This is a genomic window from Streptomyces deccanensis (genome assembly GCF_022385335.1).
Classification (GTDB): domain Bacteria; phylum Actinomycetota; class Actinomycetes; order Streptomycetales; family Streptomycetaceae; genus Streptomyces; species Streptomyces deccanensis.
In genome coordinates this window covers 458,223-515,893 of sequence record NZ_CP092431.1, presented here as the reverse complement: position 1 = coordinate 515,893, position 57,671 = coordinate 458,223, and the positions used below count along the sequence as shown (strand labels likewise).

Annotated in this window: 46 protein-coding genes (2 of these 46 cut by a window edge); 26 read left to right on the top strand and 20 right to left on the bottom strand. The window is 72.5% G+C overall.

Annotation, left to right across the window (positions count from 1 at the left end):
- On the bottom strand, nt 1-16,483 hold the 5' portion of the coding sequence (locus L3078_RS02375) for a non-ribosomal peptide synthetase (protein ID WP_239750304.1). It extends 2,429 nt beyond the left edge of the window; the window shows 16,483 of its 18,912 coding nt (coding positions 1-16,483); its start codon is at nt 16,481-16,483; the stop codon falls past the left edge of the window.
- Nucleotides 16,484-16,682: 199 nt separating this feature from the next.
- Between L3078_RS02375 and L3078_RS02370 the strand changes: the two genes are divergently transcribed.
- The 3 genes from L3078_RS02370 to L3078_RS02360 all read left to right on the top strand — a co-directional run bounded on the left by L3078_RS02370 (nt 16,683) and on the right by L3078_RS02360 (nt 19,846).
- A complete protein-coding gene (locus tag L3078_RS02370) occupies nt 16,683-17,723 on the top strand; it encodes a FecCD family ABC transporter permease (RefSeq protein WP_239750303.1) in 1,041 nt (346 codons plus the stop codon).
- A 64-nt stretch (nt 17,724-17,787) separates the two neighbouring features.
- The gene (locus tag L3078_RS02365) at nt 17,788-18,897 is read left to right on the top strand and encodes a FecCD family ABC transporter permease (protein WP_239750302.1); all 1,110 of its coding nucleotides are present in this window, start codon (nt 17,788-17,790) and stop codon (nt 18,895-18,897) included.
- A gap of 97 nt (nt 18,898-18,994) precedes the next feature.
- Nucleotides 18,995-19,846 (top strand): ABC transporter ATP-binding protein, encoded by an 852-nt coding sequence (locus L3078_RS02360; protein WP_239760179.1) that lies wholly within the window; start codon nt 18,995-18,997, stop codon nt 19,844-19,846.
- A 52-nt stretch (nt 19,847-19,898) separates the two neighbouring features.
- Here L3078_RS02360 and L3078_RS02355 read toward each other — a convergent pair whose 3' ends face one another.
- Nucleotides 19,899-20,846, bottom strand: coding sequence for a methionyl-tRNA formyltransferase (locus L3078_RS02355; protein ID WP_239750301.1), 948 nt, complete (start codon nt 20,844-20,846; stop codon nt 19,899-19,901).
- Between the two features lie 120 nt (nt 20,847-20,966).
- On the opposite strand from L3078_RS02355, the gene L3078_RS02350 reads away from it, so the two are divergent.
- The 5 genes from L3078_RS02350 (at nt 20,967) to L3078_RS02330 (ending at nt 26,085) form a co-directional block, all read left to right on the top strand.
- On the top strand, nt 20,967-22,301 hold the full coding sequence (locus L3078_RS02350; protein WP_239750299.1) for a lysine N(6)-hydroxylase/L-ornithine N(5)-oxygenase family protein: 1,335 nt from the start codon (nt 20,967-20,969) through the stop codon (nt 22,299-22,301).
- A 162-nt stretch (nt 22,302-22,463) separates the two neighbouring features.
- The gene (locus tag L3078_RS02345) at nt 22,464-22,931 is read left to right on the top strand and encodes a hypothetical protein (protein WP_239750297.1); all 468 of its coding nucleotides are present in this window, start codon (nt 22,464-22,466) and stop codon (nt 22,929-22,931) included.
- Nucleotides 22,932-23,063: 132 nt separating this feature from the next.
- Nucleotides 23,064-23,543 (top strand): hypothetical protein, encoded by a 480-nt coding sequence (locus tag L3078_RS02340; protein WP_239750296.1) that lies wholly within the window; start codon nt 23,064-23,066, stop codon nt 23,541-23,543.
- Nucleotides 23,544-23,635: 92 nt separating this feature from the next.
- A complete protein-coding gene (locus tag L3078_RS02335; RefSeq protein WP_239750295.1) occupies nt 23,636-24,787 on the top strand; it encodes a PLP-dependent cysteine synthase family protein in 1,152 nt (383 codons plus the stop codon).
- Nucleotides 24,784-26,085 carry an MFS transporter gene (locus L3078_RS02330; protein WP_239750294.1) on the top strand — a complete coding sequence of 434 codons (1,302 nt, stop codon included), beginning with the start codon at nt 24,784-24,786 and terminating at the stop codon, nt 26,083-26,085. The genes L3078_RS02335 and L3078_RS02330 overlap by 4 nt, the downstream gene beginning before the upstream one ends.
- 131 nt (nt 26,086-26,216) lie before the next feature.
- On the opposite strand, the gene L3078_RS02325 is transcribed toward L3078_RS02330, so the two are convergent.
- Entirely contained in the window at nt 26,217-27,503 is a 1,287-nt protein-coding gene (locus tag L3078_RS02325; protein ID WP_239750293.1) for a streptophobe family protein, read from the bottom strand.
- A gap of 186 nt (nt 27,504-27,689) precedes the next feature.
- On the opposite strand from L3078_RS02325, the gene L3078_RS02320 reads away from it, so the two are divergent.
- A complete protein-coding gene (locus tag L3078_RS02320; protein WP_239750292.1) occupies nt 27,690-29,045 on the top strand; it encodes a DUF6777 domain-containing protein in 1,356 nt (451 codons plus the stop codon).
- Between the two features lie 65 nt (nt 29,046-29,110).
- On the opposite strand, the gene L3078_RS02315 is transcribed toward L3078_RS02320, so the two are convergent.
- Complete coding sequence (locus tag L3078_RS02315) at nt 29,111-30,583, bottom strand: FG-GAP-like repeat-containing protein (RefSeq protein ID WP_239750290.1); 1,473 nt, start codon at nt 30,581-30,583, stop codon at nt 29,111-29,113.
- A 185-nt stretch (nt 30,584-30,768) separates the two neighbouring features.
- Between L3078_RS02315 and L3078_RS02310 the strand changes: the two genes are divergently transcribed.
- Entirely contained in the window at nt 30,769-31,419 is a 651-nt protein-coding gene (locus tag L3078_RS02310; protein ID WP_239750289.1) for a DinB family protein, read from the top strand.
- 80 nt (nt 31,420-31,499) lie between these two features.
- Nucleotides 31,500-31,853, top strand: coding sequence for a helix-turn-helix domain-containing protein (locus L3078_RS02305; RefSeq protein WP_275593115.1), 354 nt, complete (start codon nt 31,500-31,502; stop codon nt 31,851-31,853).
- 108 nt (nt 31,854-31,961) lie between these two features.
- Here L3078_RS02305 and L3078_RS02300 read toward each other — a convergent pair whose 3' ends face one another.
- Together L3078_RS02300 and L3078_RS02295 are read right to left on the bottom strand one after the other, a co-directional pair.
- On the bottom strand, nt 31,962-32,564 hold the full coding sequence (locus tag L3078_RS02300) for a ClpP family protease (RefSeq protein ID WP_086799037.1): 603 nt from the start codon (nt 32,562-32,564) through the stop codon (nt 31,962-31,964).
- Complete coding sequence (locus L3078_RS02295) at nt 32,564-33,220, bottom strand: ATP-dependent Clp protease proteolytic subunit (RefSeq protein ID WP_239750288.1); 657 nt, start codon at nt 33,218-33,220, stop codon at nt 32,564-32,566. The genes L3078_RS02300 and L3078_RS02295 overlap by 1 nt, the downstream gene beginning before the upstream one ends.
- A 221-nt stretch (nt 33,221-33,441) precedes the next feature.
- Between L3078_RS02295 and L3078_RS02290 the strand changes: the two genes are divergently transcribed.
- Together L3078_RS02290 and L3078_RS02285 are read left to right on the top strand one after the other, a co-directional pair.
- Nucleotides 33,442-33,921: a VOC family protein gene (locus L3078_RS02290; protein ID WP_239750287.1), complete on the top strand. Its 480-nt coding sequence runs from the start codon at nt 33,442-33,444 to the stop codon at nt 33,919-33,921.
- 160 nt (nt 33,922-34,081) lie between these two features.
- On the top strand, nt 34,082-35,110 hold the full coding sequence (locus L3078_RS02285; protein WP_239750286.1) for a TerC family protein: 1,029 nt from the start codon (nt 34,082-34,084) through the stop codon (nt 35,108-35,110).
- Between the two features lie 22 nt (nt 35,111-35,132).
- Here L3078_RS02285 and L3078_RS02280 read toward each other — a convergent pair whose 3' ends face one another.
- From L3078_RS02280 to L3078_RS02270, 3 genes are all read right to left on the bottom strand, one after another.
- On the bottom strand, nt 35,133-36,086 hold the full coding sequence (locus tag L3078_RS02280; RefSeq protein ID WP_239750284.1) for an SGNH/GDSL hydrolase family protein: 954 nt from the start codon (nt 36,084-36,086) through the stop codon (nt 35,133-35,135).
- 122 nt (nt 36,087-36,208) lie between these two features.
- On the bottom strand, nt 36,209-36,886 hold the full coding sequence (locus L3078_RS02275) for a DUF3105 domain-containing protein (RefSeq protein WP_239750283.1): 678 nt from the start codon (nt 36,884-36,886) through the stop codon (nt 36,209-36,211).
- 90 nt (nt 36,887-36,976) lie between these two features.
- Nucleotides 36,977-37,474, bottom strand: coding sequence for a DUF6153 family protein (locus L3078_RS02270; RefSeq protein ID WP_239750282.1), 498 nt, complete (start codon nt 37,472-37,474; stop codon nt 36,977-36,979).
- 195 nt (nt 37,475-37,669) lie between these two features.
- Here L3078_RS02270 and L3078_RS02265 point away from each other — a divergent pair, with 195 nt between their 5' ends.
- Together L3078_RS02265 and L3078_RS02260 are read left to right on the top strand one after the other, a co-directional pair.
- Nucleotides 37,670-38,479 (top strand): VOC family protein, encoded by an 810-nt coding sequence (locus tag L3078_RS02265; protein WP_239750281.1) that lies wholly within the window; start codon nt 37,670-37,672, stop codon nt 38,477-38,479.
- Between the two features lie 88 nt (nt 38,480-38,567).
- The gene (locus tag L3078_RS02260; protein ID WP_239750280.1) at nt 38,568-39,299 is read left to right on the top strand and encodes a ribonuclease H family protein; all 732 of its coding nucleotides are present in this window, start codon (nt 38,568-38,570) and stop codon (nt 39,297-39,299) included.
- A 35-nt stretch (nt 39,300-39,334) separates the two neighbouring features.
- Here L3078_RS02260 and L3078_RS02255 read toward each other — a convergent pair whose 3' ends face one another.
- From L3078_RS02255 to melC1, 3 genes are all read right to left on the bottom strand, one after another.
- Entirely contained in the window at nt 39,335-39,787 is a 453-nt protein-coding gene (locus L3078_RS02255; protein WP_239750279.1) for an SRPBCC family protein, read from the bottom strand.
- 96 nt (nt 39,788-39,883) lie between these two features.
- On the bottom strand, nt 39,884-40,708 hold the full coding sequence (melC2, locus tag L3078_RS02250; protein WP_239750278.1) for a tyrosinase MelC2: 825 nt from the start codon (nt 40,706-40,708) through the stop codon (nt 39,884-39,886).
- Nucleotides 40,709-40,780: 72 nt separating this feature from the next.
- A complete protein-coding gene (melC1, locus tag L3078_RS02245; protein ID WP_239750277.1) occupies nt 40,781-41,164 on the bottom strand; it encodes an apotyrosinase chaperone MelC1 in 384 nt (127 codons plus the stop codon).
- 338 nt (nt 41,165-41,502) lie between these two features.
- On the opposite strand from melC1, the gene L3078_RS02240 reads away from it, so the two are divergent.
- Nucleotides 41,503-42,714 carry an FAD-dependent monooxygenase gene (locus L3078_RS02240; protein WP_239750276.1) on the top strand — a complete coding sequence of 404 codons (1,212 nt, stop codon included), beginning with the start codon at nt 41,503-41,505 and terminating at the stop codon, nt 42,712-42,714.
- A 28-nt stretch (nt 42,715-42,742) separates the two neighbouring features.
- On the opposite strand, the gene L3078_RS02235 is transcribed toward L3078_RS02240, so the two are convergent.
- Both L3078_RS02235 and L3078_RS02230 read right to left on the bottom strand, forming a co-directional pair.
- The gene (locus tag L3078_RS02235) at nt 42,743-43,372 is read right to left on the bottom strand and encodes an alpha-ketoglutarate-dependent dioxygenase AlkB (RefSeq protein ID WP_239750274.1); all 630 of its coding nucleotides are present in this window, start codon (nt 43,370-43,372) and stop codon (nt 42,743-42,745) included.
- Nucleotides 43,373-43,488: 116 nt separating this feature from the next.
- Nucleotides 43,489-44,163 carry an AIM24 family protein gene (locus L3078_RS02230; protein ID WP_239750273.1) on the bottom strand — a complete coding sequence of 225 codons (675 nt, stop codon included), beginning with the start codon at nt 44,161-44,163 and terminating at the stop codon, nt 43,489-43,491.
- Between the two features lie 103 nt (nt 44,164-44,266).
- Between L3078_RS02230 and L3078_RS02225 the strand changes: the two genes are divergently transcribed.
- Nucleotides 44,267-44,950: an NUDIX domain-containing protein gene (locus tag L3078_RS02225; RefSeq protein ID WP_239750272.1), complete on the top strand. Its 684-nt coding sequence runs from the start codon at nt 44,267-44,269 to the stop codon at nt 44,948-44,950.
- A 50-nt stretch (nt 44,951-45,000) separates the two neighbouring features.
- On the opposite strand, the gene L3078_RS02220 is transcribed toward L3078_RS02225, so the two are convergent.
- A complete protein-coding gene (locus L3078_RS02220; RefSeq protein WP_239750271.1) occupies nt 45,001-45,909 on the bottom strand; it encodes a LysR family transcriptional regulator ArgP in 909 nt (302 codons plus the stop codon).
- A 78-nt stretch (nt 45,910-45,987) separates the two neighbouring features.
- On the opposite strand from L3078_RS02220, the gene L3078_RS02215 reads away from it, so the two are divergent.
- From L3078_RS02215 to L3078_RS02205, 3 genes are all read left to right on the top strand, one after another.
- On the top strand, nt 45,988-46,593 hold the full coding sequence (locus L3078_RS02215; RefSeq protein WP_392311027.1) for a LysE/ArgO family amino acid transporter: 606 nt from the start codon (nt 45,988-45,990) through the stop codon (nt 46,591-46,593).
- Between the two features lie 165 nt (nt 46,594-46,758).
- Nucleotides 46,759-48,078 (top strand): MFS transporter, encoded by a 1,320-nt coding sequence (locus L3078_RS02210; protein WP_239750267.1) that lies wholly within the window; start codon nt 46,759-46,761, stop codon nt 48,076-48,078.
- 65 nt (nt 48,079-48,143) lie between these two features.
- Complete coding sequence (locus tag L3078_RS02205; RefSeq protein ID WP_239750266.1) at nt 48,144-49,112, top strand: aldo/keto reductase; 969 nt, start codon at nt 48,144-48,146, stop codon at nt 49,110-49,112.
- A gap of 37 nt (nt 49,113-49,149) precedes the next feature.
- Here L3078_RS02205 and L3078_RS02200 read toward each other — a convergent pair whose 3' ends face one another.
- The gene (locus tag L3078_RS02200; RefSeq protein WP_239750265.1) at nt 49,150-49,650 is read right to left on the bottom strand and encodes a hypothetical protein; all 501 of its coding nucleotides are present in this window, start codon (nt 49,648-49,650) and stop codon (nt 49,150-49,152) included.
- Nucleotides 49,651-49,961: 311 nt separating this feature from the next.
- On the opposite strand from L3078_RS02200, the gene mraY reads away from it, so the two are divergent.
- Nucleotides 49,962-51,029: a phospho-N-acetylmuramoyl-pentapeptide-transferase gene (gene mraY / locus L3078_RS02195; RefSeq protein ID WP_033526147.1), complete on the top strand. Its 1,068-nt coding sequence runs from the start codon at nt 49,962-49,964 to the stop codon at nt 51,027-51,029.
- Here the strand turns inward: mraY and L3078_RS02190 are convergent.
- From L3078_RS02190 to L3078_RS02180, 3 genes are all read right to left on the bottom strand, one after another.
- Nucleotides 51,005-51,556 (bottom strand): GNAT family N-acetyltransferase, encoded by a 552-nt coding sequence (locus L3078_RS02190; RefSeq protein WP_239750263.1) that lies wholly within the window; start codon nt 51,554-51,556, stop codon nt 51,005-51,007. The two genes, mraY and L3078_RS02190, sit on opposite strands and share 25 nt — an antisense overlap.
- Before the next feature lie 136 nt (nt 51,557-51,692).
- On the bottom strand, nt 51,693-52,244 hold the full coding sequence (locus tag L3078_RS02185) for a DUF6624 domain-containing protein (RefSeq protein ID WP_239750260.1): 552 nt from the start codon (nt 52,242-52,244) through the stop codon (nt 51,693-51,695).
- Nucleotides 52,245-52,258: 14 nt separating this feature from the next.
- Entirely contained in the window at nt 52,259-52,678 is a 420-nt protein-coding gene (locus L3078_RS02180) for an ATP-binding protein (RefSeq protein WP_239750259.1), read from the bottom strand.
- Between the two features lie 271 nt (nt 52,679-52,949).
- On the opposite strand from L3078_RS02180, the gene L3078_RS02175 reads away from it, so the two are divergent.
- Nucleotides 52,950-53,804 carry an SDR family NAD(P)-dependent oxidoreductase gene (locus tag L3078_RS02175; protein WP_239750258.1) on the top strand — a complete coding sequence of 285 codons (855 nt, stop codon included), beginning with the start codon at nt 52,950-52,952 and terminating at the stop codon, nt 53,802-53,804.
- A gap of 28 nt (nt 53,805-53,832) precedes the next feature.
- On the opposite strand, the gene L3078_RS02170 is transcribed toward L3078_RS02175, so the two are convergent.
- Entirely contained in the window at nt 53,833-55,245 is a 1,413-nt protein-coding gene (locus L3078_RS02170) for an NsdA family TPR-like regulatory protein (RefSeq protein ID WP_239750257.1), read from the bottom strand.
- A gap of 303 nt (nt 55,246-55,548) precedes the next feature.
- Between L3078_RS02170 and L3078_RS02165 the strand changes: the two genes are divergently transcribed.
- The 4 genes from L3078_RS02165 to L3078_RS02150 all read left to right on the top strand — a co-directional run.
- Nucleotides 55,549-56,370 (top strand): helix-turn-helix domain-containing protein, encoded by an 822-nt coding sequence (locus tag L3078_RS02165; protein WP_239760177.1) that lies wholly within the window; start codon nt 55,549-55,551, stop codon nt 56,368-56,370.
- A 3-nt stretch (nt 56,371-56,373) separates the two neighbouring features.
- Nucleotides 56,374-56,625: a DUF397 domain-containing protein gene (locus tag L3078_RS02160; RefSeq protein ID WP_239750256.1), complete on the top strand. Its 252-nt coding sequence runs from the start codon at nt 56,374-56,376 to the stop codon at nt 56,623-56,625.
- Between the two features lie 264 nt (nt 56,626-56,889).
- Nucleotides 56,890-57,396, top strand: coding sequence for a hypothetical protein (locus L3078_RS02155; protein ID WP_239750255.1), 507 nt, complete (start codon nt 56,890-56,892; stop codon nt 57,394-57,396).
- 33 nt (nt 57,397-57,429) lie between these two features.
- Nucleotides 57,430-57,671, top strand: partial view of an SAM-dependent methyltransferase gene (locus tag L3078_RS02150; protein ID WP_239750254.1) — the 5' portion only. Its footprint extends 568 nt past the window's final position; only the first 242 of its 810 coding nucleotides appear in the window; its start codon is at nt 57,430-57,432; the stop codon falls past the right edge of the window.

Here is a 57,671-nt window from a genome sequence, read left to right as displayed (position 1 = left end):
TCTGGGCGAAGAACGACGGCGTGACCTCCAGGAAGTCGAAGCGGTGCCGCAGCACGGCCTCGGTCACCAGCTCCGGGTCGCGCCGGACCTCCTCCGACAGCACATGGACACAGTGCCCGTCCAGCAGCCACAACTGCGGCTGCCAGGACGCGTCGAAGAAGAACGACCAGGCGTGACCGACCCGCAGATGCCGCCGCCCGGCCGCCTCGATCGCCGGTCCGTACAGCGTCTCGCGGTGGCTGTGGAAGAGGTTGCCGAGCGTCTCGTGCGTGATGACCACGCCCTTCGGTCGGCCGGTGGAGCCCGAGGTGTAGATGACGTACGCCGGGTGGCGGGGCGTCAGCGGGGAGAGCCGATCGGCGTCGGTGAGGTCGGCCGGGTCCTGCGCCGCGATCCGGTCCCGGGTGCCCGGGTCGTCCAGCGACAGGGAGGCGATGCCGGACGGCAGCGTCGCGGCGTACTCCCGGGTCGTCAGGGTGAGGACCGGTCCGGCGTCGGCGAGGACATCGGCGGTGCGCTCCGCCGGGGCGTCCGGGTCGAGCGGCAGATACGCGGCGCCCGCCTTGTGCACCGCGAGGACGGCCGTGAGGAAGTGCGCGGTGCGCGGCAGCGCGAGCGCGACGAACCTCTCGGGCCCCGCGCCGGCCTCCACGAGGAGCCGGGCCAACCGGTTGGCGTCCGCGTTGAGTTCGGCGAAGGTCAGCTCGACCCCGTCGGAGGCCGCGGCGGGCAGCTCGCCGTGCCGGCGCGCCCGCTCCTCGAACAACGCGGGCACCGTGGTGGGACCACCGGCGACCGGACGGCTGTGCCAGCCGCCGACCAGCCGGTCCCGCTCCTCCGGGGCGAGGATCTCGACGAGACCGAGCGGGGTGTCCGGATCGGCGGTCACCGCGCGCAGGACGCGCCGCAGCCGGTCCGCGAAGGACTGGGCGGTGGCGGCGTCGAACAGGTCGGCGCTGTACTCCAGGACGCCGTCCACGCCGGTGCCGTCGCCGCGCTCGACGAAGTCGAAGGACAGGTCGAACTTGGCGGTCGTCTGCGCCACCTCGTCCCGCCGGGCGGCCAGACCGGGCAGCCCGGCGTCCTCACCGTCGGACGCGAGGTACACCACCATCACCTGGAACAGCGGGTGACGGGCGAGGGACCGGGCCGGGTTGAGCACCTCCACCAGCCGCTCGAAGGGCACGTCCTGGTGGTCGAACGCGGCGAGGTCGGTCTCCCGGACACGGCCGAGCAGCTCCCGGAACGTCGGGTCCCCGGAGGTGTCGGTGCGCAGCACCAGCGTGTTCAGGAAGAACCCGACCAGATCGTCCAGCCCGGCGTCGGTGCGCCCGGAGATCGGGCTGCCGATCGGGATGTCGTCGCCCGCGCCGAGCCGGGACAGGAGGGTGGCCACGGCCGCCTGGAGCACCATGAACACACTGACCCCGTTGTCCCGGGCCAACGTGTCGAGCGCGGCGGCGAGTTCGGCGTCCAGCGAGAGATCGGCGGAGCCGCCCCGGTAGGTGGACTCCAGCGGTCGGGCCCGGTCCACGGGCAGCGCCAGTTCCTCGGGCAGCCCGGCCAGCGCCTGCTTCCAGTACGCGACCTGGCGTGCCGCGAGGCTGGTTTCGTCCTTCTCGTCGCCGAGGACGTCCCGCTGCCACAGCGTGTAGTCGGCGTACTGGACCGGCAGCGGCTCCCAGTCGGGCGCGCGTCCGGCCGTACGGGCGGCGTAGGCGAGCGCGAGGTCCCGGTTCAGCGGGCCCTGCGACCACTCGTCCCCGGCGATGTGGTGCAGGAGCAGCAGGACCGTCCACTCCTCCTCACCCGTGCGGAACACATGCACCCGCAACGGGAGTTCACGGTCCAGAGCGAAGCCGTACGCGCCCGCCTCCGCCAACAGCTCGGGCAGCAGCTCGTCGTCGGTGTCGACGACCTCGAACGGGACCCGGACCTCGTCGTGCGCCAGGACCAGCTGATGGGCCCGGCCCTCGTCGTCGGGGAAGACCGTGCGCAGCGTCTCGTGCCGGACGACCAGATCGTGCACGGCCGCCCGCAGCGCCTCGACGTCAAGGGCGCCCGTCAGCCGCCAGGCCGACGGGATGTTGTACGTCGCGCTGGGGCCCTCCACCTGGTACAGCACCCACAGCCGCTGCTGCGCGGAGGACAGCGGCAGCCGCTCGGGACGCTCCCGGACCGTCAGCGCCGGGCGGGGCGCGGCCCCCGCGTCCGCCGTGTCGGCCAGCCGCCGCGCGAGCCGGGCCACCGTCGGCGCGTCGAACACCGTGCGCAGCGACACCTCCGACCCGAACGCGGCCCGGACCCCGGCGACCAGCCGCATGGCCAGCAGCGAGTGGCCGCCCAGGGCGAAGAAGTCGTCGTCGACACCGACCCGGTCCACCCCCAGCACCTCGGCGAACAGACCCCGGAGGATCTCCTCGCGCGGACCCGACGCCCGGCCGCCCGAGCCGCTGCCCGCGGTGAAGTCGGGCGCGGGCAGTGCCCGGCGGTCCAGCTTGCCGTTGGACGTCAGCGGCAGCGCGTCGAGGACGACGACGGCCGCGGGCACCATGTGGTCCGGCAGGGCGCCGGCGGTGTGGGCCCGCAGGGCCGCCGGGTCGACGGCCCCTCCGGCGGCGGGGACGACGTACGCGACGAGCCGCTGCTCGTGGGCGACGACCACCGCTTGGGCGACGGACTCGTGCCGGGCGAGCACCGTCTCGATCTCGCCGGGCTCGACGCGCACACCACGGACCTTGACCTGGTGGTCGGTGCGGCCGAGGAAGTCGAGCGTGCCGTCCGCCCGCCAGCGGGCGAGGTCGCCCGTGCGGTACATCCGTGCGCCCGGCCCGCCGTACGGGTCCGCGACGAACCGCTCGGCGGTGAGGCCGGGGCGGTCGAGGTAGCCACGGGCGAGCTGGACGCCCGCCAGGTAGAGCTCTCCCGCCACACCGGGCGGCACCGGCCGCAGCGCCGCGTCGAGGACGTAGGTCCGGGTGTTCCACACGGGACGCCCGATCACCACCCGGTCGGCGCCCGGCTCCACCGGCCCGGCCGTGACGTCGACCGAGGCCTCCGTCGGCCCGTACAGGTTGTGCAGCTCCGCCGACAGCACCTCGTGGAAGCGTGCCGCCACCGACGACGGCAGCGCCTCACCACTGCACATCACCCGGCGCAGACCCGTGCACCGCGCGGCGGCCGGCTCCTCCAGGAACACCTGGAGCATCGACGGCACGAAGTGCGTGGTCGTGACGGCCTGTTCACGGATCACCCGCGCGAGATACGCCGGGTCGCGGTGGCCCTCCGGCCGGGCGACCACCAGCGCGGCGCCGGTGATCAGCGGCCAGAAGAACTCCCACACCGACACGTCGAACCCGGCCGGGGTCTTCTGCAGCACCCGGTCGTCGGGGCCGAGCCCGTACGCGTCCTGCATCCACAGCAGCCGGTTGACGATGCCCTCCTGCGGCACGACGACGCCCTTGGGGCGGCCGGTCGAACCGGAGGTGTAGATCACGTAGGCGGGGCTCGCCGGGTCGTACGCGGCGGGCAGCTCCCCTTCCGGTCCCTCCGGCAGGGCGCCCTCGACGACGCACACAGGCCGGGCCTCCTCCAGCATGAGCGCCCGCCGTTCCCGGGGCTGGTCGGCCTCCAGCGGCAGATAGGCGCCGCCGGCCCGGTGCACCGCCAGCAGGGCGACCACCAGCTCCACCGAACGCGGCAGCGCCACCGCCACCGTGCGCTCCGGACCCACGCCCCTCCCGGCGAGGACCCGCGCGGTCCGCTCGACCCGTGCGTCCAACTCGGCGTACGTCAGGCGCTGTTCGTCGTGGACGAGGGCGAGCGCGTCCGGGGTCCGCGCCACCTGTGCCCGGAACAGCTCCGGCAGAGTGGTCGCGGGCACGTTGTGCGCGGTGTCGTTCCACCGGACGAGCACCGACTCCCGCTCCGCCTCCTCCAGGACGGCCAGATCCCGCACCGGTGTGTCCGGCGCGTCGGCGACCTGCTCCAGCAGCCGGGCCAGGCGTCCGGCCGTGCGCCGGGCCGTCTCGTCGTCGTACAGGTCGAGCGCGTACTCGAGCAGCAGGGTGAGACGGTCCTGCCCCACCTCGTCCACGAAGGTGAAGTGCAGGTCGAACTTGGCCATGCCGGTGTCCATGTCGAACCACTCGGTCGGCATGTCCAGCACGTCCGGGTCGCCGTCGGGCCGGTAGTGGTAGCCCAGCATGACCTGGAAGAGCGGGTTACGACCGGCGACCCGGGGCGGGTTCACGGCCTCCACGACCTGGTCGAAGGGCAGATCCTGGTGCTCGAACGCCTGGAGGGCCGACTCCCGCACCCGCCCCAGCAGTTGGGCGAAGGTCAGGTCCGCCGGGCCGTTCTCCGGGCCCGACAGATCGGTGCGCAGCACCAGGGTGTTCACGAAGAACCCGACCAGGTCGTCGAGCGCGTCGTCCGTCCGCCCCGCGATGGGCGCCCCGAGCGGGATGTCGTCACCGGCGCCCAGCCGGTGCAGCAGCGCCGCCGTGGCCGCCTGGAACAGCATGAACATACTGGTGTTCGTGGCGGCGGACAGCTCGCGCAGCGCCCGGCCGGTGGCGGGGGACAGCTCCAGACGCACCTTGCCGCCTCGCCCGGTGGGCGCGTCCGGCCGCGGCCGGTCCTGGGGGAGGGACAGCTCCTCGGGCAGGTCGCGCAACGCCTCGGTCCAGTGGGCGAGTTGCTCCGCACCGACCTGCCCGAGCAGGGAGTCCTGCCAGAGCGTGTAGTCGGCGTACTGCACCGGCAGCGGTGCCCAACTCGGAGCGTGTCCCTCGACCCGGGCCCGGTACGCGGTGGTGAGATCGGCGAGGAACGGTCGGTCCGACCACTCGTCGGTGGTGATGTGGTGCAGCACCAGCGCCACCACGTGCTCGGTGGCGCCGAGACGCAACACCTGGGCGCGGACCGGCAGTTCGGTGCTCAGGTCGAAGGGCCGGCGCTGCGCCGCCTCGATCCGTGAGGCCAGGTCGTTCTCGGTGACCTCGACGACCCGGAACGCGGGCTCGGCCTCGCCCGGCGACACGATCCACTGATAGGGCTCGCCGTCCTCCTCCAGGAAGCGGGTCCGCAACGCCTCATGACGGGCCGTCACATCCAGCAGCGCGGCCCGCAGCGCGTCGAGGTCCAGCTCGCCGCGCAGCCGGAAGACGAGGGGGAAGTTGTAGGCCACCCCGCCGCCGGTGAGCCGCTCCACCAGCCACAGCCGCCGCTGCGCCGCCGACAGCGGGACCCGCGCGGGCCGCTCGGCGACCGTCCGCAGCGCGGGCCGCGCCGGACGACCGGTGTCCGCCCGCAGCGCCAGCGCCTCGGGGGTGGGCGCCTCGAAGAGGTCACGGATGGCCAGCTCGGCGCCCAGCTCGGTGCGGGCACGGCTGATCAGCCGGGTCGCGAGCAGCGAGTGGCCGCCCAGGTCGAAGAAGTTGTCCTCGGCGCCCGTGCGGGGCAGCCCCAGCACCTCGGCGAAGAGCCGGCACAGCACCTCCTCGACGGGAGTGCGCGGGCCGCGCCCGGCCGACAGGGCGACCGCGGGCTCGGCGTCCGGCAGGGCGCGCACGTCCAGCTTGCCGTTGTCGTTCATCGGCAGCCCCGGCAGCACCACGAACGCGGCGGGCACCATGTAGCCGGGCAGCCGCTGCCCGAGGTCGTCGCGGAGCCGCCGCACGAGCGCGGTGTGACCGCGGCCGGCCGCCGGGGTGTTGGCGAACGGAGCCGTGGCGTCGCGGTCGGCGCGCGGCCGGTACAGACCGGTCGTGCGGGAGGTGTCGGTGTCGGGCACGAACACGGCCTCGTAGGCGCCGGGTTCGGCGGACCAGGTGGTCAGCAGCCGGTAGCCGCGTGCCTCGGCGGTCTCCCGCAGGTCCTCCGGTTCCACGCCCGTCGCCGCGACGGGCGAGGGGCGGCCGGTGTCCAGGGCGCGCAGTCCGGCGAGGTCACCGGCCGTACGGGCGTCCGGGACGCCCCGCACCCGGAGCGGTCCGGTGCCGTCGAGCCGCGCGAGGAGCGCGTCCCGTCCGGTCCAGTCGACGGCCGGGACACCGTCCAGCGCGAGGCCGGCGTCCCCCTCGTGGAGCACCACGTCGTACCGGTAGCGGGTCAGCTCGTTGTGGTGGCGGCCCGCCTTGGTGCGCAGGTCGACACCGACACCGAGGGTGGTGAACCAGTCCGGGTCGACGAGGAGTTCCTTCTCCAGCGCGAGGCCCCGCTCCACGGCCCGGCGCAGGGTCTCGGGCTCGGTGTCCGCGTCGGCGCGGGCGGCCTGGATGCCGGCCTGGAACACCCGGGCCTGACGCAGGTCGCGGACGTCGCCGAGGAACAGGGCGCCGCCGGGCGCGAGCAGGCCGAGCGCGCCCCGGATCACCTGGTGGAGGTGGTCCAGGCTCGGGAAGTACTGCACGACGGAGTTGATGACGATCGTGTCGAAGAACCCGGTGGGCAGGCCGTCGGTCACCTCGGCCGCCTGGCAGCGCAGTTCGACCTTGCCGGCCAGCGCCGGGTCGCTCTTGACGCCTTCTGTGAGCTTGCGGATGACGGGCGCGGCGAAGTCGGTCGCCCAGTACGCCTCCGCGTCCGGGGCGAGCTTCGACAGCAGCAGGCCCGAGCCGACACCGATCTCCAGGATCCGGCGGGGCCGCAGCTCACGGATGCGTTCCACGGTGGCCTCGCGCCACTCCCGCATGTGTTCCACGGGGATCGGCGTGCCGTCGTAGGAGCTGTCCCAGCCCGCGAAGTCCTCGGTGAACAGGGCGGTGCCGATCTCGGTGTACTCGGCGGAGTAGATCTCCTGCCACTCACCGATCTGCTCCCGCTCGGCCGATTCCCGCGCGTCCTCGTCGAGTTCGGCCGGGACCACATAGCCCACGAGGCGCTTCGTGCCCGGCGCCGAGGTGTCGTCGCGGGCGATCACGGCGGCCTGCGACACCTCGGGATGCTGGGCGAGAGCGGTCTCGATCTCACCCAGCTCCACCCGATAGCCCCGGATCTTGACCTGGTCGTCGGTACGGCCGAGGAAGTCCAGATTGCCGTCGGCGCGGCGCCGCACCAGGTCGCCGGTGCGGTACATGCGCTCGCCCGGCTGCCCGAACGGGTCCGCGACGAACCGCTCGGCGGTCAGACCCGGCCGGTCGAGGTAGCCGCGTGCCAGCCCGACTCCGGCGATGTACAGCTCGCCCGCCACGCCGTCCGGCACCGGACGCATCCAGGTGTCGAGGACGCGGGCCCGGGTGGCGCGGATCGGCCTGCCCACGGTCGGGGTCGCGCTGTCCTCCGTACCCCCGCCGAGCGTGTTGATCGTGTACTCGGTCGGGCCGTACAGGTTGTAGCCGTACGTGCCCTCGGTGTCCCGCAGGGTGTTCCACACCGTCTCGGTGACCGCCTCGCCGCCGAGCAGCACCAGCGGCGGCCGGTGCCCCTCCAACAGGCCCTCCTCGATGAGGAGATGGGCGTAGGTCGGGGTCACGTTGACGACGTCGACGCGGTGCTCCTCGCAGTACGCGACCAGCGCGGTCGCGTCCCGCCTGAGCTCCTCGTCGCAGACGTGCACCTCATGCCCCTCGACGAGCCACAGCAGCTCCTCCCAGGACATGTCGAACGCGAACGACACGGTGTGCGCGATCCGCAGCCGCCGCCCGCCCGCCGACGCGATCGCCGGCGCGAAGATCTCCTTCTGGTGGTTGAGCTGCATGTTCGTCAGGCCGATGTACGGCGTGACGACCCCCTTGGGGCGGCCCGTGGAGCCCGAGGTGTAGATGACGTACGCCGGGTGGTCCAGGCTGAAGGTCACCGACACCGGACCGGCCGGGAAGGCCGCCAGCTCGGCCGTCACCGCCGGGTCGTCGAGCAGGACACGCGGCGTGTCGCCCGTCAGCGTCCGCGACACGGCCTCCGTCGACAGCAGGAGCAGCGGGCGGGCGTCCGCCAGCATCAGGGAGAGCCGGTCGGCGGGGTGGTCCAGCTCCAGCGGCAGATACGCCGACCCCGTGCGCAGCACCGCGAACAGCGCCACCACCATGTCGATCGAGCGCGGCAGCCCGAGCGCGATCACCTTCTCCGGTCCTGCGCCCCGCGCGATCAGCAGCCGGGCCATCCGGTCGCAGCGCGCGTCGAGTTCGGCGTACGTCAGGGTCTGCGCGCCGAAGACCAGGGCGGTCGCGTCCGGGGTGCGGGCGGCCTGCGCGGCGAGCATGTCCGCGACCGTCTCGTGCGGGACGGGCTGCCGCTGCTCGGCCTCCTCACGGGCGAGCGCGGCGGCCTCGGCCGGCAGCAGGGGATCCAGCGAGCCGACCGGAGCGGCCGGGTCGGCGACCAGCCGGTCGACCAGCAGCACGAAGCGGTCCAACAGGCGCTGCGCGTGGGTGTCGTCCAGCAGGTCGGGGCGGTAGGCCAGGGTCACTCGCACCCGCTCGCCGGGTGTCACCACCAGGTTCGCCGGATAGTGCGTGGCGTCCACGTTGGCCACGGCCGTCGCGCCGTGCCGTTCGCGCAGCTCGGCGAGCCGCTCGTCCGTGTCGGCGTTGCGCAGCACGAACAGCGTGTCGAACAGCCGCCGGTGGCCCGTCTCGGCCTGGAGGACACCGAGCCCCAGGTACTCGTACGGCATGACCTCGAGACGCTCGCCCTGGACGCGGCGCAGCAGGTCCAGGACCGGTTCGCGCGGGTCGAACGCGATGCGCGCGGGCACGGTGTTGAGGAACATGCCGATGACGTTCTCGACGTCCGGCACCTCACTGGGCCGTCCGGCGACCGTCGTACCGAAGGCGATGTCCGTGCGGCCGGTCGCGCCGGCCAGGACCAGACCCCAGGCCGCGTTGAGCACGGTGTTGAGGGTCAGACCGTGGGCGCGGGCGGTGTCGCGCAGCCGCTCGGCGACCGCCGCGTCGAGCACGGCCTCCAGATGTTCCGGGATCACCGGCTCCTGGCCCCGGTCGGAGGCGGCGGGCACGAGGAGCGTCGGCTCCTCGAAACCGGACAGGGCCGCCCGCCACGCGCGGGTCGCCTCGGTGTCGTCCTGCCGCTCCAGCCAGGTCAGGTAGTCGCGGTAGGAGCCGGGGCGGTCCAGACCCGCCGGGTCACCCCCGCTCTCGTACAGGGCGAACAGCTGGTCCAGGAAGAGCCAGGCCGACCAGCCGTCCCAGAGGATCAGATGGCGGCCGACGATCAGCCGGTCGCCGCGCTCCGCACCGAGCCGCACCAGCAGCATCCGGAACAGCAGCGGGCGGGTGAGGTCGAACCGCTGCGCCCTCGACTCCTCCAGCAACTCCCGCATCCGGACGTCCTGTTCGGCCGCCGGGAGTCCCGCCAGATCCACCTCCCGCAGCGGGACGTCGGCGTCGCGCACGATGAACTGCACCGGCTGGCGCAGCCCCTCACTGGTGAAGCCGGCCCGCAGGCTGGGGTTGCGGCCCAGCAGCGTCCGCACGGCGTCCGACAGCCGTTCGGCGTCGACGCGTTCGGCGAAGTCGAACGACTCGTGGACCGTGTAGACGTCCAGGGAGCTGTCGTCGAAGTTCGAGTGGAAGAACAGGCCCTCCTGGAGCGGGGCGAGGGGCCACACGTCCTCGATCCGGTCCGGTGCGAGCCGCTCGACCCGTTCCCGCTCCTCCTCGGTCAGCGTGAACGCGGACGCGACAGGGCTGTCCCCGGCGGTCGGCTCGTCGAGGGCCGCCGTCGCCGCGAGCGCCGCCGGGGTGCGGTGCTCGAACACCTCGCGCGGGCCGATCACCAGACCCGCGCGGCGGGCCCGGCTGGAGACGGCGATCGAGGAGATGCTGTCGCCGCCGAGCAGGAAGAAGTCGTCGTCGACGCCGACCTCGTCGAGCTTCAGCACGGCCGCGAAGATCTCGACGAGCACCTGCTCCCGGGGCGTGGCCGGGGCCCGGGTGACGGCCGCGCGCACGGCCTGCGGGGCGGGCAGCGCGGCCCGGTCCAGCTTGCCGCTCGGAGTGAGCGGCAGCGCGTCCAGGACGACCCAGGCGCTCGGAACCATGGGGGAGGGGAGGGACCCGGTCAGTGCCTCGCGCAGGTCGCCCACCTCTGTGGCGCCCCCGCTGGGCACGACGTACGCCACCAGCGCGTCGTCGCGTACCGTCACGGCAGCCTGCGCCACCTCCGGCAGCCGCGCGAGCGCGGCCTCGATCTCGCCGAGTTCGATCCGGTTGCCGCGCAGCTTGACCTGCCGGTCCGTGCGGCCCAGGTACTCGATCACGCCGTCCGCGCGCCGCCGGACCAGGTCACCGGTGCGGTACATCCGGCTGCCGGGCGGCCCGTACGGGTCGGCGGTGAACCGCTCGGCGGTCAGGGCCGGCCGGGCGTGGTAGCCGCGGGCCAGCTGGACGCCGGTCAGATACAGCTCGCCGGGGACACCGTCCGGGACGGGCCGCAGACAGGTGTCCAGCACGCGCAGCCCGGTGTTCCACACGGGGCGCCCGATGGGCACGGACGCGCCGGCCTGCTCCTCGCCGGGGGTGTACGGGTGGTACGTGACGTCGACGGCCGCCTCGGTCGGGCCGTACAGGTTGTGCAGCGGCACGCCCGTCAGCGCGTGCCAGCGGCTCGCGGCGGTGACCGGGAGCGCCTCGCCGCTGCTGAGGACGCGGCGCAGCGACGCCGACCAGGTGGGGTCGCCGGTGACCTCGTCGTGCTGGAGGAAGGCCTCCAGCATCGACGGCACGAAGTGCATGGTCGTGACGGCCCGCTCCCGCACGAGGTCCGCCAGGTAGGCGGGGTCGCGGTGGCCGTCCGGGCGGGCGAGCACCACGGTCGCGCCTTCGAGGAGCGGCCAGAAGAACTCCCACACGGACACGTCGAAGCTGGACGGCGTCTTCTGCAACACCCGGTCGTCGGGCCCGAGTCCGTACTCGCCCTGCGTCCACGCCAGTCGGTTCACGATGGCCCGGTGGGTGACGACGACGCCCTTGGGCAGGCCGGTCGAGCCGGAGGTGTAGATCAGGTAGGCGGGGTCGTCGGGGTGTGCGGGCGTGGCGGCGGGGCCGACGGCGGCCTCGGTGGAGGCGTCGGCGGCGTCCAGCAGCAGTACGGAGGGCGCGTTCTCCCCGGCGGACGGGCTCGGCGCGGGCAGTCGGTCGGCCGTCGCGGCGAGGGTGACCACGGTCGTGGCTCCCGAGTCGGCCAGCATGTGGGCCACCCGGTCGGCCGGGTAGTCGAGGTCCACCGGCAGATAGGCGGCGCCCGACTTCAGAACGCCGAGCAGTGCCACCATCAGCTCCGCCGAGCGTGGCACGGCGACCGCCACGAAGGCCCCGGGGCCCGCGCCCCGGCCACGCAGCCGTACGGCCAACTCCTCCGCCCGGGAGTCCAGTTCGGCATAGCTCAGCCGCTCGTCCTCGAAGACGACGGCCGTCGCGTCGGGCGTCCGGGCGACCTGCGCGGCGAACCCTTCCGCCAGGGTGATCTCCGGTACGACGCGCTCCTCGCCGACGGGGTGGGCGCGCAGGGCCTCGTCGGGGGAGAGTAGTTCGACGGAGGCGGCCGCACGGTCCGGTGCTTCGGCGACGGCCTCCAGGACGCGGACCAGCCGGTCGCCGAGGGCGCGGACGGTGTCGCCGTCGAGGCGCTGCGCGTGGTGCTTGAGCCGCAGGTCGAGCCGTCGGCCGGGCTTGACGACGAGGGCGAGGGGATAGTGCACGGCGTCGTGGAAGGCGTCGCCGGTGATGCGTACGGTGCCCGAGGCGTCCCGGAGGTCCGACTCGGCGGGGTAGTTCTCGAACACCACGAGGGTGTCGAAGAGTTCGCCGGAGCCCGCGTGCCCGGTGAGCCGCTGGATCTCCGCGAGGCCCAGGTGCTGGTGGTCCAGCAGCCGGGCCTGTTCCTCCTGGAGGCGGACGAGCAGCGCCCCGAAAGACTCACGAGGTGCCCAACGGAAGCGGGTCGGCAAGGTGTTGATGAACAGGCCCACCATGGACGCGATGCCGTCGACCTCGCCGTCGCGCCCGGAGACCGTGGTGCCGAACACCACGTCGTCCCGGCCGGTCAGCCGGCCCAGCAGCAGCCCCCACGCGCCCTGCACCACGGTGCCCAGGGTGACACCGAGCTCGCGGGCCCGCTCGGCGAGCCGCGCGGTGGTGCGCTCGGACAGCTCCACCCGGACGTGCTCGGGCCGTACGGGCGCCCCGTCGGCCGGGGCGCCCACCAGCCGGGTCGGCTCGTCCAGCCCCGCGAGCGCGTCGCGCCAGACCTCGCGTGCCGTGTCACGGTCCTGCTCGGCGAGACGGCGCAGGAAGCCCCGGTAGGGGGCGACCTCGGGCAGCGCGGGCGCGTCGACACCGTAGTACGCCATCAGTTCGCGGTGCAGCACCGGCAACGACCAGCCGTCGGCGACGATGTGATGGAACGTCAGCACCAGGCGGCTGCGCTCCTCGCCGAGCCGGACCAGGGCGCAGCGCAGCAGCGGGGGCGCGGCCAGGTCGAAGCCCCGGGCCCGCTCGTCGGCGGCGACGGCGTCGCCCAGCGTCTCGCGGACCTCGCCGTCCTGCGACGAGAGGTCGACCTCCCGCCAGGGCAGTTCGGCGTCCCGCGTGATGATCTGCACCGGGGTGCCGTCGGGGCGTTGGCGGAACGCGGCCCGCAGCGGCGCGTGCCGGTCCAGCAGGCACTGCGCTGCCCGGCGCAGCAGCGCGGCGTCGACCGGTCCGGCGAGGTCCAGGACCTGCTGGACGACATAGGTGTCCCCGTCGGCGCCGCCGGTGAGGGAGTGGAAGAAGAAGCCCTGCTGGAGCGGGGTGAGCGGCAGCAGTTCGGCGACGGACAGCGGACGCGTGCCCTGGATCTCGGCGAGTTCGGCCGCGTCGACCTCGATCAGGGGCTCGTCGGCGGTGTGGTCGGCGACCGGCTCGACGGCGACCCGCTCGACGGCCGCCTGCGCCAGCGCCTCGACCGTGCGGTGCCGGAAGACGTCGCGGGTGGTCAGCTTCAGGCCCGCCTCCCGGGCCCGGATGAGGAGTTGGATGGCGCTGATGCTGTCGCCGCCGAGCGCGAGGAAGTCGTCCTCGGCCGTCACCGCGTCCAGGCCGAGCACCTCGGCGTACAGCGCGCACAGCAGCCTCTCGCGCGGGGTGCGCGGGGCCCTGCCGGAGCTCATCGTGGCGTAGTCCGGCGCCGGCAGCGCTCTGCCGTCGATCTTGCCGCTGGGAGTGACCGGCAGGGCGTGCAGCGGGACGAACGCCGAGGGGACCATGTGGTCGGGCAGCCACTCGGCGGCGTGCCCGCGCAGGGTCCGCATCAGCGCGCTCACGTCACGGAAGGGCGCGGGCCGGTTGGCGCGCGGATGGACCCCGGCCGTCCGGTACAGCGGGCTGAAGGGTCCGTCGAGGACCAGCACGGCGTCGAACGCGCCGTCGTCGGCGTTCCCGTTCCAGGTGAGCGCCGCCCGGTAGCCGTGCTCGGCCGCCAGCGCGTGCAGGTCCTCGGGGTCGGTCCCGTCGGCCGCCTGCCGACTGCTGCCCTCCAGCCGCCGTAGATCAGCCAGGTCGTCCGCGAGACGCGCGTTGGGCACACCGGTGACGCGGAGCCCCGCCGGGCGCCCGGCCAGCAGCTCCGCCAGTCCGCCGAGACCGCCGACGGCCGACCAGTCGGCCTCCGGCAGCTCCCGTGCGGTCACCGGGGCCCCCGGGCGCAGCACGACGTCGTACCGGTACCGGCTCAGCTCGTTGTGGTGCGCGGCCCGCTTGAGGCGGATCTCCGCGGCGAAGCCGTCGAGGGCGGCGAAGAAGTCCGGGTCGAGCAGGAGTTCGCCCTCCCAGCGCACGGACCGCTCGACGGCCGCCCGCAGCGCGCTCTTGTCGTCCTCGTCGCCACCGGCCGCCCGGCGGGTCTCCACGGCCGCGCGCAGCGTCCGCAGCAGGCGCAGATTGCGGACGTCGCCGACGAAGATCCGGCCACCGGGGGCGAGCAGCCCCGCCGCCTTGCGGAGCACGTCGGCCAGGTACTCCCCGCTGGGGAAGTACTGCGCGACGGAGTTGATGACGACGGTGTCGAAGTACCCCTCGGGTAGGCCCTCGGTGTCGTGGGCGGGCATCGCCCGCAGCTCGACCTTCGCGGCCAGCTCCGGATCGCGGTCGATCTGTGCGCGCAGTGCCGTGACGGCCTGGGCCGAGAGGTCGGTGCCCCAGTACGCCTCGCTGACGGGCGCGATCGCGGACAGGATCAGGCCACTGCCGACGCCGATCTCCAGCACCCGCCCGGCGGAGCCGAGCTCACGGATGCGGTCGATGGTCGCCGTCCGCCACTCGCGCATCTCCTCGACGGGGATGGGCGTGCCGTCGTACATGCTGTTCCAGCCCGCGAAGTTCTCGCGCAGGCCGGAGCCGTCGGTGTCCGCCGCCGTGCGCGAGTCCTCGGAACCGGCCGCCCCGTAGAGGAGTTCGTGCAGTTCCTTCCACTCCTCGACCCGCGCGTCTGCGTCCGCCTCACGCGGCGCGTCGAGGGCCGGGACGACGTAGGCGGCGAGACGGCGGTCGCCCGGCCGGTCCTCGCGGACGACGACGGTGACCTGGTCGACGGCCGGATGGCCGCGCAGCACCGACTCGATCTCGCCCGGCTCGATACGGAAGCCTCGGATCTTGACCTGGGCGTCGGCGCGCCCCAGGAACTCCAGTCGTCCGTCCGCCCGCCAGCGCACCAGGTCGCCGGTGCGGTAGAGCCGCTCGCCGGGCTCCCCGAACGGGTCGGCGACGAACCGCTCGGCGGTCAGGTCCGGCCGTCCGAGATAGCCCCGCGCGAGGCCCGCGCCGCCGAGGTACAGCTCGCCGGTGACTCCGGCGGGCACCGGCCGCAGGAACGCGTCGAGGACGTACGCCCGGGTCCCGGGGTCGGGCACACCGATCGGCACGATCGCCCCGGCCGGGATGTCCGGATCGCACAGCCCGAGCGTGGAGTTGGTGGTGGCCTCGGTCGGGCCGTACGCGTTGAACATCATCCGGCCGCGCGCGTACCGGCCCACCAGCTCGGGGGAGACCCGCTCGGTGCCCGCCAACAGCGTGGCTGTCGGCGGCAGTTCGACGTCGTCGGGCATGGCCGCCAGCAGCGCGGGCGGCAGGATCATGAAGGTGATGCCGTGCGCGTTCGCGTAGTCGGCGAGCGGCGCGCCCGGCACCCGGCGCTCGGCGGGGACGACGACGAGCCGGCCGCCGGACAGCAGTCCGAGGCACAGGTCCCAGAAGGCGACGTCGAAGCTGGGCGAGGCGAACTGCAGCACCCGGCTGTGCGGGCCGATGCCGAAGCGCTCGCTCTGCGTGGCCACCAGCTTCGCCACACCGCCGTGGGCGAGGACGACGCCCTTGGGGCGGCCGGTCGAACCGGAGGTGTAGATCACGTAGGCGGCGTTGAGGACGGTGAGGGGCGCCCCGCGGTCCGCCTCGGTGGGGTCGTGGACCGGCCGCCCCGCCAACTCGGCGGCCGTGGCGGGCGCGTCCAGCTCCAGGAGGGTCATGCCCTCGGCCGGGTCGGGGAGGTCGCGCGCGGTCTCGCCGGTGGTCACCATGCAGACGGGCCGTGCGTCGCCCAGCATGTACGCGATGCGGTCCGCCGGGTAGTCGTGGTCGATCGGCAGATAGGCGGCGCCCGACTTCAGGACGGCCACCTCGGCGACGATCAACTCCGTGGAACGTGGCAGCGCCAGGGCGACGATCCGCTCGGGCCCGGCACCCCGCGCGATCAGCGCGTGCGCCAGGCGGTTGGCGCGTTCGTCCAGCTCGGCGTAGGTGAGTTCCTCGTCCTCGAAGACCAGCGCCACGGCCTCGGGCCGCTGTCGCACCTGCTCGGCGAACATCGCCGGCCAGGTGTCCGACGGCACCGTGTGCGCGGTGTCGTTCCAGTCGAGGACGACCTGCCCGTACTCCTCCCGGGACATCAGGTCCAGCCGGGCCACCGGCGTCCCGGGCCGGGCCACCGCGTCGGCGAGCAGCGTGCGGTAGTGACCGAGCAGCCGCTCGATCGTCGTGCCGTCGAACAGGGCGGGGGAGTACGACGCCCGCGCCGAGTCCCCGTCCACCTCCAGCAACACGTCTACCGGGGCCGGGAGTTCACCGGCCGGACGGGCGGCCGTGGCGAACGCCGTGTTGAAGAACAGTCCGCCGCCGCGCGTCGGCCGGGGCCGCAGCTCCTCGACCAGGAGGCCGACGGGCACCCGGTGGGTCTGCGCCTCCTCCCACGCCTGCGTCACCCGTCGTACCAACTCGGCGAACGTCGGCTCGTGTTCGACGGAGACCCGCAGCGGGAGCCCGTCATGGCCCACGGTCAGGTCCGTCGCGCCGGTGTAGCGGTGCAACAGGGCGACGAACGCCGCGAGTCGGACGGCGTCGGGCACGTCCGGGACGTCCGGCAGCACCCGCGCGTCCCGCTCGGGCAGCGGCCGTGGTGGATGCGGCCGGTCTGCGGGCAGCGCGATCTCGAGCGGGAGCGGTGTCAACAACCGCCGCCAATGGGACAGAACTTCCTCGGAACCGCACACAGCCGCGAGCCTCCCCAGCGGGTCGGGGTCCCGGACCTGGGGCCGGGGTCGCCGACATACTAAGGTAAGGGTTACCTAATTCACAGCGTCTGCAAAGAGACGTACCCGCCGGGACGGGACGGCATTCGACGGAAGACCTACAGTTCACCCCGTGCTCGCCCTACAGTTAAGGCAAGCCTCATCAAAGAAAGTTGAAGACGTGGGGACCTTGACGGTCCGGGCGGCGAAAGGCCCCCGCGCGGTACTGCTTCTGACGCTCTCGGGCGTCCTCCTGCTCACGCTGTGCGCCCTGTCGATGGCGTTCGGCGCCCTGGGCGTCCCCCTTGACCAGGTGTGGCACACCCTGCTCGGCGACGCCCCCAGCACCCGGATCGACAACGTCATCTGGTCCGTGCGCCTGCCGCGCACCGCCCTCGGCCTCGCCACCGGCGCCGCCCTCGGCCTGTCGGGCTCGCTGATGCAGGCGCTGACGCGCAATCCGCTGGCCGACCCCGGCATCCTCGGGGTGAGCGCCGGCGCGGCCTTCGCCGTGGTCCTGTCGGTCGGGGTGCTCGGCATCGGATCGGTGTACGGGTACATCTGGTTCGCCTTCGGCGGCGCGTTCGCCGCCAGCGTCCTGGTGTACCTCCTCGGCGGACTGGGCCGGTCCGGCTCCACACCGGTCAAACTCGCGCTGGCCGGTGTGGCGGTGACCTCCCTGCTGTTCTCGCTCACCAGCGCCATCGCCCTGACCGACCCGGACGCGCTCAACCGCTACCGCTTCTGGAGCGCCGGCTCCCTCGCCAACCAGGACGAGGCCGTCCTCCTGCGGGTTCTGCCGTTCCTGGCCGTCGGCGCGATCCTCGCCCTCGCCTGCGCCCCCGCCCTCAACAGCCTCGCCCTCGGCGACGACGTCGCGAAGTCGCTCGGCCTCAAGCTCGGCCTGGTCCGCGTCCAGGGCGTGGTCGCCGTCACCCTGCTCACCGGGGGAGCCGTCGCCGTCATCGGGCCCGTGGTCTTCGTCGGCCTGGTCGTCCCGCACATCGCCCGTGTCCTCGCCCAACTGGCCGGCATCGGCCCGGACCACCGCTGGCTGCTCCCGCTGTCGGCCGTCCTCGCCCCCTGCCTCCTGCTGGCCGCCGACATCGCCGGCCGTCTGCTCGCCCGCCCGACCGAGATCCAGGCCGGCGTCCTCGTCGCCTTCGTCGGCGGCCCCTTCTTCATCGTGCTGGTCCGCCGCCGACGCCTCGCGGAGCTGTGAACCATGACCTCACGACCGGGCGTACGCGGGCCCGTGCGAACCGAATCCGTGGAGCTGTGAGCCGATGACCACCGAACTCGCGCCCGTGCCGCCCCCGAGGGGCGCAGGCGACCCCACGCCGAAGCGGCGTACGGCCGACCGCGTCACCTTCCGGCTGCCCGCCCCGCCCGTCTCCGGTGTCGTACGGCCCCGGCTGCTGGTGGTCTGTCTGCTGCTCGCGGCCGCCGCGTTCCTGGCGTTCGCGGTGGTCACCTCCGTCGGGGACATTGCCCTTCCGCTCACCGACGTGATGAAGGCCCTGGTGGGCACGGGCGACCCCGGCACCGAGCTGATCGTCCACGAACTGCGGCTGCCGCGGGCCCTCGCCGGACTGCTCGTCGGCATCGCCTTCGGCGTCTCCGGAGCCCTCCTCCAGACGGTGACGCTCAACCCGCTGGCCAGCCCCGACATGATCGGCATCACCCAGGGCGCCGGCACCGCGGTCGTCGCCGGGATCGTCCTCGGCTGGGACGCGGGCCTCGGCACCCAGGCCCTCGGCCTGCTCGGCGCGACGGTCACCGGCCTGCTGGTCTACGCGCTGGCCTGGAAACGCGGCACCACCGGCTACCGCATCGTCCTCGTCGGCATCGGCGTGGCCTGGATCTGCACCAGCCTCACCGACTACCTCATGGCGCGCGGCCAGCGCTTCCAGGCCCAGGCCGCCCTCGGCTGGCTCGTCGGCAACCTCAACGGCCGTACCTGGGAGCAGATCGGACCGCTCGCCGTCACCATGGCCGTGCTCGTGCCGCCCGCGATCCTGCTCGGCCGGCAGATCCGCGTCATGCAGCTCGGGGACGACGTCGCGAAGGGCCTCGGCACCCGGGTGCAGGTCGTCCGGGTGGCCGTCCTGCTCATCGCCGTCGGCCTCGTGGCCTTCGGCACGGCCACCGCCGGACCCATCGCCTTCGTGGCGCTCGCCGCGCCCCAGGTCGCCCAGCGCCTGGCCGGCACCCCGTTCCCACCGCCCGTCGCAGCGGGGCTCACCGGCGCCGTGATGGTCCTCGTGTCGGACCTCGCCGCCCGCAAGCTCGTCCCGGACACGGAGCTACCGGTCGGGGTCGTCACCGGGGTGCTCGGCGCCCCCGTACTGCTGTGGCTGCTCATCCGCGCCAACCGCGCCGGTTCAGGAGGCTGAAGACGTGTCATCGAAGGACGAGCCGACGACGAAGCGCGACACCCGCGCCCACGGCCTTGCCGACTCCCGCGACGGCGGTCCCGTCGACGGGCCGGAACTGCGGGCCGAGGGCCTGCGCCTGGCCTACGACGACCGGATCGTCGTCGAGGACCTCGACCTGGTGATCCCGACGGGCCGGGTCACCGCCATCGTCGGCGCCAACGCCTGCGGCAAATCGACCCTGTTGCGCGCCCTGGCCCGCCTGCTGACCCCCAAGGCGGGCACCGTCCACCTCGACGGCCGCTCGGTGCACTCCATCCCGACCCGGGTCCTCGCCCAGCGGCTCGGCATCCTCCCGCAGACCCCCGTCGCGCCCGAGGGCCTGACCGTCATCGACCTGGTGGGGCGCGGACGTTCCCCGCACCAGACCTGGTGGCGGCAGTGGTCCCGCGGCGACGAGGAGGCCGTGCACGAGGCGCTCAGGGCCACCGCCATGAGCGACCTCGCCCACCGTCCCGTCGACGAACTCTCCGGCGGACAGCGGCAACGCGCCTGGATCGCCATGGCCGTCGCCCAGGGCACCCCCGTGATGCTGCTGGACGAGCCGACGACCTACCTGGACCTCGCCCACCAGATCGACGTCCTGGACCTGGTCACCGATCTCAACCGGCACCAGGGTCGCACCGTCGTCATGGTCCTGCACGACCTCAACCAGGCCTGCCGGTACGCCGACCACATCATCGCCATGAAGGGCGGGCGCATCGCCGCCGAGGGCGCCCCGGCCGACGTCATCACCGCCAGGACGGTCGAGGACGTCTTCGGGCTGCGCTGCGTGGTCGGGGAGGACCCCGTCAGCCGTACGCCCCTGGTGATCCCGATGGGCCGCCACCACGAGGGCGAGAACGAGGGCGAGAACGAGGGCGCGGACGCCGACGCCGACGCGGTGCCCGTGGCGGGCACCGCCGGCTGACACGGGCACCGGGTCGGGCGCCGCCGGCCGACACGGCCGACGGCGCCCGATCTCACGGACGGTCCGTCAGATAACCGCCCATCGTGCGGAAGTAGTCCGTCGCAGCGAGTTCCGTGCCGTCCTCCGTCCGCACCCGCTTGACCACCAGCCCGGGCAGCCGCCCGGAGCGGGCCTCCGCACCGGCGACGATCACGACACCGTCCCCCTCCCGGATGAAGATCCGCCCCGGCGTGCCTCCGTAGCGGCCCTCGGACACGGCGGCCGAGACGATGCGGAGGCGCTGACCCCGGTGGTGGGTGAAGGCGTTGGGATACGGGTCGGACTGGGCCCGGACGAACCGCTCCAGGTCCTCGGCGGGCCAGGTCCAGTCGATCCGGCTGTCCTCCGGGGACCGCTTGTGGAAGAAACTCGCCCGGGAGCGGTCCTGCGGCGTCCACACGGCCTCGCCGGATGCGATGAGGTCGAGCGACTCGGTGACGAGCGGGCCGATCAGATCGACCGTGCGGTGGAACAGGTCCGTCGCCGTGTCCTGCGGTCCCACCCGCACCGAACGCTGCAACAGCACGTCACCCATGTCGAGTTCGGCGTCCATGCGGTGGGCCGTGACACCGACCTCCGGCTCGCCGTTGATGAGCGCCCAGATGAGCGGGGAGAAACCCGCGTAGGTCGGGAGCAGCGAGTCATGGATGTTCAGGGTGCCGTGCGGCGGCAGATCGAAGATCTCCGGCGGCAGCCAGGTGCGCCAGTTGTTCGCGACGATGAGATCGGGCTCGGCCTCCTTCAGCGCCCGCAGCAACTCGTCGTCGTCCGGCCGGTTGCGCAACAGCACCGGCACGCCGTGCTGTTCGGCCAGGTCAGCGACCGAATCGCTCCAGATCTTCTCGTACGCGTGGTCGCTCTTCGGATGGGTGACCGCCAGCACCACCTCGTGGTCGGAATTCAGCAGTGCCTGCAGCGTCCGGTGTCCCCAGGTCTGGTACCCGAACATGACGACCCGCATATGAGCCCTCCTCAGCCGTTGCTAGGTAAGGCTTACCTTATCTAACATGGCTCTGCTGGGGGAGGCTGTGTTCCGGCTTGGGAAACTCTGTGACCCCTTCTATGAAAGGCAGATGACGCGGTGACGACGCTGCACACCGGGGCGGATTCCATCTACGACGTACTGGGGATCGGGTTCGGCCCATCCAATCTCGCACTCGCCATCGCATTGCACGAGCACTCCGTGGCGTCCGGCACCGAGGACGGACTGCGGGTCGGGTTCCTGGAAAGACAACCCCGGTTCGGATGGCACCGGGGCATGCTCATCGACGACGCCACCATGCAAGTGTCCTTCCTGAAGGACCTGGTGACGATGCGTGACCCCACCAGCGACTTCAGCTTCCTGTGCTACCTGCGCGACCGCGGGCGGCTCGTCGACTTCCTCAACCTGAAGACGCTCTTCCCGCTGCGCATCGAGTTCCACGACTACTTCGAGTGGGCGGCCGCCCGCGTGGCGCACCTCGTCGAGTACTCCGCCGAGGTCGTCTCCGTGCGCCCGGTCACCCGGGACGGCGAGATCCGCTACTTCGACGTCACCAGCCGTACACCCGGCGACCCGGACAGCCTGACCGTCCGCCGGACCCGCAGCATCTGCGTGGCCACCGGCCTGGAACCCCACCTCCCGCCCGGCGCCGACCTCTCCGAACGGGTCTGGCACAACAGCCAGTTGCTGCCCCGCGTCGACCAGGTCGTGCGCTCCGGACAGCCGGTGCGCCGCGCGGTCGTCCTCGGCGCGGGCCAGAGCGCGGCCGAGGCCGTGGACTACCTCCACCGCAGCTTCCCCGAGGCCGAGATCTGCTCGGTCTTCGCCAAGTACGGCTACACACCCGCCGACGACAGCCCCTTCGCCAACAAGATCTTCGACCCCGAGGCCGTCGACCTGTACTACGGCGCGCCCCGCGAGGTGAAGCAGTCGCTGTTCGACTACCACCGCAGCACCAACTACTCCGTCGTGGACATGGACCTGATCGAGTCGCTGTCCCGGTCCATGTACCAGGAGAAGGTCCAGGGCCGGGAGCGGCTGCGGATGATGAACGTCTCCCGGCTGCGCGAGGTCGAGGCCGGCACCGAGGACGTCAAGGTGACCGTGGAGTTCCTGCCGACGGGGGAGCGCGAGATACTCTCCGCCGACCTCCTCGTCTACGCCACCGGCTACCGGCCCCAGGGCGTCGGCGACAACCTGGGAGAGATCGGCAAACTCTGCCTGCGCGACGACGAGGACGCCCTCATGGTCGGCCGCGACCACCGGGTCACCACCAACCCCAACGTCACCGCCGACATCTATCTGCAGGGCGGCACCGAACACACCCACGGCCTCACCTCGACCCTCCTGTCCACCACCGCCGTACGCGCCGGGGAGATCTGCGCCTCCCTCCTTGCCCGCCGCGCCACGGCCCCGGCGGCGGCCAAGGGCTGAGGAACCCACCGCGCTCCGACCATCGGCGGCGAGGGTGGCCCCTCGCCGCTGCAAATCGGTCATTTGCTTGGCGCGTTGGCGCCGCGCACCCGGAGAGCCGGACGATCGGCCTCCGGGGCGCGCTAGCATCACCGCGTGATGACGGCCCGGCCACCTCGACGCATGCACCGGACCCGCGCTCTCGCGGGCCCGCTGCTGCGCCTGCTCGGCCTCGCCGTGGTGCTGTTCGCCGTCGCGCTGGCACACGGGGCGACTCCGCACAGCGCCGATGGACACGGAACGACGGCCGCCGTGACACGTGCGACCGGCCCCTCCGAAGTCCCGCCGCACCGTGGGGACGTGCCGCCCACCGCCTCCCTCGCCACCGCCGCCGGGGCCCTCGCCGGGACCTCGGCCGACGGACACGACGGGTCCACGGATCACGGCGGCCACGGCGTCGGCAGCCCGGCCGAACACTGCGCCTCCGCACAGCCGCAGCAGGGCCCCGCCCTGGCGCAGCCCCGCCTCGCGGTGTCGATCAGCGAAGTCGTCGCACCCGGCTGTGCGCCGTCCGCGCGCAACGCCGACGAGCCGCATCCCTCCGACCGGCCGTCAGCGGCCGTGAGAGCGCTGGTCGTCCAGCAGGTCTAGGACCGGGCCGCACCCGTCTGTCCTGCACCTCGCCCCGCGCCACTTCAGCGCGCCCGCCTCCGCTCTCGGCGACCCGCCGTCGAGCGGGGCCGACCGCGCGCCCGGAGGACTCCAGTGCCGCCCCACTCCCGCATGCCCGCACACCATGGAAGGGCGCCGGCCGTTCCGCAGCGTCGCGGGCCGTCGGCCGCCCTCGTGAACGGCTTCCTGCTGATCGCGGTCCTTCTGTGCGCCCTCGCACACGGCCCGTCCGTCGAGGCGCACGGGCCGTCCGACGAGCCGTCGCACCGCTCGTCGGCACCGACCGTCCTCGTGAGCGCTGGGAGCGCCGGGAGCGCCGTGAGTGCCCTGACCCCGGCGGCTCCCACGGCCCCGCACGGGCCACACGGCCACCACGCGGCCGAGGAGTGCCCGGCCGGCGGCCTGCCCCGCACACCGACCGCCCAGGCCGGCTTCCCACCACCGGCCGTCGCCGGTCCCGCCCTCCTGCTCGCCGGGATCACCGGCGTGGTGCCGGTCCCACCGGGCCCGACACGTCGCCGCCCGCAGCGTCGCCGACGCTGCCGCGCGGGCCGGACCGTGCTGGTGCGCACCGCGCGGTGGCGCACCTAGACCTCTCGCCCGCGGCCGCCCCGAGCGGCGGCCGCCCCGTGCACCCGTCCACGACCACGTACAGCGAGAGCGACACCATGCGATCGATCGACATGACCTACCGAACCCACCCCGAGGCCGCCCCCCTCACCTCTCCGGCCTCTCCCGCGCCCGCCGACCCAGGTGCCGCACCCGGCCGTCCGGCCCTGCCCGCGCTCGTCGGCAACACGCCCCTCCTGCGGGTGTCCGAGCCGCTGACCCCGGCCGGACACGGCTTCTGGGCCAAGCTGGAGGGCTTCAACCCCGGCGGCATCAAGGACCGCCCCGGCCTCTACATGGTCGAACGCGCCCGCGCCCGCGGCGAGTTGCGGCCGGGCGGCCGGATCATCGAGTCCACCAGCGGCACCCTCGGCCTCGGCCTCGCCCTGGCCGGAATGGTGTACGGCCACCCCGTCACCCTCGTCACCGACCCCGGCCTGGAACCCTCCATGACCCGACTGCTCGGCGTGTACGGCGCCGAAGTCGACATCGTCGACGACCCGCACCCCACGGGCGGTTGGCAGCAGGCCAGGCGAAACCGGGTCGCCGAACTCCTCGACCGGCACCCCGGCTCCTGGTGCCCGGACCAGTACAACAACCCCGACAACACCACCGCGTACACCCCGCTCGCCCTCGAACTCGCCTCGGAACTGGGGCACATCGACACCCTCGTCTGCAGCGTCGGCACCGGCGGACACTCCGCGGGCGTGGGCCGGGTCCTGCGACAGCTGTACCCGGACATCCGGATCGTCGGCGTGGACACCATCGGCTCGACCATCTTCGGCCAGCCCGCCCGCACCCGGCTGATGCGGGGCCTCGGCTCCAGCATCCACCCCCGCAACGTCGCCTACGACACCTTCGACGAGGTCCACTGGGTCGCCCCGCACGAGGCGGTCCACACCTGCCGTCACCTGGCCGCCTCCCACTACGCCACCGGTGGCTGGAGCGTCGGCGCGGTCGCCCTCGTCGCCGGCTGGCTGGCCCGCACCGGATCCCCCGACACCCGCATCGCGGCGATCTTCCCGGACGGGCCCCAGCGCTACCTCGACACCGTGTACGACGACGACTACTGCGCCCGGCACGGACTCCTCACCGGACCACCGGCCCTCGCGCCCGACGTGATCGGCCGCGCGGACGAGAAGGAGGTCACCCGCTGGACCCGCTGCACCGACGTCGTCGATCCCCTCACCCTGCCCACCGCCGCCCGCGAGGAGAACGACGCGTGAAGGGGACCCTCTCCCAGGTGCGGTCGTACGACCCCGCCGTCCAGCTGTTGATGGTCAACCAGTTCACCATCAACCTCGGCTTCTACATGCTGATGCCCTATCTGGCCGCCCACCTCTCCGGCACCCTCGGCCTGGCCGGCTGGCTCGTCGGACTCGTCCTGGGGGTACGGAACTTCAGCCAGCAGGGCATGTTCGTGGTCGGCGGCGCCCTCGCCGACCGCTTCGGCCACAAGCCGCTGATCGTCGCCGGCTGCGTCCTGCGCACCGTCGGCTTCGCGACCCTCGGCTTCGTCGACTCCCTGCCCGCCCTGCTGGCGGCCTCGGCGGCCACCGGCCTCGCGGGCGCCCTGTTCAACCCGGCCGTGCGGGCGTACCTCGCGGCCGGGGCGGGGGAGCGCAGGGTCGAGGCGTTCGCCCTGTTCAACGTCTTCTACCAGGCGGGCATACTGCTCGGCCCGCTGGTCGGCATGGTCCTCACCGGTGTCGACTTCCGCGTCACCTGCCTCACCGCCGCGGGCATCTTCGCCGTGCTGTCGGTGGTGCAGATCCGGGCCCTGCCGGCCCGGCGCCGCGAGGACGACGTGGCACGGCGGGACGAGAGCGGCCGGGGCCTGCTCGCCCAGTGGCGCGGCATCCTCGCCAACCGGCCCTTCCTGCTCTTCGCCGCAGCGATGACCGGTTCGTACGTCCTCACCTTCCAGGTCTATCTCGCCCTGCCGCTGGAGGTACGACGCCTGGGCGGGGACGGGGAGTTCGGCACGGCGGCCGTCGCGGTGCTCTTCGCGGTGTCCGGGCTGAGCACCGTCCTCGGCCAGACCCGGGTGACGGCCTGGTGCAGGGCCCGCTACGAGCCGGGCCAGGCACTGGTCCGGGGACTGGCGGTCATGGGCGCCGCGTTCGTCCCCCTGCTGTGGCCCGCGATGCTGCCGGTGCCGGACGCCGGGCCGGGGCGGTGGCTGGCGGCGGCCGTCCCACCGGCGCTGGCCGCGCTGCTGCTGGCCCTCGGCACGATGATCGCGTACCCCTTCGAGATGGACACCGTCGTCCGCCTCTGCGGGGACCGGCTCGTCGCCACGCACTACGGGCTCTACAACACCGTCTGCGGGGTCGGCATCACCGTGGGGAACCTGCTCACCGGCGCCGCGCTGGACGCCGCCCGTGAGGCCGGGCTGCCCGCGCTGCCGTGGCTCGCGCTGATCGCGCTCGGCCTCGGCTGCGCCGCGTCGGTGCGGCACCTGCACCGCACGGGCCGCCTGGCGGCACCCGCGCCGGAGCCGGTGACGGTCCGACAGGCCTGAGCAGCCGACGAGCGGCCGACGACGGGCCGACGAGGGGCGGACGCCGCACGGCGGCCGCCCCGATCCGGCGGTGGCCGGCGGTGCTACGGGGCCGGCCCCGCCTACCGGTGGTTCGGTTGCGTCGACCGCGCCTACCGATGATCGGCGGGTGCGTCGACCGCGCCCCGCCGTCGTACGCCCTTCGCCAGCACCCCGCCCAGGAACCCGGTCACCAGCCCCCACAGCACGGCGAGCCCGAGCGCGGACCACAGATGGGGCCGCAGATACAGCTCCCCGCCCAGGTCGCCGCCGAGGTCGCCGATACCGAGGACCGACAGTCCGTAGTGCGCGGAGATCCGGCCCACCAGGCAGATCATCAGCACGGTGAGGGCGAGCGCGGCCGCCATGTGCACCCCGTGCTGCCACAGCCGTACCCGGGCCGGGGAACGGGCCGCCATGACGAACGCGGCGACCGTGAGCAGCACCGCGTTCACGACCGGCAGCCACCACACCCGGGCGTCGTACTCGGCGAGGGAGCCCAGATTCAGGGTCGACACGTCGGGGCCGCGCACGACCTCGTCCAAAATCTTCGGCATCGGCAGTCCGAAGGGGCCCTCGACCTGGCTGTCCCAGGTCGCGCCCAGCCCGATCGTGAGGACCAGCCACATCACGTTCGGCAGCCCCAGCAGGATCACCGCGGCCGTCTCGGCGGCGTGCCCACGGGTCAGCGCCACCACCAGCGCGATGACCAGCCCGATGCCGACGTACGCCAGCAGCAGACCCACCATCGCGTACGCGGCGGGCCGCACCGATTCCTGGAACCGCAGCAGCCGCGCCGGGAGCGGCGCGCCGCGCGACACCAGCAGCGCCAGGACGAGCACACCGGCGAGCCACAGCAGCCCGAAGAACACGGTCGGTGCCATGGCCGTCTCGAAGCCCACCTCGGCGGAGGTGCCGAAGAAGTCGCCCACGTCGCCGAGGGAGATGTCGAAGTCCTGGCGTGCCGCGAGCGCGAGGCCGATCAGCGCCGCGAGCCACAGGACGGCGATCCGGGCGGCCCAGCCCGCGAGTTCGCCCGCCCCCGCGACGGCCCGGTGCCGCAGCGGCCGCAGGAATCCGGCGGCGATCACCAGCGCGCCGACGAGGGTCACCGACAGCGGGATCACGGTCAGGCCCGCCTGTGTCTCGGCGAGGGCCCCGGCGTCTCCGGAGAGTTCGATGGTGCCGCCGACCGCCGTCACCACGGTCGCCGCGACGACCCGGGGGAACGCGCCGTCCGGGAGGTCCGTCGCGCCCGCCGCCCAGAGTCCGAGCGAGGCCGTCACGATCATCGCGATCAGCCCGGCCAGCACGGTCGCGAGGGCGTGGGGCCAGCCGTGGCGGGCGGGCGCCCGCCCGGGTGACGTCGTCCGCCGTGGACGCAGGGTCTGGGGACTCACTCTTGCCACGCTAAGCACGGCCGGAGCACTCCGCGCGGCGAGCCCGCGGGGAGCCCGCGGCCCCCGGGGCCGACGCTCTTCGGCTTGCGGGCGGCACGGGACCAGAGCACACAATGGGCCTGTTGTGGAGCAAAACGCCGTCATCGGCGTGAATCGCCGCAGAATCCCTACGGCGGGAGAAGCCCCGTGAGCGCCGACCAACCGTCCTCCGGCCGCCCGACCGGCCCGCCCTCCGGCCCCCTGTCCGGGCCGTCGCAGCCCGGCCCCGCGCCGCACGACCCGACCCGGCCGAGCGTCGAGCGTCCGCCGGAGCCGCCGAGCGGCGCCCCGGGCCGAGGCGGAACAGGCGACTCCGGCAGCGGACCCGGCGGGCCTGGCGGTCCCGGCGGTCCCGGGGGACCGGGAGGCCCCAGCGGTCCCGAGGGGCCCGTTGGGCCGGGCGGGACCTCGGGCGGCTCCGGGGCGGGACATGCGGGCCCCGATCGTCCCTGGTGGCGGTCCGCTCCCCGCATCGCCCTGATGGTCCTCGCGGCCGTCGTCGCCGTGGTCCTGGTCGTCGTCCTCACCCGCTCCGACGACTCGGGCGGCTCGGCGGACGGCGAGGTCTTCCTCCAGGCCGCCGGCAAGTCGGGCCCCGACCCGTTCACCGAGTCGACCGCGACGGACAGCTCCACCGCGCCCGAGACCCCCACGGCGACACCGACCCGATCGGACCCCGCCAACGTGACCCGCGCCGTGGACGGCGCGGCCGCCGGCCTCTACGGCGGCACCCGCAACGTCGCCAGCTGCGACGTCGAGAAGCAGGTCGACGTGCTCCGGGCGAACCCCGCCAAGAACGAGGCGTTCGCCGCCGTCGCCGGCGTCGAGCCCTCCGGCGTACCCGCCTATCTGCGCGAGCTCACCCCGGTGCAACTGCGCATGGACACCCGCGTCACCAACCACGGCTACCGCGACGGCGCCGCCACCAGCTACCAGGCCGTCCTGCAGTCCGGCACCGCCGTCCTCGTCGACGACCGCGGGGTGCCCCGGGTGCGGTGCGCCTGCGGCAACCCGCTGAAGCCGCCGGTCGCCCTGAAGACGACACCGGAGCCGAAGGGCGACTCCTGGCCGTCGTACCGGCCGCAGAACGTGGTGGTCGTCGAGCCGTCGACGGTGATCATCAACGTGTTCGTCCTCTACGACCCCGAGCGCGACGACTGGTTCACCCGCCCCGCCGGCGACACCGGGGGCAAGGACAAGAAGACCACCCCGCCCGTCGACCAGCCCTCCCCGTCGGCGTCCACGTCGTTCTCGGAGGAACCGCCCACCGAGTCGCCCGAACCGTGCCCCTCGACCCCGGCCGGAGCCGCGGACGACGAGACCGCCAGTCCGTGCCCCTCGTCGTCCTCGGTGACGCCCTCCACCTCCGCACCGACGGAGACCCTGACCCCCGCGCCGGAGCCGGAGAGCCCCGAGACCGCCGACTCGCCGCCGGACGACACGACGACGAGCGGGTCGGCCTCCCTCCACGACATCCCGGAGCCGGTCGACCCGAACTCGTGACCGGCCCGCCGGGCGGCCCAGGGGCTGCCGACCCGGGCGGTCCGGCAGCCCCCGGCCCGTCCGCCTCACTCGTCGACGGCCGACCCGAACAGCGCGTCCACGGCGGGCGCCCCGAGCGAGGCGGCGTTGTACGTCCACGACCCCGACGCCGTGATCCCGCCCGCGCCCGCCGAGAGCACCCAGACGTGCCCGTCACCGGTGTTCTCACCCGGCGCGGCGGCCAGCAGCCCGAAGCGGCCGTCGCCGTTCGGGTCGGTCAGCCGGACCTGGGCGCCCCACTTGTCGCCCTTCTCGGCCGCGCCCGGCACGTTCACCGAGTTCTGGTCCCACGACTTGGCGCCGGTCGTGGTCAGCCCGGAGGCCGAGCCGCGCAGCACCCACACCGCGCCGGCGTCCCGCACCGCGCCGATGTCCTCGCCCGCGGCGCCGATCGCCACGTCCGCGAACCCGTCCCCGTCGGTGTCCGCGACGGACAGGTCCGAACCCCAGCCGTCACCGGCCTCGGCGACACCGGGCACGCCGTCGGAGTCCTGCACCCACCAGTCGGGCTCGGCCGTCGGCCCGTCAGGACCGCCGAGCCGTACGCCGACCAGGCCGCCCGTCATGGTCTCCCCGGGCTGGTCGTCCGGGGAGTTCGGCTCACCGGTCACCAGGTCGTCGTACCCGTCACCGTTGATGTCGCCGGACGCCGCCACCGGGCCGCCCCGCAGATCACGCTCGTACGTCAGCCCGTCGGCGTTCCCCGACAGATAGGTCGACCAGCCGTGACCGGGTTCGTCACCGACGCTGAGCCCCGACACGACGAGGTCGGCGAAGCCGTTCCTGTCGTAGTCGCCCGTGGTCAGGGACTTGGCGGCGATCTGGCGGGCCTCGGCGGACTTCGGGTCGACCCGCCGGGTGGCCTCGTGGCGCATCGAGGCGCGGGCCGCCGCGTCGTACGCGAACAGCTCCACGTCGTACCCGTCGAGGACGGCGAGGAGGTCGCCCTCCGTCTCGGCGGTGAAGCGCGCGGCGGCGAGGCCGAGGCCGAACCGCTCCCCGGCGGCGGGCTCCTGGGTCTCCAGCCAGTCGCTCGCGGCGCCCTTCAGCCCGGCCTTCGAGCCCCACAGGATGGCCACGCCGCCCGCGTCCTTCACGGTGCCGAGGTCCTCGCCGGGGATGCCGACCACCGCGTCGTCGAACCCGTCGCCGTCCAGGTCACCGGTCGCCACCGCCCGGCCGAAGCCGTCGCCGGCCTCGGCCGCGCCCGCGACCCCCGACGTCGACTGGCTGAACCGGGCCACGTCGCTCGTGCCGATGCCTCTGGCAGAGCCGTACTGCACGGTCACCAGCCCCGCGCCGCTCTTGCCGCTGACCGTGGCGCCGGGCGCGCCGATCAGCACGTCCTCGTAGCCGTCGCCGTTGAAGTCGCTGTTGCGGTCACTGGCCCGCGTACTGCCGGGCACCCCCGCGTACGCGGACGGCGCGGCGACGATCGCCGCACCCGAGACGAGAAGAAAGGTGGCTGCCGCGAGGGCAGTCGAACGGTACATGCGCATGTACGGCTCCCAACAGGAAGAACGGCCGGGCAGCGCGGGGGTGTCCGGAAAGGGCCCGTTCCTCGTCCGGCGTCCTGTTCGACCGCGGAGGACGGGGAAGGGTTGCACGGCCTGGAGCGGCGGCAAGGACCGGCCGGGGGAAAAAAGGTGGCGCTCCGACCCGGTGAGCGCTGATGCTCCTGCGCATGACCGACCTACGCGGCACGCGGCCCGACGCACAGCCCCGCCACGAACACCCCCTGGACGCACGGCCTCTGAGCCCACAGCCCCCGCAGGAACAGCCGCTGCCCGAGCGGCGGCCCGGGTGGGGCGACCGGTTCGTCGGCCCCGAAGGGGACCCGCGTGGCGAGGGCGGCTTCGAAGGGGAACGGGCCACGCTCGTCGGATACCTCCGCAACCAGCGGCTCACCCTGGAGCTGAAGTGCGCGGGGCTCGACGCCGAGGCGCTGGCCCGCCGCTCGGTGCCGCCGTCGAACCTGTCGCTGCTCGGACTCGTACGCCACCTGGCCGGCGTGGAACAGTACTGGTTTCGCGAGGCGTTGGCGGGCCGGCCGGAGCCTCGCCACTACCGCGCCGGCGAGGACCCCGACGGGGACTTCAACGAGGCCGTGGCCGACCCCGAGGCCGTCGCCGACGCCTGGCGGACCTGGCGCGCCGAGGTCGACTTCGCCGAGCGCTTCGTGGCCGCCGCCCCCGACCTGGCCGTCACCGGACACCACGACGGCGCGCCCATCGCCCTGCGTGAGGTGCTGGTGCACCTGATCGAGGAGTACGCCCGCCACAACGGCCACGCCGACCTCCTGCGCGAACGCGTCGACGGCCGCATCGGCCAGTGACACCCGGCGCGGACCGGGATTTCCCTCAGGGCGGAACGCCACCCCCTTCCCCTCCCGCTCGCCGTTCCTAGGCTGGAGAAGTGAACCGACACGCGTCGAACGAAGCCCGAGTCGTCCCCCTGCGCCCGGCCGCCGCCCCGCCGCCGACCCCACCCGCCAAGGAACCCCTGTGGCGCGACCTCGTCGGCGACGTGCTCCGGCGTGAGCGCCTGGCCCAGGAGCGCACCCTGAAGGACGTCGCCGACGCGGCCCGGATCTCGATGCCGTACCTCTCCGAGGTGGAACGCGGCCGCAAGGAGGCCTCGTCGGAGGTCCTCGCGGCAGCCGCCCAGGCCCTCGGCCTCGGCCTGGGGGACCTGCTCTCCCTGGCCCAGGGCGAACTGACCCGCAGTACGCCCAAAGCGTCCTACAACGGCCTGTGCCTGGCGGCCTGACGAGGGTTCACCGTCCCGCGCCCCGTCAGGGGCGCGGGGAACTGCGCGAGCAACCACGGACTACCCGCAGCCGCACGACAAGCGAAGCCCCCGCCCCGTAGGCGACACTCAGACTCCTACCGGCCGCCGGCTCAACACCTCGTCCGCCAGCCCGTACCCGACCGCCTCCTCCGCCGTGAACACCTTGTCCCGGTCCATGTCGGCCCGCAGTTCGGCCACTTCGCGCCCGGTGTGGCGGGCGAGCACCTTCTCGACCTGCGCCCGGATCCGCACCATCTCCTTGGCCTGGAGGGCGAGATCGGAGACCGTGCCCTGACGGCCCCCGCTCGCGGGCTGCCCCAGCAGCACCCGCGCGTGCTCCAGCACGAAGCGCCGCCCGGGATCCCCGCCCGCCAGCAGCACCGCCGCCGTCGAGGCCGCCTGCCCCACACAGAGGGTCGAGATCGGCGCGCGGACGTACGACATCGTGTCGTAGATCGCCATCAGCGAAGTGAACGAGCCCCCGGGTGAGTTGATGTAGACGGAGATCTCGCGGTCCGGCATCGCCGCCTCCAGATGGAGGAGTTGGGCGATGACGACGTTCGCCACCCCGTCGTCGATCTCCGTGCCGAGGAAGACGATCCGCTCGGAGAGCAGCCGGCTGAACACGTCGTAGGACCGCTCGCCCTGCGCGGTCCGCTCGACCACGTTCGGAATCGTGTACGTCCCCATCACTGCAGTCCTATCCGTCGACGCGAGGAGGCCGGCCGGACGTCGTCGAGCGACTCGACGACCCGGTCGACCATCCCGTACTCCCTGGCCTGTTCGGCCGTGAACCAGCGGTCGCGGTCGCCGTCCCGGGAGACCGTCTCCTCGGTCTGCCCGGTGTGCTCCGCCGTGATCCGCTCGATGGCCCGCTTGGTGAACTCCAGGTTCTCCGCCTGGATCTCGATGTCCGCGGTGGTGCCGCCGATGCCCGCCGACGGCTGGTGCATCATGATCCGCGCGTTGGGCAGCGCGAACCGCTTGCCGCGGGCGCCGACGGTCAGCAGGAACTGGCCCATGCTCGCCGCGAAGCCCATCGCCAGCGTGGACACGTCGTTGGGGATCAGCCGCATCGTGTCGTAGATGGCGAGACCGGCCGTCACCGAACCACCGGGGCTGTTGATGTAGAGGCTGATGTCGGTGCGCGAGTCCTCCGCCGACAGCAGCAGCAACTGGGCGCACACCCGGTTCGCGGAGACCTCGTCGACCTGGGTGCCGAGGAAGACGATCCGCTGGGCGAGGAGCTGCGCGGCGAGATGGTCGTCGAAGCGCGACGGCGGTGTCTCGCCCTCCTCCGCGCGCGGGGCGAGCTGCGGGGCCCGGCCGGTGATCAGTGGAGCCACGGTTCCTCCCTGGGGGTGAACGCGACCGCGGTGGCCGCTGTCTCCACCCTCTCCAAGAACCGGCCCTCACCTGGCGTTTCTCTGCCCACGGCAGATTCGCCGACAGCAGAGCGGGACCGGCCCGCCCCCGCCGGGCACATCCCGTGCCCGCGCCACCGATGAGTTTCCGGACCAGCATCGGTCGACACAGGAGACGACACACCCCGCCGGAGGAGGCGCACATGTCCAGCGAAGGTTTCACCACCTGCCTGTGGTTCGACGGCCAGGCCGAGGAGGCGGCCGCCCACTACGTCTCGGTCTTCAAGAACTCCCGGCTCGGCCGGGTCACGCACTACGGCGAGGGTGCCCGGCAGCCGGCCGGCTCCGTGCTCACCGTGGAGTTCGTGGCCAACGGCCAGCAGTTCGTGGCGCTGAACGGAGGCCCGGAGTTCAAGTTCACCGAGGCCATCTCCTTCCAGATCCTCTGCGCCGACCAGGACGAGATCGACTACTACTGGAACAGCCTCACCGAGGGCGGCGAACCCGGCCCCTGCGGCTGGCTGAAGGACCGGTTCGGGGTCTCCTGGCAGGTCGTGCCCGCCGAACTCGTCGACATGATCAGCGACTCCGATCCGCAGAAGGTGGCCCGGGCGACCGCGGCGTTCATGGCGATGGGGAAGTTCGACCTCGCCGCCCTGCGCAAGGCCTACGCGGGCGAGTAGCCGTCCCCGCACTCCCTTCCGCCCTGGTGGGAGGCCTCCGCGACGGACCTCCCACCAGGGAACGCACAAGAATTTCGATCATTCTTTACCTACGCCGGGTAGCGGATGCGAAGGACGCCCGTGAGGCTTTCCTGTGCACCACCTGTTACCCGGAGGAACAGTGAACGTCTCCCTGACCACCTGGCTGCTGACCGTCGTCGCCCTGTGCGTACTGGTCGCCGTCGACTTCTTCATCGGCCGTAAACCCCACGACGTGTCGATCAAGGAGGCCGGCATCTGGTCGGCTGTCTGGATCGCCCTGGCCATCGCGTTCGGCCTGGGCGTGCTCGCCGTCGGCGGGGGCAAACCAGCGGGGGAGTTCTTCGCGGGCTTCATCACCGAGAAGTCCCTGAGCGTCGACAACCTCTTCGTCTTCGTCCTGATCATGGCGAAGTTCGCCGTGCCGTCGCAGTACCAGCAGCGGGTGCTGATGGTCGGCGTCCTCATGGCCCTGGTGCTCCGCGCGATCTTCATCGCGGCGGGCGCGGCGATCATCTCCAGCTTCTCCTGGGTCTTCTACATCTTCGGCGCGTTCCTGATCTACACGGCCTGGAAGCTGGTCGAGGACGCCCGCAAGGGCAGCCACGAGGAGGAGTACGAGGAGAACAAGCTCCTCAAGGCGGTGGAGAAACGATTCGGGGTGGCTGACCGGTACCACGGCACCAAGCTGTGGATCGAGGAGAACGGCAAGCGCGTCATGACGCCGATGCTCGTCGTGATGCTCGCCATCGGCTCCACGGACGTCCTCTTCGCCCTCGACTCCATCCCCGCGATCTACGGCCTCACGCAGGACCCGTACATCGTCTTCACCGCCAACGCGTTCGCCCTGATGGGCCTGCGCCAGCTGTACTTCCTCATCGGCGGCCTGCTGAAGAAGCTCGTCCACCTCTCCTACGGCCTGTCGATCATCCTCGGTTTCATCGGCGTCAAACTCGTCCTCCACGCCCTGCACGAGTCCGGCGTCCACGTCCCGGAGATCTCCATCCCCTTCTCCCTCGGCTTCATCGTCCTGGTCCTCGCGGTGACGACGGTGACGAGCCTGTGGGCCTCGAAGAGGCAGCAGGAGGCGGAGGCCGCCGCCACGCCGGAGGCGGACGCGGCGAACGGCGAGGGCACGGGCGACGACGAGTCCACGTCCCAGCGGGTCTGAGCGGCCGCCCGGGGCGACACCCCTAGGACCGGTCGGTACGCGCGTCGGCGATGGCCCGGGTGATCTCCCGGGCCATCCGTGTGATCCCCGGGGACCGCACCGGGCACGGCCTGGGCTTGGACGTCGTCGGAGCCAGACAGAAGTGCAGGTAGTCCTTGTCGTGGTGGAGCGCGGTGCGATCCCGGCCGGGCTGGGTGCAGTAGCCGTCGTGCTCGCGCTCGTAGGCCGTGCACGGCAGGTACTGGGCCCAGGTGTAGCGGTCGGCGGCCGGGCTGACGGCCTTCCCGGCGTCCGCGACCAGATCACCGGAGGCCTCGGCCTGCCGCGCGTACAGGGCGTTCACCCGGCGGACCCGGTCCGGGGTCATCGGGTCCGGCCCCTGGAGCACCCACACGATCGACGGCCGGTGCTCACCACCCGCGTTCACGATCTGGTCGGTGAGCTGCTCGGCGGCGGCCGTGTAACGCCGGAAGTACTCGGCGCGGGCCTTGCCGTAGGTGACGCCGTCCATGCAGGGCGTGTAGTCCCAGGCGTTCCCCCAGAACTGCAGGACCACATAGTCGGGCCGCAGCCGCCGCACCAGTGCGGCCGCCTTGTCCCGTGGCGGGACGAGCGACCGGTCGGCGGTGCCCTCCAGGTAGTCGCACAGGGTGGTGCCCGAATAGGGGGCACTGGTGTAGCGGGCGTCGAGGTCGTCCTTCAACAGGTCGCCGAGGACGTCCTGGTTCTCCATGGCGAGGGAGTCCCCGAGGTAGAGCACCCGGGGCGCGGGCTTCGCCGGGCCGGTGCCGGTGTCGCCCGTGTCGTCGTCGCCGGGGGGTGCCGTGGCGGCGCGCCGGTGCGTGGTCGACGACGGGTCCGGTGCGGCGGCCGACGGCGTCCCCTCGTCCGGTGCGGACTCCGGATCCCCGCACGCGCCGAGCAGCAGCCCGGCGAGCACCGCCCCCGCCACTCCCACGATCCACGGCCTGCCCATACGGCGACTCCCGCCCCGTCCACCGAAACGGCTCCCCAGGCAAGCACAGCCCGCCCCGGGGCGGAAGACCCGTGTCGGCCACGAGGGCGTCCCATCCGGCCGGACGCCCTCACTCCGTCAGCTCACGGGGTCATGCCACCCGTGCACGCGGCCCCCGGCTCCGGCGTCTGCTCGCCCTGCACGTACTTGTCGAGGAACTTCCGCACCCGCGGGTCGGACGCCTTGTCCACCTTCAACTGGTGCTCCCAGGCGCTCAGCACGATGGGCGAGGACTGGTCCTCGTACGGGCTCATGAAGGTGTACGTCGTCTTCTTCACGAGCTGGGTCAGCGACTCGACGTCCGCCTTGGCCGCCTTGTCGTTGTACGTCACCCAGACGGCGCCGTGTTCCAGCCCGTGCACCGCGTTCTCGTTCGGCACAGCCTTGGTGTACACCTGCTTGTCGCAGTTGACCCACACCTGGTTGTGGTCGCCGCCCACGGGCGGGCTCATCTTGTAGTCGACCTTCTCGGTGACGTGGTTCTGGGTGAGCTTCGACCAGCTCTTCACGCCCTCGACCGGCGCGGCCTTCGCCTCCTCCTTCTCCTGCGCGGCGTCGATCAGGTACCAGCCGCCGCCGACCAGTCCGGCGAGGATCACACCGGTGACGCCGAGGGTGAGCAGCCGCATGCGCCGCTCACGGGCCTGCTCCGCCTTGCGTATCTCCTCCACGCGGGCACGCCGCGCCGCCTCTCGGGCCTTCGGGCTGTTGTTCTTGCCCTTCGGCGCGCTGTTCTTGGCCTTGGACTTGGATGAAGCCATGGGGTGGTGTCCTTCTCCCGGCCCTGCCCTCACGGGGCACGGCGGTCCTGCGAGTCGTCTGAGGTGGTGTCGTCACGGCCGGTGGTCGGCCTAGACGCGGAGCAACTGCAGTTCGTGGAGGTCGGGAGGGCGGGCCCGCCCCGGCTCCCGAGCGCCGGACGGCGCCGGCGCGGCATGGGCAGGCGCGGGCTGCCAGGGCGCGGCGGTGTGATCGGCGCCCGGCAGCGGCATCTGGCCCAGCACCGCGGCGGGGTCCGGGGAGTGGCAGTCGTGCTCACCGGGGCTGTGACCGCAGGGGTCGCGCTCCACATGACCCGTCGGCGCGGTGACCGAGCGGCCCTCCGCCGACCGTTCCTCCGCCGACCGTCCCTCCGCAGGCCGTCCCTCCGCAGGCCGTGCCTGCTCCGGCCGTTCCTGCCCCGGTCCCGCCGAGATCGCCTGCGGGCGCCGCTCGGGCGCCTCACCGGGAGGCGAGCCCGCGCAGAACAACAGGAAGGTGGTCAGGGCCAGCGCGGCCACGAGCAGCAGGCGGGCCGTCCGGCTCCGGGCGCACGGCAGCGCCGTACGTCGGAACGGTCGGCCGGACATGGCGGCACCTCACGAGTCGAGGCGAACGAGAGTGCGAGCGCCGCTGAAATTATCAGACGGCGCACAGCCGTGGCCCCGCCCCACGGAACTCATGCCGGTTTCACGCGGTCCGTCCCCTTCGGCGCGCGACCGGGACCCGTCCTGGCTAGCGTGAGACCGGGGAAACCACCTGTCGAACCGAGGAGAGTGGCAGTCATGGCCGCACACCCCGAGGGAGCGCCCTGTTGGGTCGACGCGATGTTCAGCGACGTCGAGGGCGCCAAGAGTTTCTACGGCGAGGTCCTGGGCTGGACCTTCGGCGAGTCGTCCTCCGAGTACGGCAACTACACCCAGGCGTACGCGGACGGCAAGGCGGTGGCCGCGGTCGTCCCGCCGATGCCCGGCCAGGAGGGCCAGTCCGCCTGGTGCCTGTACTTCGCCACGTCCGACGTCGACGCCACCGCCGCGAAGGTCCGTGAGAACGGCGGCGACGTGCTGATGGAGCCGATGCGGGTCGGCGAGTTCGGCTCCATGCTGCTGGCCCGCTCCCCGGACGGCGTCGTCTTCGGCGGCTGGCAGGCCGGCGTCCACCAGGGCTTCGAGGCGATGGGCGTGCCCGGCGCGTACGTGTGGGCCGAGATCTTCACCCGGGAGCCGGAGAAGTCCGACGCGTTCTTCCCGGCCGTCTTCTCCTACCGCGCCAAGCAGATGGAGGACCCTGACAGCCCGCACATGGACTTCCGCGTCTTCGACCTGGGGCAGAACCCGCTCCTCGGCCGGATGAAGATGACGCCGGAGGACTTCCCGCCCGAGGTGCCCTCGTACATCAACGTGTACTTCACCGTCCCCGACTGCGACGAGGCGGTCGCCAAGGCCACCAAGCTGGGCGGTGTCCTGCGCTTCGGCCCGATGGACACCCCCTTCGGCCGCTTCGCCGCGCTCAGCGACCCGCAGGGCGCCTCGTTCTCGGTCATCGACGTCACCAACACGCAGGGCGAGATGCCGGAGCTCAAGGACGTCGACTGAGGGGACGCCGACGGAGCGGGCGCGGAACACGGGCGCGGAACACGGGCGCGGACACCGGCGCGGGCCCGGACGACAACGCGCGCATGGCATGATCGAGCGCATGTCGGAACGTGTTGTGGCCGCCTGTGACGGGGCCTGCAAGGGAAACCCCGGCCCTGCGGGCTGGGCCTGGGTGGTGGCCGAGGACGATGAGATCCCCGCGCGCTGGGAGGCCGGGCCCCTGGGCAGGGCCACCAACAACGTCGCCGAACTCACCGCGCTGGAGCGGCTGTTGGCGGCCACCGACCCGGCCGTCCCGATCGAGATCCGGATGGACTCCCAGTACGCGATGAAGGCGGTCACCACCTGGCTGCCCGGCTGGAAGCGCAACGGCTGGCGCACGGCCGCCGGCAAGCCGGTCGCCAACCAGGAACTCGTGGTCCGTATCGACGAGTTGCTCGCCGGACGCTCCGTGGAGTTCCGCTACGTCCCCGCCCACCAGGTCGACGGTGACCGCCTCAACGACTTCGCCGACCGCGCGGCGAGCCAGGCGGCCACCGTCCAGGAACCCGCAGGCACCGAGCTGGGCTCACCGGAGCCGCCGGCCGCACCCGACACGGTCCCGGCTCGCCGCGCACCGGCGAAGAAGTCCGGGAAGCCGGGCAGGACCGGCGGCGGCCGTACCGGCTCGTCCGCGTCCTCGTCCCGCACCATCAAGGCGAAGTTCCCCGGCCGCTGCCTGTGCGGCCGCCCGTACGCCGCGGGTGAGCCCATCGCCAAGAACGACCAGGGCTGGGGCCACCCGGAGTGCCGCACGGCGGCCACCGCCGGGGCCGAGTAACCCGCCGGGCGGGACGCCACGGGAGGGCGTGCGCGTCACACGACGGCGCCGCGCCACTCCCCGGTCTCCCGGCCGCGCTCCTCGATGAACTTCTTGAAGCGCGCCAGGTCGCCCTTGGTCTGCCGCTTCACCACGCCCAGCTTGTCGGCGACCTTCTCGGCGGTGCCCTCCGGCTGGAACTCCATCTGCAGCATCACCTTGGTGCGCCCCTCGGCGAGGTGGTGGAAGGTGACCACGCCGGCCTGCCGGGCCTCACCGGAGACGGTCGTCCACGCGACCCGCTCGTCCGGGATCTGCTCGGTGATCTCCGCGTCGAACTCCCGCTGCACACCGTCCACCTTGGTCACCCAGTGCGTGAGCGTGTCCGACCGCTGCTCGATCCGCTCGACCCCGCTCATGAACTCGGGGAACGTCTCGAACTGCGTCCACTGGTTGTAGGCGGTCCGCACGGGGACCTGGACCTCGACGGACTCCTCGATCTGGGTCATCGGGTGTCTCCCTCACATCGGTTCTCGTTGCGGTCACGTCCGGGTCGCCCCGGCCGCGTCCGGCGCGAGTACCCAGGTCCCCGGGGGATAACGTCCTCAGGCCGCGTCGAACGTGTAGTGCGGGGTGTGGTCCAGCAGCGCCGCCGGGGTCGTGTCGTCCCACGGCTTCATGGTCTCGTTCAGGTCGACCACGTTCGGCGTCCCGGCGGCCGGTACATAAGGCGAGTTGGGGTGCAGCCGCTGCCAGTCGGCCCACAGTCTGTCGACGAACGCGTGGTGCAGCCAGAACACCGGGTCGTTGGGGGAGACCCCGGTGCCCATCTGACCCCCCACCCAGACATGCACGCGGTTGTGGAGGTTGACGCCCCGCCACCCCTCCAGGTGATTGCGAAAACCGTCCGAGGCGCTGTTCCAGGGCGCCATGTCGTACGTGGACATGGCGAGCACGGAGTCCACCTCGGCCCGGGTCGGCAGCTGCCGCACCGCGCTCCCGAGGGCGCGTCGCAGATAGGTGCGGCCGTCGATGCGCACGTTGATCGGCCAGTTCCCGGTGGACGCCGCGAACGGCCCGTCCATCACCCGCCCGTCGCGGCTGCGCCCGGTGCCGCCCAGGAAGTCCGGCGCCCAGAGGGAGGAGCGGACCGTGCGGTCGGCCGTCCAGTCCCAGTAGGGCAGCGCGACCGTGGAGTCCACGGACTGCAGGGCCCGTTCGAACTCCAGCAGGAATCTGCGGTGCCAGGGCAGGAAGGACGGCGAACGGTGGCCGGTGCGCTCGCCGTTGTCCGTGTCGCCGAGGATGAAGGCGTTGTGCGTCGTGACGAACTCGTCGTAGCGACCGGAGCGCTTCAGCGCGATCAGCGCGTCGACGAAGCGCCGCTTCTCCTCGGCGGTCAGGGTCGCCTGGTTCTTGCGTATGGTCATGGGTCTGCGGCTCCTTGCGGTGTTTCCGGTGGTGCGTGGTGCGTACTGCGCCCCGCGTGAGGCGGGTGCGGGTCAGTTGAAGGGGACGAGTCGGGCGCCCTGGAGTTCGTCGACCGCCGCGCGGGCGGCCGCGCGCGGGGTCGGTACGGGGGAGTAGTGGCTGACGACGCTGATCCAGCTGCCGTCGGCGTTCCGCATCACGTGCAGCTCCGCCCCGTCGACGAACACCGCGTAACCCGCGCCGTGATGGTGGCCGCCGCCCTCGGTCGCGTGCCCCTGTATCCGGCGGCCCCGGTAGACCTCGTCGAAAGGCTGGAGGCCCTGGTGACCGTCGTGGCCGCCGTGGTCCTGGTGGCTGTCGTGGTCGTCCGCGGCCGCCGCGGTGAGCGGGGCTCCGACGGTCGCGGCGAGCGCCGCCGCGGCCCCGAGAGCGTGGCGTCGGGTGATGTCGGGCATGCGAAAACCTCCTGGGAAAGGGGTGATTGATGACCCGTCATACCTATCGACCTGCTGTGGGGCGGGAGAAATCCCGGGAAACCGGTTGGCTGTGATCAGGACAATCACGTATATGTCGTGCAAGGTTGAACAAAGATGATCTTGCTGTGACGGCCTCGCGGGTGAGGGTGGAGGGAGATATTCCGCCCGGTGGCGCGGGCGTCGCCGATGATCTTGCGGTGCGGAGATGAGGTGCGTGGCCGACGTCACGCGCGCAAAGTGGCGTGAATCCGGAGCGCACGCACACTGCTACTCTTCGTGGTCAATTGATCGCTTTGCGCAGCGAAATGGGAGTGTGCGTGAAGATCGCGTGCGTCGGCGGCGGACCGGCAAGCCTGTACTTCTCGATCCTGATGAAGCGGCAGGACCCGTCCCACGACATCACCGTCCATGAACGGAACCCGGCCGGGTCGACCTACGGCTGGGGCGTCACCTACTGGTCCGGACTGCTGGACGTGCTCCGGGCGAAGGACCCCGAGACGGCCCTCGCCATCAGCGAGAACTCCGTCACCTGGAACAGCGGGGTGGCGCACGTCCGGGACCGCAGGACCGTCCAGCCCGGCGACGACGGCTTCGGCATCGGCAGGCGCCGTCTGCTCGAACTGCTCGCCGATCGGGCCCGCGCCCTCGGTGTCCGGGTGGAGTACGAGGACGAGATCGCGGCCGACGCCCTGCCGGACGCCGACCTGGTGATCGCCGGCGACGGAGTCAACAGCGCGGTGCGCGAGCGGTACGCCGACCGCTTCGGCAGCGACATCACGCTCGGCCGCAACGCCTACATCTGGCTCGGCACGACCAAGGTCCACGACGCCTTCACGTTCTCCTTCCAGGAGACCGACCACGGCTGGATCTGGGCCTACGCCTATCCGTTCAGCGACGAGCAGAGCACCTGTGTCATCGAGTGCTCACCGAAGACCCTGAGCGGCCTGGGCCTGGACCGCATGGGCGAGGCCGACGGCCTCGCCCTGCTGGAGAAGCTCTTCGCCGACATCCTGGACGGTCACCCCCTGCTGGGCCGGGACCAGGACGACGGCACCGCCCGATGGCTCACTTTCCGCACCCTGACCAACCGCTCCTGGCACCACGGCAACCTGGTCCTGCTCGGCGACGCCGCCCACACCACGCACTACTCCATCGGCGCGGGCACCACCCTCGCCCTGGAGGACGCCATCTGCCTGGCCGAGGCCCTCGACGCCCACCCGGACACGGAGGCCGCGCTCGCCGCGTACGAACGGCGGCGCAAGTCCGACCTCCTGCGGCTGCAGAGCGCGGCCCGGTACAGCGCCCAGTGGTACGAGAACCTCCAGCGGTACATCGACCTGCCGCCGGAGCAGATGTTCGCGCTCCTCGGCCAACGGCACTCCCCGCTGCTGCCGTACGTGCCGCCGCAGCTCTACTACCGCCTCGACCGCGCGGTCGGCCGGCTGGAGGCCCTGCGCCGTCTCAAGCGCTGGCTGGGCCCGAAGCTCGCCCGGTCGTCGCAGTCGCGGGCCCTCGCCGGACGGAAGTAGCCGGCGGCTGACGGCCCCGGGCGGGCCGTCAGCCGACGCCGTGCGGCCGGAACTGGATGCTGATGCGCGGCCCCACCGCCCGCGTCGACTTGGGCACCGCGTGGTCCCAGGTGCGCTGGCAGGAGCCGCCCATCACGATCAGATCGCCGTGGCCCTGCGGGAAGCGCAGGGTCTGCCCGCCGCCGCCGTGGGGGCGCAGGGCGAGGTCGCGGGGGTCGCCCACGGACAGGATGGCCACCATCGTGTCCTCCCGGGCGCCCCGCCCGATCCGGTCGCCGTGCCAGGCCACACTGTCCCGGCCGTCGCGGTAGAAGCAGAGCCCCGCCGTGGCGAACGGCTCGCCCAGCTCGGCGCCGTAGTGCGCGGACAGCGCGTCCCGTGCCTCGTCCAGGACGGGGTGCGGGAGAGGGTCCTCGGGGCCGTAGTAGGCGAGCAGGCGGGGTACGTCCACGACCTGCTCGTACATCTGCCGTCGCTCCGCCTTCCACGGCACGTCCTCGGCGAGCCGGGTGAACAGCGCGTCCGCGCCGCCGAGCCACCCGGGCAGCACGTCGACCCACGCCCCAGCGCCCAGCTCACGACGGCGGAGGCCGTCGAGGGGGCCGAGGCGGACGTCGTCGGACTGGTCGAAGAGGGAGCCCTGGAGGTGCGCGGCCATACCTCCACCGTACCTCCAGATTCGAAAACCTGTTCGCTCGGGCCGTGCGGGTCGTGAGACCGCGTCGGCGCCCCAGGCACCCCAGGCGCCCCCGCTCCCTCTCCTCGTCCGTCGGCTCAGTGCTGCTGGGCCTGCGGGGTCACCTCGCTCGGCCGTACGACCACGAAGCCCTCACCCTCCAGCTTCAGCTGCACCGCCTCCCCGGAGCCGCCTCGGATCATCGAGCCGAAGGACTGCGAGCGGTGCAGCGAGGTGGAGAGGTGGGCCGTCCAGCCCACCACCGCGTCCGTGTCGACGAACACGGGCATCTGCGGCGAGACCGGGATGACCAGCGGATTGCCGTCGCAGACGAGACCCAGCTTCCCCTGCCCCGTGAAGACGCTGTTGAACAGGCCGCCACCGGTCATGCCGGCGCCCTTCACCGTCTTGATCTCGTACGACAGTGTCGAGTCGAAGCAGAGCACGTTGCGGCCGTTGACGGTGAACACGTCGCCCGGCTCGATGTCGACGATGAAACAGTTCTGCGCCTCGTGCGCGAACCAGGCCTCGCCCTGCCCGCGCACCGCCATCAGTGCCAGCCCCTCCCCGGTGACCGCGCGCTTGAGCATGCCGCCCACGCCCTGGCCCTTGCGTTCGAACTGCAGATTGCCCCGGAAGGCGATCATCGCGCCCTGCCGGGCGAGCATCTCGCCGTTGACCGCGTACTTGATCGACTTGGCGTTCTGGACGCTCATCCCCGGCGCGTACGCCGGCTGGACCATGTTCTCGTTGGAGAAAAGATCGCTCTTCATACGGGCATGCTGTCCCGGACTGCCCGGTTCCGCCAAGCGACGCGCGCGGCAAGCGAATTGAGGAGCCTGACAACGTCTCGACCGGAATGGTAGAAGCGGACGCATGACCAACAAGACCGCCGGTGTCGACATCCCGGACCGCCGGGGCCGCACCGGGCTCGATCGCACCGGCCGCGACCTGACCGGCAACCCCCGCGTCAAGGTGCGGGACGTCCGCCTGCTCTCCAGCCACTGGTACGTGGAGCGCACGACGACCTTCGACTTCCAGCACGCCGACGGCACCTGGAGCACGCAGGAGCGCGAGACGCACGACCGCGGCAACGGCGCCACCGTCCTGCTCTACGACACCGACCGCGAAACCGTGCTGCTCACCCGGCAGTTCCGCTACCCGGTGTACGTCAACGGCCACCCCGACGGGATGCTCGTCGAGACGCCGGGCGGCCTGCTCGACGAGGAGGACGAGCACCCCGAGGTCGCCGTGCGGCGCGAGGTCGTCGAGGAGACCGGCCACACCATCGGCGAGATCCAGCACGTCTTCGACATCTACATGAGCCCCGGGTCGGTCACCGAACGCGTCAGCTTCTACGCCGCCCCGTACGGCCCGTCGACCCGGACCCACGAGGGCGGCGGCCTGGAGGAGGAGGGCGAGGACATCGAACTCGTCGAACTGCCCTTCCGCCGGGCCCTGGAGATGATCCGCAGCGGCGAGATCGCCGACGCCAAGACCATCATGCTGCTCCAGTGGGCGGCGCTGGACGGTCCGTTCGGCGCCGGTCGTGACGCCTGAGGACGGCGGGTGAGGACGGCGCCAGTCGCGACGCCGCCTGAGGACGGCGCTCAGGGATCCAGCGTCTCGGCGGCCTCGGCGGCGACCGCCTCCGCCACCGCCGTCAGCGCGGGGGAGTCGAGCTTCCACTGCTGCCAGAACAACTGGGCGTCCACGAACTCCTCCGGCGCCAGGTCGACGAGCCGGCCGCCGGCGAGCAGCCGTCCGGCCTGGGCGGCCGGCACCATGCCCCAGCCCATGCCGGCGGCCACGGCGTCGACGAAACCCTCAGAGGTCGGCACGTAGTGCCGGCGGGCACTGGCGGGGCGGCCCCGGGTCAGCCGTCGGACGAAGACGTCCTGGAACTCGTCCCGCCGGTCGAAGAAGACCACCGGCGCGTCGGCGATCAGGTCCTTCAGCGGCGTGCCCGATCCGAGGCCGAGCCACCGCTCGGCGAAGGCGGGCGTGGCACAGGGCCGGTACCTCATCCGGCCGAGCGGCCGGACCGAGCAGCCCGCCACGGCGTCCGGCGCCGAGGTGACCGCCGCCATCACGAGCCCCTCGCGCAGCAGCCGGGCCGTGTGCTGCTCGTCCTCCCGGAGCAGCTCGTAACAGGGGCGCATTTCCTCCGGCACCCGGGTCAGGGCGGGCAGGAACCAGGTGGCCAGCGAGTCGGCGTTCACCGCGATCGACACCCGCGTGGCCTCCCCGGCACCCGTCATCCCGAGCGCGGCGTGCGCGTCGTGTTCGAGGCGGGCCAGCTGGCGCGCGAACCGGACGATCACCTCACCGGACTCCGTCGGCCGCACCGGCTTCTCCCTGATCAGCAGGACCCGGCCGACCCGCTGCTCCAGCGCCTTGACCCGCTGGCTGACCGCCGACGGCGTCACATGCAGGGCACCGGCCGCCGCGTCGAACGTGCCCTCGTCCACCACGGCGAGCAGGGTGCGCACCAGATCGAGCGGAAGCTGAGACATCACGAGCGCTAATGATACGTAAGAATCTTTAGCTGTACGCATGGCGGTGTGTTTCCTAGCGTCGTGGGTGTGTTCAGCGAAATGACAGCCCTCGCGGCCGGCTTCGGCACCGGCCTCTCCCTCATCGTCGCCATCGGAGCCCAGAACGCCTTCGTCCTCCGCCAAGGCCTGCACCGCGACGCCGTGCTCCCGGTCGTCGCCATCTGCGCCCTCTCCGACGCGGTGCTGATCGCCCTCGGCGTGGCCGGCGTAGGCGCGGTGGTCGTCGCCTGGCCCGGCGCGCTGACGGCGGTCGCCCTGGTCGGCGGCGGCTTCCTCCTGGTCTACGGCGCCCTGGCCGCCCGCCGTGCCCTGCGGCCGGGCGACGACGCGTTGCGCGCGGAGAGCGGGTCGGCCGGCTCACGACGCCGGGCCGTCCTCACCTGTCTGGCGCTGACCTGGCTCAACCCGCACGTCTATCTGGACACCGTGTTCCTGCTCGGCTCCATCGCCTCCGACCGCGGCCCCCTGCGGTGGACCTTCGGCCTCGGCGCCGGTCTCGCCAGCCTCTGTTGGTTCGCCGCCCTGGGCTTCGGCGCCCGGTTGCTCAGCCGCTTCCTGGCCCGCCCGTCGGCCTGGCGGGTCCTCGACGGCCTGGTCGCGGCGACCATGCTCATCCTCGGCGGGATGCTGATCGCCGGAGCCTGAGCGGCGGCGGACGCGGGCGCCACATGAGCGTGCGCGGGCGGCCCACGGCGTGTGAGGGTCCCGGCGACAGCATGTGAGACGGCGGCGAAATCGCCTGTCCCGGCGGTGGTGATCTCCGCGATAGTGGTGCCCGTATCGAAAGATGTATCGAGCATCAGGATGCCCGTGGACACCACCCAGAGCAGCGCCGGCGACGACACCGCACCGGAGGACGACACCGCACCGGACGACGACCCGGCGGCGCCGGCCCGCGAGGGCTGGCGCCGCTGGGCGATGGACACCCGCCCGCTGCGCCGCCCGGCCTACCGGCGCCTGTGGTCCTCGACCATCGTCACCGCCGTCGGCAGCCAGCTCACCGCCGTCGCCGTCCCCAAACAGATCTACGACATCACCGGCTCCTCCGCCTGGGTCGGCTACGCGAGCCTCGCCGGCCTGCTGCCCTTGGTCGTCTTCGCGCTCTGGGGCGGCGCTGTCGCCGACACCGTCGACCGCCGCACGCTGCTGCTCGTCACCAACACCGGCATCGCCGTCACCTCGGTGCTGTTCTGGGTGCAGGCCGTCACCGGCCTCGAGTCCGTGTGGACGCTGATGGCCCTGCTCGCCCTCCAACAGGCGTTCTTCGGCCTCAACTCACCGGCCCGCAACGCCTCCGTGGCCCGGCTCGTCCCCGCCGAGGAACTGCCGGCGGCCGCCGCGCTCGGCTCGACCGTGATGCAACTCGGCCTGGTGGCCGGACCGTTGCTCGCCGGCGCCCTCATCCCGGTGATCGGCCTTGCCGAGCTGTATCTCATCGACGCGCTGGCCCTCTGCGTCACCCTCTGGGCCGTACACCGGCTGCCCTCTCTGCCACCCCTGGACGACACCACGAAGAAGCGGGCCGGCCTGCGGGAGGTGCTCGCGGGCTTCCGCTACATCGCCCTGCACAAGGTGCTGCTGCTGTCCTTCCTCGCCGACATCATCGCGATGGTCCTGGGCATGCCCCGCGCCCTCTTCCCGCAGCTGGCCGCCACCACGTACGCGCCGTACGGCGAAGGTCTGGCCCTCGGCCTGCTGTTCGCCGCGATTCCCATCGGGGCCGTCGTCGGCGGCCTGCTGTCGGGCACCTTCTCCCGCTCCCACCGGCACGGGCTGATGGTCCTCGCGGCCGTCATGGTCTGGGGCGCGGCCATCACGGGCTTCGGGCTGAGCACCAGCCTGTGGTTCGCCGTGGTGTTCCTCGTCGCCGCCGGAGTCGCCGACATGGTCTCGATGGTCTTCCGCGGAGCCATCCTGCTCTCCGCCGCGACCGACGAGATGCGCGGCCGGATGCAGGGCGTGTTCACCGTGGTCGTGGCCGGCGGGCCCCGCCTCGCCGACGTCCTGCACGGCACGGCCGGCGCCGCCTTCGGCACCCGTACGGCCGTCGCCGGCGGCGGTCTGCTGGTCATGGCCGCCGTGCTGCTCCTGGCGACGGTCACACCGGCACTGCGCCGCTACCGGATCTGACCGATCGGCACATCCGTTCTTTCGTACGCTTGTCAGCCCACCCCTCACAGGCAGGAGTTGCAACGATGCAGTACGTGAAGCTCGGCTCGACGGGTCTGGACGTGTCCCGGATCTGTGTGGGATGCATGAGTTTCGGCCTCCCCGACCGAGGCACGCACGAATGGACCCTGGACGAGGAGGCGTCACGCCCGCTGATCCGGCAGGCGCTGGACGCGGGGATCAACTTCTTCGACACCGCGAACGTCTACTCCGACGGCACCAGCGAGGAGATCGTCGGCCGCGCGCTCGCGGAGTTCGCGCGGCGCGAGGAGGTCGTCGTCGCGACCAAGGTGAACGGCGCCATGCACCAGGGCCCCAACGCCTGGGGTCTCTCCCGCAAGGCGATCATGACGGAGATCGACAACAGCCTGCGGCGCCTCGGCACCGATTACGTGGACCTCTACCAGATCCACCGCTTCGACCCCCACACCCCGGTCGAGGAGACGATGGAGGCCCTGCACGACGTGGTGAAGGCGGGCAAGGCCCGTTATCTCGGGGCGAGTTCGATGTACGCCTGGCAGTTCGCGAAGATGCAGCACACCGCCCGGCTGCACGGCTGGACCCGTTTCGTGTCCATGCAGAACCACTACAACCTCCTCTACCGCGAGGAGGAGCGCGAGATGCTCCCGCTGTGCGAGGACCAGAGCGTGGCCACGCTGCCCTGGAGCCCGCTCGCGCGCGGGCGCCTCACCCGGGACTGGGACACCGTCACCGCGCGCACCGAGACCGACAACTTCGGCAAGACCCTCTACCAGGAGGGCGACCGGGAGATCGTCGACGCCGTCACCCGGATCGCCGGTGAGCGCGGGGTGCCCCGGGCGCAGGTCGCCCTGGCCTGGCTGCTGAGCCGGCCCACGGTCACCGCCCCCATCGTCGGCGCCACCAAGCCCCACCACCTCGCCGACGCCGTGGCCTCTCTGGACGTCACCCTGACGGAGAAGGAGACCGAGGAACTGGAGCGGCCCTACACCCCGCGCGCGATCAGCGGCCACTGAGCCCCCGCGCGACCAGCGGACCGGGCGGCCGCGGGGTTCACAGGCGGGAGTACTCCAGCCGCACGGTCGTGGCGAGACGGGCCAGGGCCTCCTCGGCACCCTCGCGGTCCGTCCTGTCGAGGAGCGCGAGGGCGTCCGCGGCGGCCAGGCGCACCCGCTGGGGCACCTCGTCGAGGGCGGCCATGCGGTAGGCGATGGTGCGGCGGGCCTCGCGCTCCTCGGCGCTGACACCGTCCGGCCCGGTGCGGGGGAAGACGGCGGCCTCGTAGGCGGTCACATGGATGAGCACGCCGTGCGCGATGCCCTCCGCGTACCCCCGCTGCCCGGCCTGCCGCTGGGCCATGGCGAAGTGCGCCATGGCCCGCCGCCGCACGATGAGCGAGCCCACCATGCCGACCAGCCCGGCGCACACCGCCGCCCCCAGCGCGACCGGCCCGCCGCCGATCAGCGCGCCGATGAGGGCGCCGCCCGCCATCAGCAGACAGGTCAGCCCGGTGGTCAGCATCAGCAGGGCGCGCGCGGGAGTGAAGGAGGCCATGACGTGCAGTGTCTCAGCCTCGCCCGGGTGCGCGAGCGGTGGGCCGGTGGGGGAGGCGGCGACGCCGCCCGTGCCGACCGGTCGGTCCCCGCCCGTGGCAGCGGGCGGCCCGCTCCCGGGGGCCCGGGGGCGCGAGGCGGGGCAGCCACCTCCTGAGCACCGTTTCGAGTGACGTGCGCTGGGGCTCAGCTGTCAACTACCCACCCCGGTAGGAAGATCAGGTGACTGCATAGGGTGGGGCCCGTGAGAAACAGCGACACCGGTGCGGCAGTCGCGTGTCCGAGCGCGACCGAGGGGGAGACCACCGCCCGATGAACCAGATCCTGTACGCCGGAGCCATCGGTCTGTTCCTGACGCTGATCGGCACACCGCTGCTGATCAAGCTGCTGGCCCGAAAGGGGTACGGCCAGTTCATCCGCGACGACGGCCCGCGCGGCCACGCCGGCAAGCGCGGTACGCCCACCATGGGCGGCATCGCCTTCATCCTGGCCACGCTGGTCGCCTACGCCGCGACCAAGGTCATCACCGGTGAGAGCCCGACCTACCCCGGTTTCCTGGTGCTGTTCCTCATGGCGGGCATGGGTGTGGTCGGGTTCCTGGACGACTACATCAAGATCGTGAAGCGGCGGTCGCTCGGGCTGCGGGCCGGAGCCAAGATGGCCGGCCAGCTGATCGTCGGCATCGTGTTCGCGCTGCTCGCCATCCGGTTCGCGGACGACCGGGGCCAGACGCCGGCCTCCCTGAAGGTGTCGTTCGTCACCGACTTCGGCTGGACCATCGGTCCGGTGCTGTTCGTCGTATGGGCCCTGTTCATGATCCTGGCCATGTCGAACGGGGTGAACCTGACCGACGGTCTGGACGGGCTCGCCACCGGCGCGTCGGTCATGGTCTTCGGCGGTTACACCTTCATCGGCCTGTGGCAGTTCCAGAACTCGTGCGCCAACGCCCTCGAACTCACCGACCCCGCCTCCTGCATAGAGGTGCGCGACCCGCTCGACCTCGCCGTCGTCGCGGCCGCGCTGATGGGCGCCTGCTTCGGGTTCCTCTGGTGGAACACCTCGCCGGCCAAGATCTTCATGGGTGACACCGGGTCCCTGGCCCTCGGCGGTGCCCTCGCCGGCCTCGCCATCTGCTCGCGCACCGAACTGCTCCTCGCCGTCCTCGGCGGGCTGTTCGTCCTGATCACCATGTCGGTGGTCATCCAGGTCGGCTCGTTCAAGCTGACCGGAAAGCGCGTCTTCCGGATGGCCCCGCTCCAGCACCATTTCGAACTCAAGGGCTGGTCCGAGGTCCTGGTCGTGGTCCGCTTCTGGACCATCCAGGGCATCTGCGTGATCGCCGGCCTGGGGCTGTTCTACGCGGGCTGGGCGGCGAGCTGATCGGGCGTCACCCGGAACACCACGCCGCGGCGCGGTGACCCCTCCGGCATGGTCCGGTCCTCGAAGTCCTCACTCGGGTTCCGGGTCATGCCGAGGCGGCGCATCACGGCCTGGGAGCGCACGTTGCCGGCCATGGTCACCGCGAGGATCTCGGGGAGCCGGAGCTGCTCGAAGCCGAAGTCCAGGACGGCCCGCCCGGCCTCGGTCGCGTAGCCGTGGCCCCACGCCGTACGCGCGAGCCGCCAGCCGGCCTCCACCCCGGAGAACGGCATGTCGTCCTCCACCGGATCCAGCCCGGCGAAACCGACGAACCGCCCGGTGGACCGCACCTCCAGGGCCCACCACCCCCAGCCCCGCCGGTCGAGGTCGGCCTGGAAGCGGGCGACTGACGTGTCACTCTGCTCCCGGGTGAGGACCCCAGGGAAGTGTGCGCGGACTTCCGGGTCGGCGTTCATGGCCGCCCAGGGCGCCAGGTCCGACTCCCGCCAGTCGCGCAGGAGGAGGCGTTCGGTTCGTAGATCGGGCATCGGGCGACGGTAACGCGATCACGGGGCGGGGGGCGATCCAATATCCAGGGCGGGAGGTTTGGCCCGTGGCTCGTGGCCCTCGGCCGTGCGCTCTTCCGCCTTCGGTGGCGACTCCCCGGCGGACGCACACCGTCGTTCACAGTCCTCCGCTCGCCCCCAGGTCGAGGCGCACCGCTCGCAGGTGGTCGGTCAGGGGGCCGAGGCCCACGTCGTGGCGGCGTTCGTCGACGGACTCGGGGTGGCGGATGGGGTACGGGAAGAGGGTGCCGGGGTCGATGCGGGTGCCGTAGAACTGGGGCTGGTTCAGGGCGACGGCGCAGTGGTCGGCGATGTAGGCGTGGTGCACCGCCGGGCAGCGCCCGTCCGCAACGGCCTCGGCGATCAGATCGCGGCAGGTGAGCTGGAAGCCGAGGTCGGGGGAGTGCAGCAGGAGCGTGAGGGCCGCCGTCGAGGCGGGTTCGCCGACCGCCTCGGCGGTGGGCCAGCCGTGGCGGGCGACGATCGCCCGCAGCGCGTCGCCGTTGCCGGCGTGGCACGCGGCGATACGGTCCCGGGCCCCGGCGGTGGGCGCGGACCGGGCCTCCCGGGCCAGCCGCCGTACGTCCTCGGCACGGCGGATCAGCTCGGCGGCGAGCACCCGCTCGCGGGGCGGCCCGGTGCCGGGCGCGGGTTCCGACGTGGGTTCCATGGCCGGTGCGCCCCTCATACCGGCTCCCGCACGGCGAGCGAGAACCACACCCTCTTGCCCGTGTCACCCGGCTCCGGCGGCTCGGTGCCCCAGTCGTCGGCCAGCGCGGAGACGATGGACAGCCCCCGCCCGGACTCGGCGGACGGGGTCACCGTGCGGGGCCGGGGCGGCACGGGCGAGGGGTCGGCGAGCGTGACGCGCAGTTCGCACCCGGAGTGCTCGAGGACCACGGCGATCGTGTCGGCGGGATCGGCGCTCGCGTGCCGGACCGCGTTGGCGAAGAGCTCGTCGGTGGCGAGGACCGCGTCGTCGACGATCGCGGAGAGCTCCCAGCGGGCGAGGTGCGCCGCCACCGTGCGCCGTACACCGGCGGCGCACGACGGGTGCGCGGGTACCGCCATCCGGAAGAGGCGGGACCTCTCGACGGAGATCAAGGCAGCCTCACCGTGCCCGCGGGTCGCCCCGCCCCGCCGGACGGGGCGTCGTGGACGCTCCACCCGGGGTCGTGCGCTGGCGCGGCTGGGTTCCGTCGGCGGGACCTGCCGACACTGACCGCCGTCATCGAGTTCCTCCACATCCTCGAAGGTGGTTTTCCCGGGGGTGCTGTTGTCGAAGACAACAGCACCGGGCACACAAAACGCCAGGTGGTGGAGGGGTTGTGCAGTTGCGGGCGGGTAGTGGCGCCCGCTGTGTAGGTTCCCCACCATGGTGAACGTCGACGGGATCCCGTCCTCGCGGGAGCGGTACGTCCCCGCCGGGTGGCCCGGTATGTGGGGCAAAAGGGTGGTGGTCACCGGGGGCACCCGGGGGCTGGGCGAGGGCGTCGTACGGCTCCTGCTCGCCGAGGGGGCCGAGGTGGCGACCTGTGCTCGCCGGACGGCGGGACTGACGGCATTGAGCGACTCCTTGACGGCGGAGGACCGGGCCAGGCTGTTCACCGACGCGCTCGACGTCACCGAGCCCGGACGGCTGGAGGACTTCGTCACTGCTGCGGCGAAACGTTTCGTCCCGTCGGGCCGCACGCGCGGTCTCGACGGGCTCGTCGCGTGTGTCGGCGGTTCCCGGGGCGGCGACGCGTTCGAGCAGGCGGACGGCGCCGACTGGGCGGCCACCTGGGAACTCAACGTCGGGCACGCCACCCGTCTCGTCCGCGCCGCGCTGCCGCACCTGCGCGCGTCCGGCGGCGGTTCGGTCGTGCTGATCGGCTCGGTCTCGGGCTGGAAGCCGGGCCCGCCCGCCCAGTACGGGGTCGCGAAGAGCGCCCTGATCCAGCTGGCCGCCACCCTGGCCCGCGAGTTGGGCCCCGACCAGATCCGCGTCAACACCGTCTCGCCCGGTTCGATGCTGATCCCGGGCCGCCGCTGGGACCGCATGCGCCGGGAGGATCCCCGGGCGTACGAGGCGTTCGTCGGGGCGGAGCTGCCGACCGGTGCGCCCGTCACCCCGCACGAGGTGGCCCGCACGGTGGTGTTCCTGCTCTCCGACTGGGCGACCGGCGTCTCCGGCGCCCACCTGCCGGTGGACCGGGCCCAGAACGCGCCCTCGCCGGACGGCTACTGAGGCGGAGACCCGCCGTGACGCTCCCACCTCAGGCGGCCGCCCCCAGCACCATCCGCGACCGGCGTTCGAAGTCCTGTACCAGGGGCTCGTGGCGGCGGGACGACAGCCGGCCCCGGAAGTCGCGCAGGGCCTGGATGGACCGTTCGCTGTGCACACCGCTGAGCGCTTCGAGCGCGTCCGTGGCCGTGGCGACGGCCTCGTCGAGGCGGTTCTGCTGGAGATGGGCCGTCGCGAGCACGGAACGGCTGATGGCCTGGCGACGGCGGCGGTCGGCGTGGGCGCGTACCGACGCGCTCGCGGTGTGCTCGGCCTGCGCGGCGAGCCCCAGGTCACGGAAGCAGAGCGCGGACTCGGCCTGGAGGTAGTGGTGGTCCAGGAACCGCACCCAGGGCGACTCCTCGGCTGCGCCCCGGCTCGCGTCGAGCTGTTTCTCGGCGGCGCGCAGCGCCTCGGCGGTCTCGCGGGGCCGGCCCAGCGCCGCGTGGCCGCGCGCGGACATGGCGTGCAGCCGCATCAGACCGAGGGGGCTGCCCGAGTCCTTGGCGGTGGCGACCCCGGCCCGGGCCAGCGCCACACCCTCGTCGGGGCGGCCCAGGCTGGTCGCCAGATGCGAGAGGCCCGCCAGGATCTGCCCGCCGAGCACATGGTCGCGGCCCTCCGCGCAGAGCCTGAGCCCCTGCGTCATGTACCGCTGGGCCAGGCCGTACTCCCCGGCGTCGTACGAGCTCCACCCCGCCATGGCGGCCAGCCGGGCCGCGGCGGCGAACAGCTCGCGGCGGTGCTGCGGGGTGACACCGCGCTGCTGGAGCAGGGGGATCACCTCGGTGGTGAGGTACTGCACGATGCTCGTGCGGATCCCACCGCCCCCGTAGTGGTTGTCCATCTCGTCGAACATGCGGAGCATCGCGTGCACCTGCTCCACCGGCCCGCCGCCCGACACCGGCGCGAGGCGGGGCGCGTCGCGGCTCTCCACCAGCCACAGCAGCCAGGCCCGTTGGGGGTTCGTCAGGGCACCCGGCACGAACGGCACCGCACCGAGCAGACTGCGCCGCGCGATGTCGGTGGAGCCCAGCTCGGCCAGGGTGTGCAGGCTCTCCGCCACGTTCTCGACGTACATCAGTGCCCGTCCCGTCACCGGTCGTCCGCGGTCGAGCGGAAAACCGAGGTCGGCCGGAGTGAGCGCCCGGCCCAGCCGTTCGCCGAGGACCGCGGCGATCAACTCCGGTGTGTTCCCGCGTGGTTGCTGGCCCTGGAGCCAGCGGGTGACGGAGGCCTTGTCGTAGTTGGTCTCCGCGCCCTGACAGCGGCCCAGTTCGTTGACCCGCAGGGCGAGGGACGCGTACGAGCAGCCCGCCTCCTTCAGGGCTGTAGCCAGCGGCTTGTTGGGCCCGCCGGCCCCTTTCACCGGGCTCCTTGGTAATCCGTTCGTCACGGCGGCCATCCAGGTGTCGCATCGTGTCGGCGCGTGGCTTGACCCCTGCCCGCCGTGGCGCCAACTCCTGGGCGGGCCGGAGGAGTTCGAGGGACCTTGCACAGCGTGTGCGGTAGGTCACTCGATCACTATGGTGGCCGAACGACTCAGCCCGCAACCTGCGTTCTGATAATTTCAGAATGAACCGCGCGGACCTGTCCGTGTCAACGGATCGCGTGGCACACTGCACGCTGTGAATCCCGCCTTGGGAGGTTGCACGTGAGTGAGACCCGCTCAGGAGGGAGTGCTCCTGCGGCACCCACGGTCCTGCGCATGGTCCTCGGCAAACGGCTCCGCCAGCTCCGGGAGCGGGCCGGGGTCTCGTTCGACGACGCGGCCCGCGCCATCGAGGTCACCGCCCTGACGGTCCGCCGTATGGAGAAGGCCGAGGTCGGCCTCCGCATCCCCTACGTGAAGGAGTTGCTGCGCACCTACGGGGTCTCCAGTACCGAGATCGAGGACTTCCTCTCCCTCGCCCGCGAGGCCAACCAGCCCGGCTGGTGGCACAAGTTCCGCGACGTGCTGCCCGAGTGGTTCAGCGCGTACGTGAGCCTGGAGAGCGAAGCCGCCGTCATCCGGCTCTACGAACCCCAGTACGTACCAGGCCTGTTGCAGACCCACGACTACGCGGCCGCCCTCATCCGGGTCGGCTTCCCCAACGCGAGCCCCGAGGAGGTCGAACGGCATGTCGCCCTGCGCCTGAGACGCCAGGACCTGCTGGTCAAACCCGAGGCGCCCGCCATCTGGGCCATCCTCGACGAGACCGTGCTGCGCCGCCCCGTGGGCGGACCCGAGGTGATGCGGGAGCAGATCGACCGGCTCGTCGAGGCGACGGAACGGCCCAAGGTCAGGATCCAGATCATGCGGTTCGCGGCCGGGCCCCACCCCGGGGCGTACGGCCCCTTCCACTACTTCCGGTTCGGGTTCTCCGAACTCCCCGACATCGTCTACACCGAGGGTCTCGCGGGCGCCCAGTACGTCGACCAGCCCGCGGACGTCGTGACCTATCTGGAGGTCCTGGACCGGATGTCCGTGCAGGCGGAACCGGTGGCTCGGACCAGGGACATCCTGGCGGCACTACGCAAGGAGTTGTGACACATGGCAAGGACACCCGACGGCTCCGTCCACAGCGGCATGCCCGCTCCCGAACTCGGCGCGGAGGGCTGGCGCAAGCCGTGGAGCGGTACGAACGGCGGTTCCTGTGTGGAGGCCAAGCGGCTGCCCGACGGCCGGGTCGCGTTCCGGCAGTCCACCGATCCGGAGGGGCCGGCGCTCGTGTACTCGCGGGAGGAGATGGTGGCGTTCCTGGAGGGCGCCAAGTCCGGCCAGGCCGACTTCCTGATCGCCTGAGGGCTCGGGGGTTCGGGTGCGTCGGCGGGTGCGGGTGCGTGGGGGCTTCTCGCGCAGTTCCCCGCGCCCCTGAAAAGCGGGGCTGCGCCCCTGCTTTTCCCGGCCGACCGGCAGGCGCCGCGCGGACCACTACGCCCGCACAACCGGACAACCCCCGCGCGCACTCCCGTCGCCTCCCGGCCCCGCCCAGACTGGGGGCACCCTCCGGGCCCGGTGCCGGTTCCGGGAGGCCGACACCCGCCGCGTAGCCCCCGAAGGGAAGGGATGACACCGTCCCCCGCCCCCGCCTCCGCTCTCAGCCGGTATCGGACCCTGATCGTCGAGGGGCACGAAGGACGCGGCCGCGCCCGCCTCGTCGCCGAGCTGGCGCACCTCGGGTTCGAGGTCCGGCGGCTGCCGTCCGCCCTGCACCACCTGGATCCCGCCCTGCCCTGCCGCGAACTCCTCGCAGGGCCCGGACGCCTGGCCGTCGACGGCAACCTCATCGCGGAACTCGTCCACGGCCCGCTGCGCCGGGGCCGCTCCCGGGTCACCTGGATCCAGGTACTGGACCTGGCCGACGCCGTGGCCGAACGCGACGGAGCGATGCTCCACCTGACCACGCCCGAGGTCACGGAGGCGGCCACCGCCTACGCCCGGGTTTTCCGCACCCTCGCCCAGCACGTACCCGTGCTGACCGTCGATGTCGGCGAGCCCGGCGGCCCCATCCGTGCGCCCGCTGCTCGCTCGTACCAACTTCGGGGTGAAGAACGGCAGTTGACGATAGGTTAGCGACGACCACGCGATGTGAGGCAGGAGAGTCCCATGGCAGACGGCCACCCCACTCCCGATCAGGAAGCCCTGTCGAAGATCGACACCACGGTGCCGCACTCGGCCCGTATCTGGAACTACTGGATGGGCGGCAAGGACAACTACGAGGTCGACCGTGAGGCGGGCGACGCCTACCGCGAGATCGCCCCCAACATCGAGACGATGGCCCGCGCCTCCCGCGTCTACCTCATCCGCACGGTCACCTTCGTGGCCCGCGAGCGCGGGATCCGCCAGTT

What these genes read in the sequence shown, in the direction of transcription:
- L3078_RS02315 (WP_239750290.1), bottom strand. Translation starts at nt 30,583, where the DNA reads ATGCGCATGTACCGTTCGACTGCCCTCGCGGCAGCCACCTTTCTTCTC.
- L3078_RS02170 (WP_239750257.1), bottom strand. Translation starts at nt 55,245, where the DNA reads ATGGCCGCCGTGACGAACGGATTACCAAGGAGCCCGGTGAAAGGGGCC.
- L3078_RS02345 (WP_239750297.1), top strand. Translation starts at nt 22,464, where the DNA reads ATGCACCGGACCCGCGCTCTCGCGGGCCCGCTGCTGCGCCTGCTCGGC.
- L3078_RS02235 (WP_239750274.1), bottom strand. Translation starts at nt 43,372, where the DNA reads ATGGCCGCGCACCTCCAGGGCTCCCTCTTCGACCAGTCCGACGACGTC.
- L3078_RS02365 (WP_239750302.1), top strand. Translation starts at nt 17,788, where the DNA reads ATGACCACCGAACTCGCGCCCGTGCCGCCCCCGAGGGGCGCAGGCGAC.
- L3078_RS02185 (WP_239750260.1), bottom strand. Translation starts at nt 52,244, where the DNA reads ATGGAACCCACGTCGGAACCCGCGCCCGGCACCGGGCCGCCCCGCGAG.
- L3078_RS02225 (WP_239750272.1), top strand. Translation starts at nt 44,267, where the DNA reads ATGACCAACAAGACCGCCGGTGTCGACATCCCGGACCGCCGGGGCCGC.
- L3078_RS02155 (WP_239750255.1), top strand. Translation starts at nt 56,890, where the DNA reads ATGACACCGTCCCCCGCCCCCGCCTCCGCTCTCAGCCGGTATCGGACC.
- L3078_RS02340 (WP_239750296.1), top strand. Translation starts at nt 23,064, where the DNA reads ATGCCCGCACACCATGGAAGGGCGCCGGCCGTTCCGCAGCGTCGCGGG.
- L3078_RS02160 (WP_239750256.1), top strand. Translation starts at nt 56,374, where the DNA reads ATGGCAAGGACACCCGACGGCTCCGTCCACAGCGGCATGCCCGCTCCC.
- L3078_RS02310 (WP_239750289.1), top strand. Translation starts at nt 30,769, where the DNA reads ATGACCGACCTACGCGGCACGCGGCCCGACGCACAGCCCCGCCACGAA.
- L3078_RS02270 (WP_239750282.1), bottom strand. Translation starts at nt 37,474, where the DNA reads ATGTCCGGCCGACCGTTCCGACGTACGGCGCTGCCGTGCGCCCGGAGC.
- L3078_RS02280 (WP_239750284.1), bottom strand. Translation starts at nt 36,086, where the DNA reads ATGGGCAGGCCGTGGATCGTGGGAGTGGCGGGGGCGGTGCTCGCCGGG.
- L3078_RS02190 (WP_239750263.1), bottom strand. Translation starts at nt 51,556, where the DNA reads ATGCCCGATCTACGAACCGAACGCCTCCTCCTGCGCGACTGGCGGGAG.
- L3078_RS02165 (WP_239760177.1), top strand. Translation starts at nt 55,549, where the DNA reads ATGGTCCTCGGCAAACGGCTCCGCCAGCTCCGGGAGCGGGCCGGGGTC.
- mraY (WP_033526147.1), top strand. Translation starts at nt 49,962, where the DNA reads ATGAACCAGATCCTGTACGCCGGAGCCATCGGTCTGTTCCTGACGCTG.
- L3078_RS02265 (WP_239750281.1), top strand. Translation starts at nt 37,670, where the DNA reads ATGGCCGCACACCCCGAGGGAGCGCCCTGTTGGGTCGACGCGATGTTC.
- melC1 (WP_239750277.1), bottom strand. Translation starts at nt 41,164, where the DNA reads ATGCCCGACATCACCCGACGCCACGCTCTCGGGGCCGCGGCGGCGCTC.
- L3078_RS02260 (WP_239750280.1), top strand. Translation starts at nt 38,568, where the DNA reads ATGATCGAGCGCATGTCGGAACGTGTTGTGGCCGCCTGTGACGGGGCC.
- L3078_RS02335 (WP_239750295.1), top strand. Translation starts at nt 23,636, where the DNA reads ATGACCTACCGAACCCACCCCGAGGCCGCCCCCCTCACCTCTCCGGCC.
- L3078_RS02275 (WP_239750283.1), bottom strand. Translation starts at nt 36,886, where the DNA reads ATGGCTTCATCCAAGTCCAAGGCCAAGAACAGCGCGCCGAAGGGCAAG.
- L3078_RS02215 (WP_392311027.1), top strand. Translation starts at nt 45,988, where the DNA reads ATGACAGCCCTCGCGGCCGGCTTCGGCACCGGCCTCTCCCTCATCGTC.
- L3078_RS02205 (WP_239750266.1), top strand. Translation starts at nt 48,144, where the DNA reads ATGCAGTACGTGAAGCTCGGCTCGACGGGTCTGGACGTGTCCCGGATC.
- melC2 (WP_239750278.1), bottom strand. Translation starts at nt 40,708, where the DNA reads ATGACCATACGCAAGAACCAGGCGACCCTGACCGCCGAGGAGAAGCGG.
- L3078_RS02300 (WP_086799037.1), bottom strand. Translation starts at nt 32,564, where the DNA reads ATGGGGACGTACACGATTCCGAACGTGGTCGAGCGGACCGCGCAGGGC.
- L3078_RS02290 (WP_239750287.1), top strand. Translation starts at nt 33,442, where the DNA reads ATGTCCAGCGAAGGTTTCACCACCTGCCTGTGGTTCGACGGCCAGGCC.
- L3078_RS02355 (WP_239750301.1), bottom strand. Translation starts at nt 20,846, where the DNA reads ATGCGGGTCGTCATGTTCGGGTACCAGACCTGGGGACACCGGACGCTG.
- L3078_RS02230 (WP_239750273.1), bottom strand. Translation starts at nt 44,163, where the DNA reads ATGAAGAGCGATCTTTTCTCCAACGAGAACATGGTCCAGCCGGCGTAC.
- L3078_RS02200 (WP_239750265.1), bottom strand. Translation starts at nt 49,650, where the DNA reads ATGGCCTCCTTCACTCCCGCGCGCGCCCTGCTGATGCTGACCACCGGG.
- L3078_RS02175 (WP_239750258.1), top strand. Translation starts at nt 52,950, where the DNA reads ATGGTGAACGTCGACGGGATCCCGTCCTCGCGGGAGCGGTACGTCCCC.
- L3078_RS02255 (WP_239750279.1), bottom strand. Translation starts at nt 39,787, where the DNA reads ATGACCCAGATCGAGGAGTCCGTCGAGGTCCAGGTCCCCGTGCGGACC.